The sequence below is a fragment of the Paralimibaculum aggregatum genome (assembly GCF_030270585.1).
Lineage (GTDB): Bacteria > Pseudomonadota > Alphaproteobacteria > Rhodobacterales > Rhodobacteraceae > Thermohalobaculum > Thermohalobaculum aggregatum.
Window position 1 is genome coordinate 1 of sequence record NZ_BSYI01000039.1, and the last position, 53,783, is coordinate 53,783.

Sequence of the window (53,783 nt, forward strand, 5' to 3'; positions counted from 1 at the left end):
TGTTCTGTCTCCCTGTTCTTCCGGTCCGGGGCCTTGGCCGGCCCTCAGACACCCTCCACGATGGTCTGCACGCTTGTCGAGGCCCGCTGCCTGAGCAGCTTCGCCGCGGCATAGTCCTCGGAATGATACCAGTCCCGCGCCGCCTCGAAGCTGGGGAAGCGGATCACCACGGTGCGCCGGCCCGGCGGCTCGCCCTCGTGATACTCCGCCCGGCCGCCGCGCACGAGGAACTCGCCGCCGAACCGCGCCACCACCGGGCCGACCATCGCGACATAGTCGGGATAGGCCGCCGGGTCGGTCACGTCGATCTGCGCGATGACATATCCGAAGGGCATCGGCCGGGCGCGCTCCCTCAGGCCTCAGACCGGACTCGGATCGGCGGCGCTCGCCGCCCAGTCGGGCTCGAAGCCGAGGATCACCGTGTCCGGCGCGAGCTGCGGGTTGAAGAGGAAATTGTGCCACCAGGTCGCCTGGTGCAGCGGGTGGTGCTCGGCCAGCCGCCAGACCCGGCAGGCGAGCTCCCAGCGCTGCGCATAGGCCTCGAAGACCAGCCGGCAGCGCCCGGCCTCGCGGATCCGCGCCGCCCCCTCCGAGCCCGGCGGGAAGGTCGCCGTCAGCATGTCGGAGAATTCCTGGCCCTTCTGGTAATAGGTCTGCGACAGGAACTCGAGCGCCTTGCCGCGCCGCTCCGCCGGGTCGGCGGTGCGCTTGGCGATATGCATCAGCTCCGGCGTCTTCGAGGCGTTGGGCGCCTTGTTGAGCACGGTGATGACATGGCCCATCGGCGCCTCGGCGCCCTCCAGCCAGAGTTCGGGCGTGACCGCGTCGTCGGGCCGGCCGAGCCCCTCGCGCATCGCGATCTGGCGCACCCGGCACTGCCATTTCAGGAAGGCATCGCGCAGCGGGTGACGCACCGGCGCGATGCCGAGGGCGGCGGTGAGCTCGCTCATGCGACCTCCTTTGGGTCTGTCGGGCCGTGTCCCGCACGGCCGGTTCCGGAAGCCCCTGCCGGGGCGAAGGCGCGGTCATGGGTCAGGCTCGGGATCTTCGCCCGCGCCTCGGCCACCGCGTCGAGATCGATCGTCGCCGCCACCACGCCGGGCTCGGTGCCGCCATCGGCCAGCACCTCGCCCCAGGGCCCGACGATCAGCGAATGGCCATAGCTCTCGCCGCCCCCCGGCACCGGGCCGATGGCGCAGGGGCTCACCACGAAGGCGCCGTTCTCGATGGCGCGCGCCCGGTTCAGCACGTGCCAGTGCGCCTCGCCGGTCCTGCGCGTGAAGGCCGCCGGCACCGCGAGGATCTCCGCCCCGGCCTGCGCCAGATCGCGGTAGAGCGCCGGAAAGCGCAGGTCGTAGCAGATCGTGTGGCCGATCCGCGCGCCGGCGGCCTCCGCGAGGCAGGCCGCCGCCCCCGGCGCCACCCGGGCGCTCTCGCGGTAGACCTCCGTCTCCGAGAGCTGGATGTCGAACATGTGGATCTTGTCGTAGCGCGCGGCGATCGCGCCGTCCGGCGCGATGGTCAGCCCGCGGTTCAGCACCCGCCCCGCCGGCCCCGGCACCGCGACCGAGCCGACCAGCAGCCAGACGCCGCGGTCCCGCGCGAAGGCCCGCAGCCCCTGCACCACCGGATGGTCCGCCTCCGCCGCCGCGGGCGGCGCGATCATGCCGCCCTCGGTGGCGAGCCCGCCGCAGTATTCGGGCAGCGCGATGAGCTGCGCGCCGCCCGCGGCGGCCTGCCCGGCCAGGCCGAGCGCCTCCGCCAGCGCCCCCTCGAAATCGGCGCGGGGGCGCGTCTGCAGGCAGGCGATGGCGAGACGGCGCGCCATCAGAACTTCGTGTAGGCCTTGCGCAGCGTGACCAGCGGATGCCGGTCCGACATCTGGAACTTGATCAGCAGCTCGCGCGCGATCATGTCCCGGTCCTGCTGGTTGTCCGGCAGCGAGATGCTGTCCGGCACCCGGACCCAGCCGTTGATGTTGCGGTCGAACACCGCCGGCTTGCCCTCCTCGTAGCCCATGTGCACGTCCTCGAGCCAGTTCAGGTCGTCCCATCCCATGAACTCGACATAATCCTTCAGGAACGGCGTGATCCGGTCGTAGTCCGGCACGAGGTTCACGTCGTAGCGATAGCCGATATGCTGGCCGATCTCCTTCTCGCGCGCGGAGGCGAGCCCCTCCGCATCGGTCAGGAACTGGTCCACATCGGTGATCTCGGAGCCCTTGTAGCTGGTGCCCGCCATGTCTCGAATTCCTTGCGTTTGTCAGAGGCGCCCGCGATCCCCCGCGGGGATCGCCGCGGGGCCGGGGGCTCGATGCCCCCGGTCCCGCGGATGCCCTCAGAGATGGTGATAATCCGCGATGCCCACGGTGTGCTCGGTGCCGGCCAGCGGCACGCCCGCCATCGCCGAGGCTTCCATGGTCAGCGCCGCCAGGTCCTCCGGCTCGAGGCTGTGCAGGTTGGTCTTGCCGCAGGCGCGGGCGAAGAGCTGCGCCTCGATGGTCAGCGTGTGCAGGAAGTTGTAGACCCGCTCCGCCGCCTCGTCCGGGTCGAGCCGCTTGCGCAGCGCCGGGTCCTGCGTCGCCACGCCGACCGGGCAGCGCCCGGTGTGGCAGTGGTAGCAGTAGCCGGGCTCCGAGCCGATCTCCTCGGGATAGTTGGCCTCCGGGATGTCCTTGTTGCAGTTCAGCGCCATCATCACCGAATGGCCGAGCGCGATGGCATCGGCACCCAGCGCGATCGCCTTCGCCACATCGGCGCCGTTGCGGATGCCGCCGGCATAGATCAGCGTGATCTCGCCGCGCTTGCCGAGATCGTCGATGGCGCGCCGCGCCTGCCGGATCGCCGCCATGCCGGGCACGCCGGTATCCTCGGTGGCGAGGTGCGGGCCGGCGCCGGTGCCGCCCTCCATGCCGTCGATATAGATCGAGTCCGGGTCGCATTTCACCGCCATGCGCACGTCGTCATAGACGCGGGCGGCGCCGAGCTTGAGCTGGATCGGGATCTGCCAGTCGGTCGCCTCGCGGATCTCCTGGATCTTCAGCGCGAGATCGTCCGGGCCCAGCCAGTCCGGGTGCCGGGCCGGCGAGCGCTGGTCGATGCCGGCGGGCAGCGAGCGCATCTCGGCGACCTGGTCGGTCACCTTCTGGCCCATCAGGTGGCCGCCGAGGCCGACCTTGCAGCCCTGCCCGATGAAGAACTCGCAGCCATCCGCCAGGACCAGGTGGTTCGGGTTGAAGCCGTAGCGGCTCTGGATGCACTGGTAGAACCATTTCGAGCTGTAGCGGCGCTCGTCGGGGATCATGCCGCCCTCGCCCGAGCAGGTCGCGGTGCCGGCCATGGTGGCGCCGCGGGCCAGCGCGGTCTTGGCCTCGTAGCTCAGCGCGCCGAAGCTCATGCCGGTGACATAGACCGGGATGTCGAGCTCGATCGGGCGCTTGGCGCGCGGGCCGATCACCGTCTTGGTGTCGCATTTCTCCCGGTAGCCCTCGATGACGAACCGCGTCAGCGTGCCGGGCAGGAAGGTCAGGTCGTCCCAGTGCGGGATCTTCTTGAACAGCGAGAACCCGCGCATCCGGTAGCGGCCGAGCTCGGCCTTCACATGGATGTCGTCGATCACCCGCGGCGGGAAGACGAAGGAATTGCCGAGCCGGTACGGGTCCCGGTCGAGCGGCTTCTTGGTCGGTGCTCCGTCGGCCATGATGGTCTCCAGACTTTTGACTTGGCCGGGGGCACCATAGCCCCCGGCAGACGGGTGCATGCCGTCAGAGGATCAGCTTCTTCTCGGAGGGCTCGAGGTTGTCGTAGTTCCAGAGCTGCTTGCCCGCCACGACCTTGGTGAAGTGGTCGACGCCCTTGTCCGGCATCAGCCCGTACTGGGTGAGCTTGCGGGTCAGCCACTTGCGGTCGAGATCGGTCAGCTCGGCCTCGACGGCATCGACGCCCAGCGAGCGGATCGAGCCGCCGATGAAGATCGTGCCGTCATACATCGAGTCGCCGAGGTTCTTGCCGGCATTGCCGCAGACCACCATGCGCCCGCGCTGCATCATGAAGCCCGAGAGCGCGCCGGTGTCGCCGCCGACGATGATCGTTCCGCCCTTCATGTCGATGCCGGTGCGGCTGCCGACGGAGCCCTTGCAGACCAGGTCGCCGCCGCGGATCGCCGCGCCGAAGGTGGAGCCGGCATTCTTCTCGACCACCACGGTGCCCGACATCATGTTCTCGGCGCAGGACCAGCCGACGCGCCCGTTGATGCGGACGTTCGGCCCGTCGATCAGCCCGGTGCCGAAATAGCCGAGCGAGCCCTCGAAGATCAGGTTGAGCCGGCTCAGGATGCCGACCCCGAGGCTGTGCTTGCCGCGCGGGTTCTTCACCACGATGGTGCCGAAGCCCTCGCGCATCAGGCCGCGGATCTTCGCGTTGACCTCGGTCGTGGTCATCGCGTCGGCGTCGATCTCGGTGCGCTTGTTGAAATCGACATCCGGCGCCCAGGGATAGCCGAAGCGGGCCTCCTCCCCCGGCTTGAACTCGATGAACATCGAGCGCGAGGTCAGCTGCTCGGTCATCATCCCGAGGGCGCGGGCGCGCTCCTCCTGGCTCATGGTCTTGAGCTCGGCGTCGCTCACGCTTGCCATACCCGGACCTCCTCATCGTAAGGATCGGTGGTGTCGATTTCCTGCGGCAGGATCGAGCGGATCGCGACCTCCTCCGAGGCCATGGCGATCAGCTCGTCGGATTCGTAGAGCACCAGCGGCTTGGCGGCCATGGTGTCCTTGGCCATGCCGAGCTGGTCGCTGGTGGCCACGAGATAGGTGAACACCCCGTCGATCTCATCGATCGACTGGCGCAGGCTGTCCTCGAGGCTCACGCCGTTGGCCAGGTTGTGCGCGGTGTAGACCGCGAGCAGCTCGCTGTCGCAGTTCGACATGAAGCGGTGGCCCTTGCGCTCCATCTGGCGGCGCATGATCCAGTAGTTGGTGATCTGGCCGTTATGCACCACCGAGACGTCGTTGTAGGGAAACGCCCAGTAGGGATGCGCGGAGCGGATGTCGACGTCGGATTCGGTCGCCATCCGGGTGTGCCCGATGGCATGCGTGCCGGCGAAATCGCCGAGCGCGTACTGGCCCGAGACCACGGTCGCGTCGCCGAGATCCTTGATCAGCTCGAGCGCGTTGCCGAGCGAGAGGATCTCGACGCCCTCGACCTCCTCGATATGCTTGGCCATCGCCTCGGTGTCGCCGGAATGGCCGAGCACGTAGCGCAGCGCATAGGGCGTGACCCGGCTCTGCGACTTCACCTGGGCGTCATGCGAGGCCAGGCGCTTGTCGACCTCGGCGATGCGCGCCTCGATCAGGTCGCGCACGCCCGAGCCCTTGCCCATGTCCTCCTGCTCGGCAACCTTCAGGCGCATCACGTAGTCGCCCGGGTTGCCGGAGCCGTAGACCGCGAAGCCGGTCGAATCCGGCCCCCGATGCTTCAGCGATTGGAGCATCGAGGTCATCTCGCCGCCCACGTTCGAAGTCTTGCCTCGATGGATGAGGCCTGCAATTCCACACATTGCGTTTGACCCTTGCTTGCAGCCGTTCCGGGCCGCGGCCAGCGGCGTCCCCGCAGGGATCGGGGCGCTCTTCGCCACGCCCCGGAACGGCGGTTGTCCTTCCCGACAGGCCCGAGATCAGGGCAGGCAGTCGAGATAGGTCTTCTGATCCCAGTCCGTGACGGTGTGGTTGAAGCGCTCCCACTCGTCGGTCTTGTACTCGTGATAGAGCCGGTACATCTCGCCCGGCATCGCGCTCTTGATCACATCGTCCGCGGCCAGCGCCTCGAGCGCCGCGCCCAGCGTCATCGGCAGCTTGGCGACCTGCTTGCCGGCCTCCATGGCGGCGTAGATGTTGCGCTCCTCGGGCTTGCCGCAGTCGATCTTGTTGGAGATGCCGTCGTCGCATGCCTGCAGGATCGCCGAGGCCATCAGGTAGGGGTTGACCATCGAGTCCACCGAGCGGAACTCGAACCGCCCCGGCGCCGAGATGCGCAGGCCCGTGGTGCGGTTCTGGAAGCCCCAGTCCTTGAAGACCGGCGCCCAGAAGCCGGTGTCCCAGAGCCGGCGGTAGGAGTTGACCGTGGAGCAGCCGATCGCGGTCATCGCGTCGAGATGCTTGACGATGCCGCCGATCGAGTGCTGCCCGACGATGCCCGGCATCTGCCGGTCGTCGCCCTCCGGGTCGAACAGGTTCTCGCCGCCCGAACGATAGGTAAACACCTCGTCCATCGCCGCGCGGGTCTCCTGGCCGAGCTTCTTCGGCGCGTCCTCGCCGCCGGTCCACAGCGAGATGTTGTGGTGGCAGCCCGAGGCCGAGACGCCCATGAAGGGCTTGGTCATGAAACAGGCGATCAGGTTGAACTCGCGGCCGACCTGCGCGCAGATCTGGCGATAGGTCGAGAGCCGGTCGGCGGTGCGCTCGCAGTCGTCGAAGGACCAGTTCAGCTCGAGCTGGCCCGGCGCGTCCTCATGGTCGCCCTGGATGATGTCGAGCCCCATCGCGCGGGAATACTCGATCACCTTCATGTAGACCGGGCGCAGGCTCTCGAACTGGTCGATGTGGTAGCAGTAGGGGTTGGAAAACCCGCCGTTCGGCTGGCCGTTCTCGTCCTTCTTCAGCCACATCATCTCCGGCTCGGTGCCCGAGCGCAGGTGGCAGCCGTGCTTCTCCTTGAAGGCGGCATGCAGGCGGCGCAGGTTGCCGCGGCAGTCGGAGGTCAGGTAGGCGCCGGCGTCCTCGCGCTCCTCGCGGTTGCGGAACAGCGTGCACCAGATGCGCGCCACGCGCTTGTCCCAGGGGAGCTGGCAGAAGGTCTCGGGCTCGGGGATGCCGACGAGCTCCGCCGCCTCCGGGCCATAGCCGAGATACTCGCCATGGCGGTTGGTGAACAGGTTGACCGTCGCGCCGTAGACGAGCTGGAAGCCCTTGCGCGAGATGCTCTCCCAGTGATCCGCGGGGATGCCCTTGCCGCAGATCCGCCCCGTCACCGAGACGAACTGCAGATAGAGATACTCGATGCCGAGGGCGTCGATCTTCTGACGCACCTCCCGTACCAGTGCCTCGCGGCCGTCAGCCTCGACGAAGGCTTCGATATCCTGCTGTGCCAATGCTCGCTCTCCCTGTTCTGGACCCATTCCGGACCTCCCAGGAGTTGGCGAGGCCCGCGCTAGGCGACGGGTCTGTTCGGCTGCTGGAAACGCTACTCGATTCGCACCGGAGCGCAACCTCTTTTGAGCCAATTGCGGACAGAAAACTTGCCTCACGCCACGTTCGGTATATTATTGGATCAAAATCAAGGGAGCCACCATGGAAAGTGAAGGCCGCCGGCGCATCGGCTCGAGCGAGGTCACCGCGAGCCTCCGCAGGGAGATCATGTCGGGTCACCTGATGCAGGGCGACCGCCTGCCCCCGGAACGCGCGCTTTCCGAACGATTCGGCGTCGCCCGCGGCACCGTGCGCGAGGCGCTCGGCCGGCTGGCGCGCGAGGGGCTGGTGGAGATCCGCCCGGGCAGCGGCGCCTATGTCCGCAGCTCTGCCGTCGGCGCGGTCAACCCGGTGATCGACAACACCGGCCCGCTCGAACTGATCGATACCCGCTTCGCCCTCGAGCCGCATATCTGCCGGCTCGCCGTGCTGCATGCCCGGCGCGAGGATCTCGACCGCTACGAGGCGCTGCTCGGCCAGATGGAGGAGAGCGAGGGCAACCCGGAGCGCTTCTCCGATGCCGATACCGAGTTCCACACCCTGCTCGCCCAGAGCACCGGCAACGGCCTGCTGATCTGGATCGTCGGCCAGATCAGCTCGGTGCGCGGGCGCGACCAGTGGTACCGGATGCGGACCCTGACGCTCGACCGCGAGATGATCGCCGCCTACAACCGCCAGCACCGCGAGATCGTCGCGGCGATCCGCGAGCGCGAGCCGGAGCGCGCGGCGGAGGCGATGAAGCGGCATCTGGAAACCGCCCGGCTGTCGCTGACCCGCGCCGCCAGCACCTGACCGGCCGGCACCTGACCGGCTGCGCGGGGCGCGCGCCGCGCCTGTACCAAAACCCCACCGAAATCGGACCAAAGCCGGCGCAGGACCGCGCCGGCACCCGCCCTCCGGCCGGGCTCAGACCCGTGCCGCGGTCTGCATCCAGTTGATGTAGACCCGCTCGGCGAGGCGGTTGAACTCGGCCATCCGCGCCGCGCAGTCGGCCGCCAGGCGCGCCGGCCCGTCCGGCCCCATCGCCGCCTCCAGCGAGGCGCGGTATTCCGGGATCGCGAGCCAGTTCGCCACGGTGTCGGGCTCCACCTCGATGTGGAACTGCGCCGAATAGGCGCGCGGGCCCCAGGCCATCGCCTGCACCGCGCAGGCCGGCGAGGTGGCGAGGCAGCTCGCCCCGGCCGGCATCTCCAGCACCTCGGCGCCGTGCCATTGCAGGCAGGCGAAGACCTCAGGCAGATCGTCGAAGATCACCGTGGTGGCGCCGACCTCGGTGAGGCGCACATCCATCACGCCGATCTCCGGCGTCGCCGAGGGGCCGACCCGGCCGCCGACCGCCTCCGCCAGCAGCTGGTGCCCGAGGCAGAGCCCGAGGAAGGGCATGCCGCGCTCCTCCACCGCGGTGCGGATCAGCCGCTTCTCCGGCGCCAGCCAGGGATGCGCCTCCTCCTGCCAGACATCCATCGGCCCGCCCATCACCCAGAGCGCGTCGTTGCCCTCGAGCGCCGATGCCTCGGGCACCGGCTCGCCCTCGTCGAGATGCACCGGGTGCCAGCTGTGGCCGTCCTCCTCGAGGAAGGGGCGGAAGGCGCCGGGGTGCTCGGCGCGGGCATGCTGCAGGACGAGGATCTTCATGTCGGGGGGTCCCTCTCGATGGGCGCGCCGGGCAGGCCCGGGGCGGCGCGGGAATGGAATTGGCGGCGGGTCCGGCGGGCCGCGGCCTCAGCCGGCGGCGGGGGCGGCCCCGCCCGGCGGGAGCTCGTCCAGCACCCGGTCGATCACCGCGGAGAGCTCGTCATAGCGGATCGGCTTGGCGATGTAGGCGTCCATGCCGGCCTCGAGGCATTCCGCCATGCAGCGCGGCATCGCATCGGCCGAGACCCCGACCACCGGCAGCACGCGGCCCGAGGCCGCCTCGCCGGCGCGGATGCGGCGCACCAGCTCGATCCCGTCCATGCCGGGCATCCGGACATCCATCACCACGAGGTCGATGCCGCCGCGTGCGAGCCGTTCCAGCGCCGCAGCGCCGCCATCGGCCGGCTCGGAGGTGATGTTGCAGAGCTTCAGCAGCTCCTTCATCAGCATGGCATGGGCCGGGTTGTCCTCGACGCAGAGCGCATGGGCGCGCACCGGCGTGGTCTCGACATCGGCGCGCAGCGGCAGCTCGACGCTGACCGTGGTGCCGGCGCCCGGGGCGCTGTCGATCTTCACCGTGCCGGACATCCGCTCGACGGTGTTGTGCACGATGGCGAGGCCGAGGCCGAGCCCGTCCCGCTCCTGCACGCCGGCGGAATGGTCGCGCAGGAAGGGCTCGAAGGCGCGCGCGGCGAATTCCGGGCTCATCCCGATCCCGGTGTCGATCACCGCGATCCTGAGTCCCGCCTCGGCGGGCGCGACGGTGACGCGCACGCCGCCGGTCTCGGTATAGTTGATCGCGTTGGAGAGCAGGTTGGTGACGATCTGGCCGACCCGCATCGGGTCGCCGAAATGGCGTTCGGGCAGGCCCGGATCGAGATCGATTCCCAGCCGAAGGCCCTTCGCGATCGCCTGCCCCTGCTGCTCTGCCAACACGCTCTGCATCAGTCGCTCCACCTCGAACCATTCCTCGTTCAGCGTGAGTTGCTCGCTCCAGCCGCGGGCATAGTCGAGCACCTCGTTGATCAGGCCGAGCAGCGCCCGCCCCGACTGGTCGATCAGGCCGAACATCCGCTTCACATCCGCCGGCAGCGCGCGCTGCGCGGCGAGCTGGGTCATGCCGAGGATGGTGTTGAGCGGGGTGCGCAGCTCGTGGCCCATATGCGCGACGAAGCTGTTCTTCGCCGCATTCGCCGCCTCGGCCGCCTCCTTGGCGGCGCGCAGCTCGGCCTCGAGCTGCTTGACCGCGGTGATGTCGATCATCACCCCGCGCAGGCGGCAGCCGCCGGCGCCCTCCTGCATCACGGTGACGATGTCGCGCAGCCAGAGATAGCGCCCGTCGGCCGCGCGCATCCGGTATTCGAGCTCGTGGTCGCGGCCCTCGGCGGTCTGCTCCATGCAGAAGGCGAGCGCGCGCTCGCGGTCCTCCGGGTGGATCATGCTCTCCCAGAAGCCGGGGCGATACCAGGCCGCCTCCGGGTGGCCGAGCAGCGTCTCGGCAAAGGCCGACACGAAGGTGAAGTGCAGATCCGGAAGCTGGGCCTCCCAGAGGATCGCCTTGGTCGACTCCACGATCGCCTCGAGATCGTCGACGCTCCCCGCCCGGTCGGCTGCCTCGGTCACGCTCAACTCCAACGCCCGTTCGTCGCACCAGCCTGCTGGCACCCGCCAAGTCTTGCCCGCCGCGGGGAAAAACTGCAAGCGCGGGCTCCGCCGGGCGGGCCGGCGGCGGTCAGGGCGGGCCGGGAATGTTCTGCGCCTCCGAGGGCGGGTGGCGGAAATAGCGGCGGAAGTCGCGGCTGAACTGCGAGGGGCTCTCGTAGCCGACCGCGTGGGCGGCCCGGCTTGGCGTCAGATTGTTGTGCAGGATCAGCGCCTTGGCCCGGTTGAGCCGGAGCTTCTTGAGATATTGCAGCGGGGTCTCGGCGGTCACCTCCTTGAAGGCGCGGTGAAACGCCGAGACGCTGAGCCCGGCCTCCTCGGCCAGCTCGGCCACCGGCAGGCGCCCGGTGAAGCCGGTATGGATGCGGCCGATTGCCCGGGCGATGCAGGCGGCGCGCGTGTCGGCCCGGGCCAGCGCGCGAAGCGCCGCGCCATGCCCGCCGGTGAGCGCGCGATAGACCACCTCGCGGGCCAGCCCGGGGCCGAGCGCGCGGGCATCCGCCGGGTTGCCATGGGCCAGCAGCAGCCGCTCCACCGCATCGGCCATCCCCGGGTCGAGCCGCACCGGCTCGGCGCCGAGCCAGCCCGGGTCGCCGGCCGCCGCGCCGGCGGCCCCCGGCGCCGTGCCGTCGATGAGGTCCACCAGCTCGCCGAGCATCGCCCGGTCGATCCCGATGAAGACCCCCATCAGCGGCTCTTCCGGGGTGGCGAAGGTCTCGCATTCGAAGGGCATCGGCACCGAGACCACGAGATAGGTCTGCGGGTCGTAGCGGAACTCGCGCGCGCCGAGGCGCCCGATCTTGTAGCCCTGCCCGATGATCACCAGCCCGGCATCGTAGAGCACCGGGGTGCAGGGCACGTAGTCCTGCGCCCAGTAGAGCCGCACGCCGGGCACCTGGCCCTCGACCATGCCGTTGGGCGTGCCCGCCGCGTGCTCCGCGAGCAGCTCCCGCAGGAGCGATCCGATCCGCGTCATGCCAGCACCTCCCGTCTGCCGCCCGGCCCGCCCGGCCCGTCCGGCCCATCCTGCCCATCCGGCCCGTCCGGAGCACAGAATAGACAGCAAGCGGGCGCTCCGCCGAGCCCCGGCGGCGCATCCGGGCAGGATCGGGCAAGAGATAGAGAGGAACCGACCCGCCATCGCCGTCGCTGCGCCGCGCCGCCGCGCTATATCTCCCACCATCGCCCGGACCGCCGGGCAGAACCGAGGAAGGGATGCGGCATGACCGATTTCAAGCTCAACGGACGGGAGGTCTCCCTCTCGATTCCCGAGGACACCCCGCTTCTGTGGGCGCTGCGCGACGAGCTGCGGATGACCGGCACCAAGTTCGGCTGCGGCATCGCGCAATGCGGCGCCTGCACCGTGATGATCGACGGCGTCGCCAGCCGCGCCTGCGTGACCCCGGTCGCGGCCGTCGCGGGCTCGGAGGTCACCACCATCGAGGGCCTCGAGGGCCGCGAGGCGGCGGCGGTGCGCGAGGCCTGGGTGGCGATCGACGTGCCGCAATGCGGCTACTGCCAGTCCGGCCAGGTGGTGGCGGCCACGGCGCTGCTGCGCGAGACGCCGAAGCCGAGCGACGAGGACATCGACTTCGCCATGGAGGGCAATGCCTGCCGCTGCGCCAGCTATGTGCGCATCCGCCAGGCGATCCACGACGCCGCCGCCAAGCTGGAGGGCTGAGCCATGACCAAGATCGCACCCAACCGACGCGAGATGCTGGCCGGCGCTGCCGGGCTGGTGATCGGCCTGGCGCTGCCCGGGGCCGCGCGTGCGCAGTCCGGCGCCGCCGCGGTGATCCGGGGCGAGGCCGACGCGGTCTTCGCGCCCAACGCCTTCATCCGCGTCGCGCCCGACAACACCGTCACCGTGCTGATCAAGCATATCGAGTTCGGCCAGGGCCCGATGACCGGGCTGGCCACGCTGGTCGCCGAGGAGATGGATGCCAGCTGGGACCAGATGCGCGCCGAGCACGCGCCCTCGGACCCCCAGATCTATGCCAACCTCGCCTTCGGCATCCAGGGCACCGGCGGCTCCACCGCCATCGCCAACGCCTATCTGCAGATGCGCCGGGCCGGCGCCGCGGCGCGGGCGATGCTGGTGGCCGCGGCGGCCGCGCGCTGGGGCGTGCCGGCCGGCGAGATCGCGGTGGCCGAAGGCATCCTCTCGCACCCCTCCGGCAAGTCCGCCAGCTTCGGCGAACTGGCCGAGGCGGCGGCCGGGCAGGCCGCGCCGGAGGCGCCCCGGCTCAAGGAGCCCTCCGAGTTCCGCCTGATCGGCACCGACCGGCCGCGGCTCGACAGCCGGGCGAAATCCACCGGCACGGCCAAGTTCACCATCGATGTCTACCGCGAGGGGATGCTGACCGTGGCGGTCGCGCATCCGCCGAAATTCGGCGCGGTGGTGGCGAGCGTGGACGAGACGGCGGCGCTGGCCGTCGCCGGGGTCGAGCGGGTGGCGCGGATCGGCGCGGGCGTCGCGGTCTATGGCCGCAACACCTGGGCGGCGCTGCAGGGCCGCGATGCGCTGGAGATCGACTGGGACGAGAGCGCCGCCGAGACCCGCTCGACCGACGAGCTGGCCCGCATCTTCGCCGAGGCGGCGCGCAGGCCGGCCACCCCGGTGGAGGGCGGCGGCGATGTCGATGCCGCCTTCGCCGCGGCGGCGACCACCCATGAGGCGGAGTTCGAGTTCCCCTATCTCGCCCATGCCCCGCTCGAGCCGCTGGATGCGGTGATCGAGCATCGCGGCGACAGCGCCGAGCTCTGGATGGGCTCGCAGCTGCAGACGGTGGACCACCAGGTCGTGGCCGGCGCCCTCGGGCTCGACCCGGCGCAGGTGCGCATCAACACCATGCTCGCCGGCGGCAGCTTCGGCCGGCGCGCGCAGCCCACATCGCATCTCGCCGCCGAGATCGGCGAGATCGCCCGCGCCGCCGGGCCCGGCGCCTACAAGCTGCTCTGGACCCGCGAGGACGACATCACCGGCGGTCACTACCGCCCGCTCACGGTGCACCGGCTGCGCGGCGCGCTCAATGCCGAGGGCCGGATCTCGGCCTGGGAGAACACCATCGCCAACCAGTCGATCGTGGCCGGCAGCCCCTTCGAGATGCTGATGCAGGACGGGGTCGACGCCACCTCGGTCGAGGGCGCGCGCGACATGCCCTATGCCTGGCCGGCGCACCGGGTCTCCTGGGCGCGGATGGAGGCCGGCGTGCCGGTGCTCTGGTGGCGCTCGGTGGGCCACACCCACACCGCCTATGCCACCGAGGTGTTCCTCGACGAGCTGCTGGCGAAGGGCGGGCAGGACGCGGTGGAGGGCCGGCTGCGGCTGATCCGCGGCGACCGGCCGCGCGACCGGGCGGTGCTCGAGCGGGTCGCCGAGATCTCCGGCTGGCAGGGGCCGGGCCGCGGCGACCGGGCGCTCGGCGTCGCGCTGCACAAGAGCTTCGGCACCCATGTGGCGATGATCGCCGAGGTCTCCGAGGCGGACGGCATGCCGAAGGTGCACAAGGTCTGGGCGGCGGTGGATTGCGGGGTCGCGGTCAACCCCAACATCATCCGCGCGCAGGTCGAGGGCGGCGTCGGCTACGGCCTCTCGGCGGCGCTGCACAACGAGCTGACCCTCGAGGAAGGCGGCCGGGTGGCGCAGACCAATTTCGACACCTATCCCCTGCTGCGCATCCCCGAGATGCCGGTGGTCGAGGTCTCGATCATCGCCAGCGCCGAGGCGCCCAGCGGCATCGGCGAGCCCGGCGTGCCGCCGCTGGCGCCGGCGGTCGGCAATGCCTGGCGGGTGCTGACCGGAGCCGCCAAGCGGCGCCTGCCCTTCGCGGCGCCCGAGCGCGATCTCGGCCGCGCCTGACGCCGCCGCGGGGAGGGCCCACCCCTCCCCGCACCCCCTCTCCCGCGACATCCGGCAATTCCTGTCGATCCCGGGTGGCGAGCGGTCGCAGACCGGTGGCCGGCCGCGGCGGCGCGCGCTAGTCTGGCGCGGCCCCGCTTCCACCTGCCGGCCCGGCCCCCGCCGGGCAAGACCGAGGAATCACCCGATGAATGCCCCCGCGCCCCATCCGCTGATCGCCGCCGCCGCCGCGGCGCTCGAGGAGATCACCGCCGCCGGCACCCGGAAATCCGAGCGCGAGATCCTCTCCCCGCAGTCGAGCCACATCCGCGTCGCCGCCGATGGCGGCAGCGGCGAGGCGATCAATCTCTGCGCCAACAACTATCTCGGGCTGGCCGACGATCCGCGGCTGATCGAGGCGGCCAAGGCGGCGCTCGACAGCCACGGCTTCGGCATGGCCTCGGTGCGCTTCATCTGCGGCACGCAGGACCTGCACCACCGGCTCGAGCGGCGCATCGCCGGCTATCTGCGCACCGAGGACGCGATCCTCTTCCCCTCCTGCTTCGACGCCAATGGCGGGCTCTTCGAGCCGCTGCTCGGGCCGGAAGACGCGATCATCTCGGACGCGCTCAACCACGCCTCGATCATCGACGGCATCCGGCTCTGCAAGGCGAGGCGCCTGCGCTATGCCAACAACGACATGGCCGAGCTCGAGGCCCGGCTAAGGGAGGCCGAAGGCGCCCGGCACAAGCTGATCGCCACCGACGGGGTGTTCTCGATGGACGGGATCATCGCCGACCTGCCGGCGATCTGCGACCTCGCCGAGCGCTACGGCGCGATGGTGATGGTGGACGACTGCCACGCCACCGGCTTTCTCGGCGCGCGCGGCGCCGGCACGCCGGAGCTGACCGGCACCGAGGGGCGGGTGCAGATCCTCACCGGCACGCTCGGCAAGGCGCTCGGCGGCGCCTCGGGGGGCTATGTCGCGGGGCCGGCGGCGATCGTCGAGCTGCTGCGCCAGCGCGCCCGGCCCTATCTCTTCTCCAATGCCGTGGCGCCGCCGATCTGCGCCGCCTCGCTCGCCGCGATCGACATCGCCGAGGCCGCCACCGGGGCCCGCGCCCGGCTCGAGGCCAATGCCGCGCGCTTCCGCGAGAAGATGACCGCGGCGGGCTTCACCCTGGTGCCGGGGCGCCACCCGATCATCCCGGTGATGGTCGGCGATGCGGCGCTGGCCGGGCGGCTGGCTGCCGACCTGATGGCGGCCGGGCTCTATGTCGTGGCGTTCTCCTACCCGGTGGTGCCGAAGGGCCAGGCGCGCATCCGCACGCAGATGTCGGCCGCCCATACCGAGGCCGAGATCGACCGCGCGGTGGACCTCTTCACCGCCGCCGGCCGCGCCCACGGCCTCGTCTCCTGAGCCCCCGAGAGGAACACCGCCATGCGCGCACTGGTCAAGGAAACCGCCGCCCCCGGGCTCGCCCTCCGCGATGTCGACCGGCCGGAGCCCGGCCCCGGCGAGGTCCGCATCCGGGTCGAGCATGTCTCGATCTGCGGCACCGACCTGCACATCTACAACTGGGATGCCTGGGCCGCCGCCACCGTGCCGGTGCCGATGGTGATCGGCCACGAGTTCGTCGGCCGCATCGAGGCGCTGGGCCCGGGGGTGGAGGACTACCACATCGGCCAGCGGGTCTCCGGCGAGGGGCATATCGTCTGCGGCCATTGCCGCAACTGCCGGGCCGGGCGCGAGCATCTCTGCCGCGCCACCAAGGGCGTCGGCGTCAACCGCCCCGGCGCCTTCGCGGATTACCTGGTGATCCCGGCGCATAATGTCTGCCCGATCCCGGACAGCATCGCCGATGCCCAGGCCAGCGTGCTCGACCCGCTCGGCAATGCGGTGCACACCGCGCTCGGCTTCGATCTGGTCGGCGAGGACGTGCTGATCACCGGCGCCGGGCCGATCGGGCTGATGGCCGCCGCGGTCTGCCGCCATGCCGGCGCGCGCCACGTGGTGGTGACCGATCTCAACGCCGAGCGGCTGAAGCTCGCGACCCGGATGGGCGCCTCCCGCGGCGTGGTCGCCGGCGAGGAGAGCCTGAAGGACGCGATGGCCGCGCTCGGCATGCTCGAGGGCTTCGATGTCGGCCTCGAGATGTCCGGCGCCGGGCCGGCGCTGTCCGAGATGATCGAGGCGATGAACAATGGCGGGCGGATCGGGCTGCTCGGCATCTTCAAGGGGCCGGTGCAGGTCGATCTCAACAAGGCGATCTTCAAGGGGCTCGAGTTCAAGGGCGTCTATGGCCGGGAGATGTTCGACACCTGGCACAAGGCGCTGGCGATGCTGGAGAGCGGGCTCGACATCACCCCGGTGCTGACCCACCGCTTTCCCTTCGAGGACTACGAGCAGGGCTTCGCGGCGCTCAACCGGGGCGAGGCCTGCAAGGTGGTGCTGGATCTGGTCTGACCGGCGCCCCCCTTCCCACGGGACCTGAACCGATTTAGACAGCCGCTCCGGCGGCCTTGGCAAGGGACGGACAGCATGGCACGGATGCTCGGCGCGGTGGCGGACGATTTCACGGGCGCGACGGATCTCGCCTCGATGCTCACGCGCGGCGGGCTCGCCACCGTGCTGCAGCTCGGGGTGCCGGAGGCCGGCGCCCCCTGCCCCGAGGCGGGCGCGGTGGTGGTGGCGCTGAAGTCGCGCACCGCGCCGGTGGCCGAGGCGGTGGCCGAGAGCCGCGCGGCCTGGGCCTGGATGGCCGGGGCGGGCATCGGCCGGGCCTATTTCAAGTATTGCTCCACCTTCGATTCGACCCCTGCCGGCAATATCGGCCCGGTGGCCGAGGCGCTGATGGCCGATACCGGCGCGCCCTACACCGTCTACACCCCGGCGCTGCCGGAGAACGGGCGCACGATCTACATGGGCAAGCTGTTCGTCGGCGACCGGCTGCTCTCCGAGACCGGGATGGCGAAGCATCCGCTGACGCCGATGACCGATGCCGACCTGGTGCGCGTGCTGGCGCCGCAGCTTGCGCCGGGCGCGGCGGCGGGGCTGGTCGGCTGGCCGGTGGTGCGGCAGGGCGCGGCGGCGATCCGCGCGGCGCTGGAGGCGCATGCGGCCGAGGGCCGGCGGCATCTCGTGGTCGATGCGGTGGCGCAGGGCGATCTCGATGCGCTGGCCGAGGCGGTGCGCGATCTGCCGCTGGTGACGGCAGGCTCGGGGCTCGGGATCTCGCTGGCGCGGGTGCTGACCGGCACCGCGGGCGAGGCCGATCCCCCCGCCCTGCCGGCGGTCGGCGGCCCGGCGGCGCTGCTCTCGGGCTCCTGCTCCGAGGCGACCAATGCGCAGGTGGCGCGCTGGGAGGCCGATGGCGGGCGCCTCTTCCGGCTCGACCCGCTGGCGCTGGCGGCCGGCGACGAGACGGTTCCGGACGCGATGCGCGCGGCGCTGGCCGAGGGCCCGGCGCTGCTGGCCGCGACCCAGCCGCCGGAGCAGGTGGCGCGGGTGCAGGCCGAGCTCGGCACCGCCCGGGCGGCGGCGCTGGTCGAGGAGGCGCTGGCCCGCACCGCGCGCCGGCTCCGCGCCGAGGCCGGGGTGCGGCGCTTCATCGTCGCCGGCGGCGAGACCTCGGGCGCGGTGGCGCAGGCCCTCGGCGCGACCCAGCTCCGCGTCGGCCGCTCGATCGCGCCGGGGGTGCCCTGGTGCACCACGCTCGGCCCGGAGCCGGTCGCGCTGGCGCTGAAATCGGGCAATTTCGGCGCCGTCACCTTCTTCGCCGATGCGCTGGAGACGGCGCCATGAGCCACCGCATCGGCCCCGAGGAGGCGAAGCTCCGCGAGGAGATCTGCGTCCTCTCCGCCTCGCTGTTCAACCGCGGCTATGGCTGCGGCGCCTCCGGCAATGTCTCGGTGCTGACCGAGGCGGGGATGATCGTCTCGCCGACCGGCAGCTCGATGGGAAGGCTCGACCCCGAGCGGCTCTCGCTGGTGGCGCCGGACGGCACGCATCTGGCCGGCGACAGGCCCTCGAAGGAGGCCTTCCTGCACCTCGCGATGTACGAGGAGCGGCCGGAGATGCGCTCGGTGGTGCATCTGCACTCGACCCATTCGGTGGCGCTCTCCTGCCTCGAGGAGATCGACCCGGAGGACGTGCTGCCGCCGATCACCGCCTATTACGTGATGCGCGTCGGGCGCTGCCCGCTGGTGCCCTATTTCGCGCCGGGCGACCGGGCGCTGGCCGAGGCGGTGCGCGGCGTGGCGCGCCATGCCCATGCGATGCTGCTGGCCAATCACGGGCCGGTGGTGGCGGGCAAGGGGCTGGATGCGGCGGTCGCCGCGGCCGAGGAGCTGGAGGAGACGGCGAAGCTCTACCTGATGCTGCGCGGCGAGAAGACGCGGTTTCTCACCCAGGCCCAGGTGGCGGATCTCAGGCTGCGCTTCCCGTCGTGAGCCGGCGCCGCTCAGGCGCCGGGATCGAGCGCCCAGATCTCGACCGTCTTTTCCGTCACCATCGGCGCCACCGCCCGGTCGAAATCGCGGAAATGCGGGCTGGCGAGATGGCTCTCGAAGGCGGCGCGGTCGTCGTAGATCTCGTAGAGGAACACCCGCTCCGGCCGCGGCGGGTCGAGGCAGATCTCGAAGCGCCGGCAGCCCGGTTCGAGGCGCAGGCTGTCGGCCGCCTGCCGCCGCATCCGGCCCAGGAAGGCCGCGGCCATCTCGGGCTCGATCTCGAAACGCACGGTCACGACATACATGCCTGCTGTCCTCCCTTGCGGAATGGGGCTTGTCTCCCTCCGGCATCCTGATCTAAATCGATTTAAATGCCAAGCTGAAAGGGGCAGGCCGATGAGATTCCCGATCGGGCCCGATGCCATCCGCTTCCACGGCGCCGGGCTCAGGCGGCCGGAATGCGTGCTCGCCCATGCCTCGGGCCTGCTGATCGCGCCGGACTGGACGCCCCCCGGCGGGGTCAGCCTGATCGCCCCGTCCGGGCGGGTGCACCGGCTGCTGGCGACCCGGCCGGAGCCGGGGATCGACCTGCCGGTCCGCGCCAACGGCATCGCGCTCGAGCCCGGCGGCACGATCCTGGTCGCCCATCTCGGCGAGACCCGCGGCGGCATCTACCGCCTGCACCCGGACGGGCGCTGCACGCTGGTGACCGACAGCATCGCGGGCTGCCCGATGCCGCCGGCGAATTTCGTCGCCGCGGATGCCGAAGGCCGGCTCTGGATCACCATCTCGACCACCCGGGTGCCGCGGGCGCTGGACTATCGCCCGGATGCCGCCTCCGGCCTCGTCGCCGTGCACGAGGGCGGCGAGACCCGCATTGCCGCCGAGGGGCTCGGCTACACCAACGAATGCCTGATCGCGCCGGATGGCGGCACGCTCTGGGTCAACGAGACCTTCGCCCGCCGGCTCACCGCCTTTCCCCTCGCCGGCGCCCGGCTCGGCGCCGGCCGCACCCATGCCGGCTTCGGCCCCGGCACCTTCCCGGACGGGCTGGCGCTCGACGAGACCGGGGCGCTGCTGGTCACCTCCATCGTCTCCAACCGGGTGATCCGCGTCGCCCCGGACGGGCAGGCCGAGACGCTGCTCGAGGATGTCGACCCGGCGCATCTCGCCTGGGTCGAGGCAGCCTTCCAGGCCGGCGAGATGGGCCGGCAGCATCTCGACACCGCCGGCGGGCGCCGCCTCGCCAACATTTCCAACCTCGCCTTCGGCGGGCCGGACCGGCGCACCGCCTGGCTCGGCTGCCTGCTCGGCGAGGCCGTCGCCGCCTTCGAGGCCCCCGCACCGGGCCACCCCCTGACCCACTGGGAGGCCGAGATCGGCCCCCTCGCAAAGCTGATGGAGACCGCCTGATGAGCAGCAATTCCGGATTTCGCGTGGCGGTGTTCCCCGGCGACGGCATCGGCGCCGAGATCACCGAGCCGACGCTCCGCCTGATCGAGCGCGCCGCCGCCCGCGCCGGCGCCCCGCTGCCCGACTGGTCGCATTGCGATGCCGGCGCCGTGCACTACCGCGACCACGGCACCGCGCTGCCGAAGCGGTCGATCGCCACCGCCGACGCCGCGGACGCGATCCTGCTCGCCGCCATGGGCCTGCCGGCCGTGCGCTATCCCGACGGGCGCGAGATCACCCCGCAGATCGACCTGCGCATGGAGTTCGGCCTCTATGCCGGGGTGCGCCCGGTGAAGCCGATCCCCGGCGTGCGGCGCGTTCTCGCCGACCCGCGCGCGCATGACATCGACTATGTGATCCTGCGCGAATCCACCGAGGGGCTGTTCGCCCCGCAGGCCCCCGGCACCCGCGACGGCGACCGCGAGGCGCGCGAGACCATGGTGATCACCCGGCCGATCTGCGAGAAGCTGTTCGACTTCGCCTTCCGGCTCGCCGATGCCCGCGGCGGCCAGCGCAAGGTGACCTCGGTCGACAAGGCCAATGTCTTCGGCGCCTTCGCCTTCTGGCGCGAGGTGTTCGAGGCGCGCGCCGCGGCGCATCCCGGCATCGGCGCCGAGAGCGTCTATGTCGACGCCTTCGCCATGACCATGGTGCAGAAGCCCTGGAGCATCGACGTCGCGGTCACCGAGAACATGTTCGGCGACATCCTCTCCGATCTCGGCGCGGCGCTGATGGGCGGCATGGGCTATGCCCCCTCGGCCGATATCGGCGACACCCATGCGGTGTTCCAGCCCTGCCACGGCTCGGCGCCGGACATTGCCGGCAAGGGCCTCGCCAACCCCACCGCGATGATCCTCTCGGCGGCGATGATGCTCGACTGGCTCGGCACCCGCCATGCCAGCCGCGAGACGGCACGGGCCGGCGCCCTGCTGCGCGCGGCGGTCGAGGCGGCCTTCGCGCCGGGGCGGCTGGTGACCTGCGAGCTCGGCGGCGATGCCGGCACGGCGCAGGTCTTCGCCGCGGTCGGCGATGCGCTGGAGCGCCAGGATGCCTGAGGCGGCGCTGCCGGAGCGGGTGCGCGTCGGCGTCGTCGGCGCGGGCTATTTCGGCCGCTTCCACCTCGATGCCTGGGCGCGGATCGGCGGCGCCGCGCTGGTCGCGGTGGCGGAGCCGGACGCGGCGCGGGCAGCCGGGGCGCTCGCCGGCCTGCCGGAGGGCGCGCGGCCGCGGGTCTATCCCGGCGTTGCCGAGATGCTGGCGGCGGAGGCGCTCGATCTCGTCGACATCACCGCGCCGCCGGCGGCGCATCCGGCGATCCTCGAGGCGGTGCTGCCGCGGGTCTCGCACGCGATCTGCCAGAAGCCGTTCTGCGGCGGGCTCGAGGCGGCGCGCGCCGCCTCCGCCCTCGCGGCCCGGCACGGCACCCGCCTCGCGGTGCACGAGAACATCCGCTTCCAGCCCTGGAACCAGGCGGCGCGGGGGCTGATCGAGGCCGGCGCCATCGGCGCGCCCTACCAGGTGACCTTCCGCCTGCGCCCCGGCGACGGCCAGGGCGCCCGCGCCTATCTCGACCGGCAACCCTATTTCCGGGCGATGCCCCGCTTCATGGTGCACGAGACCGCGGTGCACTGGATCGACACCTTCCGCTACCTGCTCGGCGAGATGACCGGCGTCTGGGCGCAGCTCCGGCGCATCAACCCGGCGATCGCCGGGGAGGATGCCGGGGTGATCCTGTTCGACTTCGCCAGCGGCGCGCGCGGGCTCTTCGACGGCAACCGCTGCGCCGACCACGGCGCCGAGAACCGCCGGCTGACCCTCGGCGAGATGTGGATCGAGGGCGCGGCGGGCACGCTCCGCCTCGACGGCGCGGGCCGGCTCTGGCTCCGGCGCTTCGGCGAGACGGAGGAGGCGCAGCAGCGCTTCGCCTGGCAGGACCGGCATTTCGGCGGCGACTGCGTGCATCGCTGCGCCGCCGGCATCCTGGCCGACTGGCGCGCCGGGCGCCCCTCGCCGATGGAGGCCGCCAGCTACATCCGCAACCAGGAGATCGAGGCGGCGGTCTACGAGAGCGCCGCGACCGGCCGGCACATCCCGCTCTGAGCCCGCCCCGGGCCCCGCGCCAGTGGCGTCACGCCGCCGGCCCCGCGCCAGCGGCGTCACGCCGCCGGCCTCACTCCACCGCCGGCAGCGGGCGGTGCGGCAGCGGCTCAGGCAGGCCCATCAGCCCCTTGCGGGCGTGCAGCAGCTGGTCGATCTCGTGGCGCACCGCGGTCCAGACGAAGGGCACGCAGTCGTCCAGCACCCGCTCGCGCGTCTCGAGATCGCGGAACTTCTCGCCATGCTCGCGGATCAGCGCCGAGTTGTCGAAGAAGAACCGCTCGGCATAGCGCACCCGGTCGACCGAGGTCCGCACCGCGTTCGACGGATGGCCGAAGACGTATTCCGACATCACGAAATACATCTGCTCGAGCAGCGTCTCGGCGACGGCGCGGGGATAGCGCGCCTTGCTCCAGCTCTCGGTCTCGAGATGGAACAGCAGCGCCACCCGGCACATCCGGAACTGCGCCTCGCCCGGCGGGATCTCGACCTGCGCGGCGGCCGGCGCGCCGCCCAGCGCCGCCGCCAGCCCGAGCGCCGCCAGCCCCTTCGCCAGCCGCTTCGCCAGCCGTTTTGCCGGCCGCCTCAATAGGTCGCCCGCCCGCCGGAGATGTCGAACACCCCGCCGGTGGTGAAGCTGGTCTCGGCCGAGGCCAGCCAGCAGATCATGCCCGCCACCTCATCCACCGTCACGAAGCGCCCGCGCGGGATCTTCGAGAGCATGTAGCCGATATGCTCCTCGGTCATCTGGTCGAAGATCGCGGTGCGGGCCGCCGCCGGGGTCACGCAGTTGACCGAGATGTCCTGGCCCGCCAGCTCCTTGCCGAGCGATTTGGTCAGCGCGATCACCCCGGCCTTGGCGGCGGAATAGGCCGAGGCGTTGGGGTTGCCCTCCTTGCCGGCGATCGAGGCGACGTTGACGATGCGCCCGTAGCCGCCCTCGACCATGCCCGGCACCACCGCCTTGCAGCAGTGGAACACCGCGTCGAGGTCGATCGCCAGCACCCGGCGCCACTCCTCCACCGGATACTCCGCCACCGGGGCGTTGAGCCCGGCGATGCCGGCATTGTTCACGAGGATCTCGATGCCGCCCATCTCCGCCGCGGTGCGGGCATGGGCCGAGCGCACCGCCGCCCAGTCGGTCAGGTCGACATCGACATAGCCCGCGCCGAGCTCCTCCGCCGCGGCCTGGCCGAGCGCCCGGTCGACATCCCAGATCGTCACCTGCGCGCCGCTGGCGATCATCCGCTCGACCACCGCGCGGCCGATGCCCTGCGCGCCGCCGGTGACGATGGCGCGTTTGCCCTCGAGATCGATCCTGTTCATCCGGTCCCTCCCTGACAGGTTTGGCGCGAGCTTACGCGGGCCGGCCGGCACGGGGCAATCCGCGCTCTTCACGCGGCGGGAGGATCGGCTAGCCTCGGAGCCATCAAGAACGCTCCGGGAGGACACCCATGATTCGCGCAACCACCGCGGCCCTTGCGGCCGCGCTCCTCGCCGTCCCTGCCCTCGCCTACGAGCCGCTGGTCGAGAAGCAGGTCTTCGAGGCCGAGAGCTTCACCACCCAGGGCGGCAGCGAGATCGCCGGGCTGCGGCTCGGCTGGGAGGCCTATGGCACCCTCAACGAGGCCCGCGACAACGTCATTCTGATCACCCACTACTTCTCCGGCAACTCGCACGCCGCCGGGCGCTACACCGAGGACGGCGCGCGCGGCTACTGGGACAGCATCATCGGCTCGGGCAAGCCGATCGACACCGACCGGTTCTACGTCGTCTCGATGGATACCCCGGTGAACCTCGGCGCCCATCTGCCGGATGTGACCACCACCGGCCCGGCCACCACCAACCCGGCCACCGGCGAACCCTGGGGGATGGACTTCCCGATCCTCACCATCCGCGATTTCGTCGAGACCCAGCGGATGCTGCTCGACAGCCTCGGGGTGGAGAAGCTGCACGCGGTGATGGGCGCCTCGATGGGCGCGCTGCAGGCCTATGAATGGGGCGCCGCCTATCCCGGCCGGGTCGGCCGGGTGATCCCGGTGATCGGCTCGGGCTGGGCGGATGGCGACCTGATCGCCTGGCTCAACATCTGGGGCGCGCCGATCCGGCTCGACCCGAACTGGAACGGCGGCGACTACTATGGCGGCGAGCCGCCGCTGGCGGGGCTGGCCGAAGCGCTCAAGATCGTCACCCTGCACGCGCAGTCGGCGGAATGGTCCAACGGCGTCTTCGGGCGGGCCTGGGCCGATGACGGCGCCGACCCGGCGGCGAGCTTCGACAACCTCTACCGGATCGAGGCGGTGCTCGACGGCGCCGGCATGGGCCGGGCCAAGACCTCCGACGCCAACCATTTCCTCTATCTCGCCAAGGCCAACCAGCTCTTTTATGCCGGCCATGGCGACAGCCTCTATGCCGGGCTGCTGGCGATCGACGCGCCGGTGCTGGTGATCCACACCGACGAGGACCTGGTGTTCCCCGGCAATGCGGTGCGCGAGACCGCGAGCATCATCCGGTCCGACGGCACGCCGGTGACGGTGGTCGAGCTCGAGGGCACCCGCGGCCATCTCGACGGCGTGCTCGGCATCGCCCAGGCCGGCGCGGCGATCCGCGCCTTCCTCGAGAACTGAGCCGCCTGCACCCCGGGGGAGCCGCCCTGCCGCGGCTCCCCCGCTTGACCGCGCCGCCCCCGGCCCGATAAATCGATTTAACATCCGACCGAGATCCGCCGGCCCCGCCGCGCGCCCTCCGAAACCGGCCCCAGGGGGACCCGACCTCATGCAGATCCGGCACAATTTCTACTCCGACACCCAGACCCGCCCGCCGCGGGCCATGCTGGAGACCGCGCTGACCGCCGAGACCGGCGACGAGCAGGGCATGCTCGACCCCACCACCCGCGCGCTCGAGGAGCGCGTCGCCGAGCTGCTCGGCATGGAGGCGGCGGTGTTCCTGCCCTCCGGCAGCATGTGCAACGAGATCGCCGTGGCGGTGCATTGCCGGCCCGGCGACGAGGTGATCTGCCACCGCGTCTGCCACCTGATCGAGGCCGAGGGCGGCGGCCCGGCGGCGCTCTCGGGGGTGATGATGCACCCGCTCGACAGCCCCGACGGGCAGTTCGGCGCGGCCGAGGTGACGGCGGCGATCCGCGAGCCCTCGCGCTACAGCCCGCGCTCGCGGCTGGTCGCGGTGGAGCAGACCTGCAACCTCGCCGGCGGCACGGTCTGGCCGGTCGAGCGCCTCCTCGAGACCGGCCGCGCGGCGCGCGCCGCCGGCCTCGCGGTGCATATGGACGGCGCCCGGCTGATGAACGCGGTGGTCGCCTCGGGCCGCCCCGCCGCGGCGCACACCATGGAATGCGACAGCGCCTGGATCGACCTGACCAAGGGCCTCGGCTGCCCGGTCGGCGCGGTGCTCGCCGGCAGCCGCGGCTTCATCGAGGAGGCCTGGCGCTTCAAGCAGCGCTGGGGCGGCGCGATGCGCCAGTCCGGCGTGCTCGCCGCCATGGGGCTCTACGCGCTCGACCACCATGTCGAGCGGCTCGCCGACGACCATGCGCTGGCCGCCGGCATCGCCGACCGGCTCGGCCGCTTCGATCTGGTGACCGACATCCTGCCGGTGACCACCAACATCGTGATCTTCGACCTGCACCCGGCGGGCCCGGATGCCGAGACCGCCGCCGCCCGGCTGCTGCAGGACGGCGTGCGGGTCAGCGTGTTCGGCCCGCGCCGGCTCAGGGTGGTCACGCATCTCGATGTCGGCGCGGCGGATGCGGAGGCGCTGATCGCGGCCTTCGCCAGGCTCGACTGATGGGGCAGCCCCCCGCAAGAACAGGGACCGAGAGGGAAGGAACCAAGCGATGAAACTGTTGCGTTACGGGCCTGCGGGCGCCGAGAAGCCCGGCATCCTCGATGCCGCCGGCCGGATCCGCGATCTCTCCGGGGTCTCGCCGGATCTCGAGGGCGAGGCGGTCGGCCTCGCGGCGCTCGACAGGCTGCGCGCGATCGACCCGGAGAGCCTGCCGCCGGTGGCCGGCGAGCCGCGGATCGGCGCCTGCGTCGCGCGCACGCCGACCTTCCACTGCGTCGGGCTCAACTATGTCAACCACGCCAAGGAGAGCGGCATGGCGCCGCCGACCGAGCCGGTGCTGTTCAACAAGGCGGCCTCGGCGCTGTGCGGCCCGTTCGAGCCGATCATCCAGCCGAAGGGTTCGACCAAGCTCGACTACGAGGTCGAGCTCGGCATCGTGATCGGCGCGCGCACCCAGCACATCTCCGAGGCCGATGCGCTCTCGGCGGTGGCCGGCTACTGCGTGATCAACGATGTCAGCGAGCGGGCCTTCCAGAACGAGCGGCTCGGGCAGTGGGTCAAGGGCAAGTCCTCGCCGAATTTCGGGCCGACCGGGCCCTGGCTGGTCACCGCCGACGAGGTGCCGGACCCGCAGGCGCTGGGCTGCTGGCTCACCGTGAACGGTGAGGACCGGCAGCGCTCCAGCACCGCCGACATGATCTTCTCGGTGCGCGAGATCGTCTCCTACCTGTCGCGCTTCATGGTGCTGATGCCGGGCGACCTGATCGCCACCGGCACGCCGGAGGGCGTGGCCATGGGCATGACCCCGCAGGCCTGGCTGACCCCGGGCGACGAGGTCCGTCTCGGCATCGACGGGCTGGGCGAGCAGGCCCAGACCGTCGTCGCCTTCCCGGGCTGAGCCGATGCGCGTTCTCATCATCGGCGGCGGCGGCTTTCTCGGGCAGAAGCTGGCCCGCCGCCTCGCCGCCGCGGGCGAGCTGGCGGGCCGCGCGATCACCGCGCTGACGCTGGCCGACCTGGCGCCGCCGGCGCCGGTGACCGGCCGCGTCGCCTCGCAGTCGCTGGCGCTCGACATCACCGACATGGCCGCCACCGGCGCGTTGATCGGCGCCGGGCACGACGTGATCTACCACCTCGCGGCGGTGGTCTCCGGCCAGGCCGAGGCGGAGTTCGACCTCGGCATGGCGGTCAATCTCGACGGCGCGCGCCATGTCTTCGAGGGCGCCCGCGCGCTCGGCGCCGCCGAGGGCAGCCGGCCGATGGTGATCTTCACCTCCTCGATCGCGGTCTATGGCGGCGAGCTGCCCGAGCCGATCCCGGACTGGGCGGGGCTGACCCCGACCAACTCCTACGGCGCGCAGAAGGCCGCCGGCGAGCTGATGCTGGCGGACTATTCCCGCAAGGGCTTCCTCGACGGGCGCGCGCTGCGCCTGCCGACGATCTCGATCCGCCCGGGCAAGCCGAACAAGGCCGCCTCCTCCTTCATGTCCTCGATCTTCCGCGAGCCGCTGCAGGGCGAGCCGGCGATCTGCCCGGTGAGCCCGGACTACACGCACTGGTTCCTCTCGCCGCGGGCCTGCATCGAGAACCTGGTGCACGCCGCGACGATCCCGGACGAGACCTGGGGCCCGCGCCGGGCGCTGGCCCTGCCCGGGCGCACCCACCGCATCGGCGACATGGTCGAGGCGATGCGCCGCGTCGCCGGCGACGCGCCCTGCGAGCTGATCCGCTGGCAGCGCGACCCGGAGATCGAGAGCATCGTGCTCGGCTGGAAGGCGCGGCTCGACCCGGCCCGCGCGCTCGAGCTCGGCTTCGTCGCCGATGCCAGCTTCGAGGACAACATCCGCTACTTCCTGGAGGACGACATCCTCCCCGCCAGCCATTGAGGCCCAGATGACCGACCGAACCGCCCCCCTCGTCCTCCTCGTCACCGGCGCCTCCAGCGGCATCGGCCGCGCCACCGCCGAAGCCGCCGCCCGCGCCGGGCACAAGGTGGTGCTGGCGGCGCGCGGCGCCGAGAAGCTCGAGGCCGTGGCCGCCGAGATCGGCGGCGGCACGCTCGCGGTGCCGACCGATGTCGCCGACCCGGCCTCGGTCGAGGCGCTCTTCGCCCGCATCGGCGAGACCCATGGCCGGCTCGACGCGGTGTTCAACAATGCCGGGGTCTCGCTGCCGACGACGCTGGTCGGCGATGTCTCCTGGGAGGACTGGCGCCGGGTGGTCTCGATCAATCTCGACGGCGCCTTCCTGATCGCCGCCGCCGCGTTCCGGATGATGCGCGCGCAAAGCCCGCAGGGCGGGCGCATCGTCAACAACGGCTCGATCTCGGCGCATGCGCCGCGCTACGGCTCGGTCGCCTACACCGCCTCCAAGCACGCGATCACCGGGCTCACCAGGTCGCTGGCGCTCGACGGGCGGGCCTTCTCCATCGCCTGCGGCCAGATCGACATCGGCAACGCCGCCTCGGCGATGACCGCGCAGATGACCGGCGGCGTGCCGCAGGCCGATGGCGAGATCCGCGCCGAGCCGGTGATGGACGTGACCCATGTCGCCGCCGCGGTGCTCTCGATGATCGAGCTGCCGCTGGCCAGCAACGTGCTGTTCCAGACCATCATGGCAACCAACATGCCCTTCGTCGGGCGCGGCTGAAGCAGAAAGAGGGAGGGCGGCATGACGTACCGGCTCGATCACGTGAACATCCGGACGGCGGACCCCGAACGGCTGGTGGAGTGGTATGGCCGGGTGCTCGGGCTCGAGAGCGGCTGGCGCCCGCCCTTCGATTTCCCCGGCGCCTGGCTCTATGCCGGCGAGCATCCGGTGATCCATCTCGTCGGCGTCGCGGTGACCCCCGGCGCGGCGGCGGATGCGGTGCGGATCGAGCATTTCGCGCTGTCCGGCGACGATCTCGAGGGGTTCCGCGCGCGGCTCGCGGCCGCCGGCGTCGAGAGCCGGGAGCGCCCCGTGCCGGGGACGGATATCCTGCAGTTCAACCTGCGCGACCCGGACGGCAACCACCTGCATATCGACTTCCGCACCGGCGAAACCGGCTGAGGGCGGCCGGCGCCGGGTGAAATGGCCGGCCCGTTCACCGGATCTTAACGCCGATGGGGTGTAACGGGGGCGTCGCGCGACACGTGCGGCGGGTCGGGTGCGATACGTCCCGTTGCAGAGAGGCTCCTGGCAAGAGCCTTCCCCCCCCCGGGCGGCCGCCCATTCTCTCTCTCCCCCCCTTGGTCCCAAGGACCGCCGGACGGCCGATTTCCCCCCGCGAGCCCCCGTTCCAGAGGCCCGGCCCCCGCCGCGCCGCGCGCAGCCCGTGGCGCCGCGCCGGCCGGGCTGCGCCCGCAGACCGGCATCGGCAGACCCGCGCCCGCGGACCGGCGCCCGCGGACCGGCGCCCGCGGACCGGCGTCGGCAGACCCGCGCGCGCGGATCGGCGCCCGCAGACCAGCGTCAGCAGACAGGCGTCGGCAGACAGGCGTCGGCAGACCGGCGCCCGCAGACCCGCCTCAGCAAACCGGCGCCCGCGGACCGGCGTCAGCAGACCGGCGTCAGCAGCGGGTCGCCGGCGAAATGCGCCGCCATGTTGCGCACCACCAGGTCGCCCATCGCCATGCGGGTCTTCACCGTCGCCGAGCCCTGATGCGGCGAGAGCACCACGTTCTCCATGGCGTAGAGCGTCTCGGGCACCTGCGGCTCCTCGGCAAACACGTCGAGCGCCGCGCCCCCCAGCCCGCCGGAGCCGAGCAGATCGACCATCGCGTCCTGGTCCACGATCGAGCCGCGGGCGACATTGACGAGGCAGCCCTCCGGCCCCAGCGCCTCGAGCACGGCGCGCGAGACGATCCCCTCGGTCGCCGGCGAGCCGGGCGCGATCACCACCAGCCAGTCCACCGCCCGTGCCATCTCCTCGAGATCGGCATAAAAGGGATAGGGCTGGTCGGCCTGCCGGCTGCGGCCGTGATAGACCACCTCCATCCTGAAGGCCTGGGCGCGGCGCGCGATCTCCTTGCCGATGCGCCCGAGCCCGAGGATGCCGAGGCGCCGCGCGGTGAGCTCGCCGGTCAGCGGGAAGTTCCCCTCCGCCGCCCAGCGCCCGGCGCGGACATAGGCATCGGCCTGCGGCAGCCGCCGGCAGAGCGCGATCATCAGCCCGAGGGTCATCTCCGCCATCGCGTCGTTGAGCACGTCCGGCGTGTTCGAGACCTTGATGCCGCGGGCCTTGCAGGCGGCGATGTCGATCGCGTCGTAGCCCACGCCATAGGAGGCGATCATCTCGAGCGCCGGCAGCGCCGCCATGATCCCGGCCTCGAGCCCGGCATGGCCGTTGGTCGCCACCGCGCGGATGCGCGGGCCCGCCTCGGCCAGCAGCGCCGCCCGGTCCGGCAGCTCCCAGAGCCGGTGGACGGTGTGCGCCGCGCCGAGCGCTGCCTCCACATGGGGCATCATCGGCGCGATCTGCAGAATCTCGGGCATCGGGTTCTCCTCTTCTAAATCGATTTAAAAAACACATTGACCGAGCTTTGCCCCGGTCTCAATATCCAATTGGCCGCAGGCTGCGAGCGGGCGCCAGACCCGCCGCATGGGAACGGAGACCAGGGGAGGGCGGCGGCGTCATGGCGTCAGTCACCATTGAAAACGTGCGCAAGGCCTTCGGCGAGACCGAAGTGATCCACGGCGTGGACATCGCCATCGCCGACGGCGAGTTCGTCGTGCTGGTCGGGCCGTCGGGCTGCGGCAAGTCGACCCTGCTGCGGATGATCGCCGGGCTCGAGTCGATCACCGCCGGCGAGGTGAAGATCGCCGAGCGGGTGGTCAACCGCCTGCCGGCGAAGGCGCGCGACATCGCCATGGTGTTCCAGAACTACGCGCTCTACCCGCACATGACGGTGTTCGAGAACATGGCCTTCTCGATGCGGCTGCGCAAGGCGCCGGCGGCGGAGGTCGAGAGCCGGGTGCGCGAGGCGGCCGGCATCCTCGGCCTGCAGCCGCTGCTGCAGCGCTTTCCGCGCCAGCTCTCGGGCGGGCAGCGCCAGCGCGTCGCCATGGGCCGGGCGATCGTGCGCGACCCGCAGGTGTTCCTGTTCGACGAGCCGCTGTCCAACCTCGACGCCAAGCTGCGGGTCGCCATGCGCACCGAGATCAAGGCGCTGCACCAGCGCGTCGGCGGCACCACGATCTATGTCACCCACGACCAGATCGAGGCGATGACCATGGCCGACAAGATCGTCGTGATGCAGGGCGGCAATGTCGAGCAGATCGGCGCGCCGCTCGAGCTCTACGACGCGCCGGACAACCTCTTCGTCGCCGGCTTCATCGGCTCGCCGGCGATGAACTTCCTGCGCGGGCGGGTCGAGGCCGACGGCGCCGGCACGGTGTTTGCCTCGGCCGACGGCGCGCGGCTGCCGCTCGGCGAGCGGCGCGGGCTGGAGGCGGGGCGCGAGGTGGTGCTCGGCTTCCGCCCGGAGCACATCGCGCTCGGGCCGGACGGCACGGGCATCGGTGTCGAGGTGGTGGTGACGGAGCCCACCGGCTCGGAGGTGCAGGTCGTCGCGCGCCATGGCGGCGACGAGGTGGTCGCGGTGTTCCGCGAGCGCCACCAGCCGGCGCCGGGGACGCGGCTCAGCCTCGCCCCCGATCCGGCGCAGATCCACGTGTTCGACGCGGAGACGGGCCGGACACTCAGGGCCTGAGGGCCGCATCGCCCGGGACCCGCGGAAGACGGGCGCCGGGCCGGACTGAGGGGGCGCCATCCGCGCCCGGCAAGCCAGGGAGGACGACCATGATCTCACGCCGTTCACTTCTGAAGGGCTCTGTGGCGCTCGGCGGCGCTGCGGTGACCCTCGATCTCGCGGGCTGGGCCAAGGCCTGGGCCGCGGACGACATGATGTACGCGCCCGAGGAGGGCGCGAGCCTGCAGCTGCTGCGCTGGAAGCGCTTCGTGCAATCCGAGGAGGACAGCTTCCTCGCGCTCGTCGCCGCCTTCACCGCGGCCACCGGGGTCGCGGTCGAGGTGCTCTCGGAGAGCATGGACGACGTGCAGCCGAAGGCCTCGGTGGCGGCCAATGTCGGCACCGGGCCGGACATGTTCTGGGGGCTCTACTCGCTGCCGCACCTGTTCTCCGAGAAATGCATCGACGTCACCGATCTGTGCACGCATCTCGGCGAGAAATACGGCGGCTGGGCGCCCTCGGCCGAGGTCTACGGCACCTCGGGCGACAAGTGGATCGCGGTGCCGGTGGCCTACAACGCCAACCTGATCAACTTCCGCATCTCGGCGATGAACGAGGCCGGCTTCTCGGAGATGCCGGGCGATCTCGAGGGCTTCCTCGAGCTCAACAAGGCGCTGAAGGGCATCGGCAAGCCCGGCGGCATGGCGCTCGGCCACGCCTCCGGCGACGGCAATGCCTGGGTGCACTGGGTGCTCTGGGCGCATGGCGGCTACCTCGTCGATGCCAATGACGAGGTGATCATCAACAGCCCGGAGACCGAGGCGGCGCTGGAATACGCCAGGCAGCTCTACGAGGCCTGGATCCCCGGCACCGCGTCGTGGAACGACGCCTTCAACAACAAGGCGTTCCTGGCCGAGGAGGTCTGGCTCACCAACAACGGCGTCTCGATCTATGCCGCGGCCAAGCGCCAGGCGGCGGAAGACCCGAAGATGGCGATGATCGCCGAGGACATGGACCACGCCTTCTGGCCGATCGGGCCGGCCGGCAAGCCGACCGAGTTCCACATCTGCTACCCGCTGCTCGGCATGCAGTACACCAGGTATCCGAACGCGGTGAAGGCCTTCATGCAGTTCCTGATGGAGGCGGAGCACTACGAGCCCTGGCTGGAGGGCGCGGTGGCCTATCTCAGCCATTCCTACAAGGCGGGCGACGACTTCGCCTTCTGGAGCGCCGATCCCAAGCTGGTGGCGGCCAAGCCGGCGGCCTGGCGGACCTCGACCGCCGGCCATCTCGGCTCGGTCGGCGAGAAGGCGGCGGCGGCGCTGGCCGATTTCATCGTGCTCGACATGGTGGCCAATGCCTGCTCGGGCCGCGAGAGCGTCTCCGGCGCGATCAAGATCGCCGAGCGCCAGGCCAAGCGGCTGTATCGCTGAGACGCAGCCGGGGCGGCGCCGCCGCCCCGGCCATCCGACCCGACCCGGGAGACAGGCCCGATGGCCGAAACACCGCTCGAGACCGCCCGCCGGGCCGCTGCCCCGGACGACGCCGCCTCCGCCTGGACGCGGCTGCAGTCCAACCGCAACTGGCTCGGCTTCTGGTTCATGCTGCCGGCGGCGGCCTTCCTGATCCTGTTCCTGGCCTATCCGCTGGGGCTCGGGGTCTGGCTCTCCTTCACCGATGCCAAGGTCGGCTCGGAGGGCGAATGGATCGGGCTGGAAAACTACGAATGGCTGCTCGGCGTGGCGCCGGTCTCCGACTTCCTCGGGATCATCGCCAACGAGCTCTTCGGCACCGAGTTCGAGCTGGAGGGCGACACCACCTTCTGGCTCTCGGTGTTCAACACGCTGCTCTACACCGTGGTGGCGAGCGCGATAAAATTCGCCATCGGGCTCTACCTGGCGCTGCTGCTGAACCGGCACATGCCGTTCAAGGCGATCATCCGGGCGGTGGTGCTGATCCCCTTCATCGTGCCCACCGTGCTCTCGGCGATCGCCTTCTGGTGGATCTTCGACACGCAGTTCTCGATCCTCACCTGGATGCTGCAGGGGCTCGGCGCGATCGCCGAGGACCACCAGATCAACTGGCTGGGCGACGAGACCATGGCGCGGGCCAGCGTGATCTTCGCCAATATCTGGCGCGGCGTGCCGTTCATCGCGATCACCCTGCTGGCCGGGCTGCAGACCGTCTCGGCCTCGCTCTACGAGGCGGCGGTGATCGACGGCGCCACCCGCTGGCAGATGTTCCGCTACATCACCTACCCGCTGCTGACCCCGATCATCGCCGTGGTGATGACCTTCTCGGTGCTGTTCACCTTCACCGATTTCCAGCTGATCTGGGTGCTGACCCGCGGCGGTCCGTTCAACGCCACGCATCTGATGGCGACGCTCTCCTACCAGCGCGCGATCCTCGGCGGCTATCTCGGCGAGGGGGCGGCGATCTCGACCGCGATGATCCCCTTCCTGCTGGCCGCGATCATGTTCTCCTGGTTCGGGCTGCAGCGGCGCAAGTGGCAGCATGGAGGCCGCGATGACTAGAACCGGCGAGCCGAGGGACAGCGCGGTGCAGGTCACCGGCGATGCCGCGGATCACCGCGAGGGGATCGACCATCTGGAGACCCGGCTGTCGCGGATGGTGACGCTCTGGCTGCCGCTCGGGATCATCATGCTGGTGCTGCTGTTCCCGTTCTACTGGATGACGCTGACGGCGATCAAGCCGGATGCCGAGCTGATCGACCTCGACACCACCAACCCGCTCTGGACCTGGCACCCGACCTTCAAGCACATCTACGTGCTGCTGTTCGAGACCGACTACCCGGTCTGGCTGTGGAACACGATGTCGGTGGCGATCGGCTCCACCGTGCTGTCGCTGATCGCCAGCGTCGGCGCCGCCTATGCCATCGTGCGGCTGCGCTACCGCGGGGCCAACTGGGTCGGCGGGGCGATCTTCCTCGCCTATCTGGTGCCGCCCTCGATCCTGTTCATCCCGCTGGCCAAGGTGGTGTTCGACTACGGGCTCTTCGACACCCCCTTCGCGCTGATCCTGACCTATCCGACGATCCTGATCCCGTTCTCCACCTGGCTGCTGATGGGCTATTTCAAGACCATCCCCTTCGAGCTCGAGGAATGCGCGCTGATCGACGGCGCGACGCGCTGGCAGATCCTCGTGCGGATCGTGCTGCCGCTGGCGATCCCGGGGCTGATCTCGGCCTTCATCTTCTGCTTCACGCTGTGCTGGAACGAGTTCATCTATGCGCTCACCTTCATCTCCGACCAGTCGAACAAGACGGTGCCGGTGGCGATCGTGACCAACTTCACCGATGGCGACATCTTCCGCTGGGGCTCGATCATGGCCGGCGCGCTGGTCGGCTCGCTGCCGCTGGTGGTGCTCTACGCCTTCTTCGTCGAGCACTACGTGGCGGCGATGACGGGGGCGGTGAAGGAGTGAGACGCCCCGCGCCGCCGGCTGCGCGGCGCGCCGGGGGGTGCGCGGCGCTCCAGGGGTTTTGCGCGGCGCTCCGGGGGTTGCGCGACGCTCCCGGTGCCCTGGCGGGCACCGTCCGCCGCCGCGCGGTGGCCCGCCACCACCCCCGCCGCCGCCCCGCGCTGCGCGCGGTCTGGCGGCCGGGCCGGCAGGGGGCGGATGAACCAGCGCGCCGGCCCGGCGCCGCCGGATGGAAAGGCGCGGCGCCTGCCGGGGCGGGAGGGGTTGCGGGCACGGGTGGCGGGCACGGGCGGCCATCCCGCGCCCCGCCAGTTGAATTCTGAATCGGAACTGTTGCCAATCCCGGCCGCCGGCAGCAGGATGCGGCGCATGACCTGGTCCATCCATCACGTGAACCTGCCGGCGCCCGATGTCCGGGCCTCCGCCCGGTTCTACACCGAGATCCTCGGCCTGACCGAGGGCACCTGGGTGTTTCCGCCGGCCGGCGAGGTCGGCCAGATCTCCGCCGATCCGGCCCGCCTCACGGTCTTCCCCTGCCCGGCCGCGGCCGAGGGCGCCAATGCCGGGCTGCACCTGATCCGCCCGGAGCCGGAATTCGCCCGGAAGAACGGCCTCGACCACAACCCCTCGATCGGCGGGCATGTGGCGATCCAGGTGCCGGATCTCGACGCGGTGATCGCCCGGCTCACCGCCGCCGGCATCCCGTTCTCCTTCGCGCCGACCTACGCGATCCCGCGGATGCGGCATGTCTATGTCTACGATCCGGCGATGAACCTCTTGGAGATCAACGAGATCGTGCGATGATCCGGTGACGGCGGCAGGCAGCGGCCGCCGCGGCATCACAGGGGAGGACGCGATGAAGGTTGGGTTCATAGGGCTCGGCGCCATGGGCGGGCGGATGGCCGCCGTGCTGGCCGGCGCCGGGCATGGCGTGGCGGGCTTCGATCTCTCCTCCGAGGCGCTGGCCCGGCTCGAGGCGGCGGGCGGCATCCCGGTCTCGAGCGCCGCGAGCGCCGCTGCCGGCGCCGAGGCGCTGGTGCTGATGGTGGTGAACGCCGCCCAGGCCGAGACCGTGCTCTGGGAGGCCGGCACGCTGGCGGCGCTGCCCGAGGGGGCGCTGGTGATCTCCTGCGTGACCATGCCGCCGGCCGATGCCGCGCGGATCGCCGGGCGGGTGGAGGCCGAGGGCCGGCGCTTCCTCGACGCCCCGGTCTCCGGCGGCAGCAAGGGGGCCGAGACCGGCACGCTCACCTTCATGGTCGGCGGCGCGCCGGCGGATCTGGCCAGCGCGCAGCCGCTGCTCGAGGCGATGGGCCGGCATGTCTTCCACATGGGCGAGAACGCCGGCGCCGGCAGCACCATGAAGATGGTGCACCAGCTCGCCGCCGGCGCGAACCTCGCGGTGGCCGCCGAGGTGATGAGCTTCGGCGCGCATCTCGGGCTCGCGCCGGCGCAGCTGCTCGAGGTGCTCAACGTCTCGGCCGGCGGCTCCTGGATGATCGCCGATCGCGGCCCGCGGATGATGGAGGCGGGCACCGAGGCGCGCTCGGCGGTGGACATCTTCGTGAAGGATCTCGGGATCGTGACCGATGCCGGACGGGCCGCGCGCTTTCCCCTGCCGGTCTCGGCGGCGGCGCTGCAGGTGTTCCTCGGCGCCTCGGGCGCGGGCTTCGGCGGGCATGACGACAGCCAGGCGGTGCGGTTCTACGAGGCGCTCGGCGGCAGGCGGGTGCGCCGCGGGGACTGAGGGGCGGGGCCAGAAGGCTGGGGCCGGAAGGCCCGCCGCGCCCCACCCCTGCGCCGTCGCGGCGGCTGCGCGGGCAGCGCGGCCCACCCACGGCGCGGCGGGCCGGGCCGCGGGGCCGGGGCGGGCAACCTCCGGGCAGGGAACCGCCCGCGGCATCCGGCAGGAGGGTGCGATGGCCCCCACCGGCGCGCGCCGCCCCGGATGCGATCCGCCCACCGGGCGCCCCGGGGCAGCGCGGGACGGAGCCTGCCCGGCGCCGCATGCCCGGCAGCCGAAAACCGGGCCGGGCCAGGACCCTGCGCCGTGATACACCAGGGGCCGCCACGAAGTCGCGCCATGCCAGTCCGTTCCCGGCACCCGGGCGTGCCATGGGTGGGCCGCGCTGCCGGCGCCGCCGCCGCGACGGTGCAGGGGCGGGGCGCGCCCGGGCGCCGGCCGGCTCAGCCCGGCGGCGCGCCGCAGCTCGCGCGGATCACCAGCTTCGGGTCGAGCGCGATCCGGCGCGGCGGCGCGCCCGGCTCCTCGAGCCGCTGCAGCAGCATCTCCGCCGCCAGCCGGCCGATCTTCGCCGGGTTGTCGAGCACCGTGGTCAGCGCCGGGTGATAGGCCGCCGCCTCCTCGGTGCCGCCGAGCGCGACCACGCCGAGATCCCGCCCCGGCTCGACCCCCATCGAGCGCGCCGCGTTCATCGCGCCGAAGGCCACGAGGTCGTTGAAGGCGACGAGCCCGGTCACCCGCGGCGCCTCGGCGAGCAGCGCCCGCGTCGCCGCGCCGCCCTCGATCAGCCGCGGCCGGCACTGCCGCCAGAGCCGCGCGTCCCAGCCGATCCCGGCGCCCTCGAGCGCCTCGCGGAACCCGGCCACGCGCTCCTCGGCGACGGTGTTGCCCGGCTGGCCGCCGACCAGCGCGATGTGCCGGTGGCCGAGCGACAGCAGCCGCCCGGCCGCGCGCGCCATCGCCGTCCGGTCGGCATTGACCACCCAGTCGGCCCGCTCGTCCTCGCGGATCCGGCGCGAGACATAGACCACCGGGGTGCCGCGCTCGGCGATCGGCGCCAGGATCTCCGGCCCGACATGCGGCGGCGGCGACACCAGCAGCCCCTCGGCGCCATGCGCCGAGAGCGTCTCGACGAAGCGCGCGAGGCTCGGCGCCTGCTCGCCGTGATTGTTGATGAAGACCGAGAGCCCGGCCGCCCCCAGCGTCTCCTCGATGGCGATCAGCATCTCGGCGAAGAACTGGTGCGCGATGTTGTGAAAGCTCACCCCGACGATGCGCGAGCGCCCGGTGCGCAGCGCGGCGGCGGAGACATTGCGGACATAGCCGGCCTCGGCGATCGCCTCGCGCACCAGCCGCCGGGTCTCGGCCGAGATCATCGGGTTGTCGCGCAGCGCCAGCGAGACCGTCGCCGGCGAGAGGCCGAGGCGCCGGGCGATCTCGCGCTGGGTCGGCCGGCGGCCGGGGCGCTCCGGTCGGTCGCCGCGGCTCACCCGGTGGCCCGTTTTCCCGCCGTCACAGCGGCGCCTCGCCATAGGTGATCGGCGCCAGCTCGCGCGGCACGCGATAGCGCCAGACCAGCTGGCGGGTGCGGGTCTGGGCGGTGAGGATCAGGCATTCGCCCTCGTATTGCTGGCCGGCCGCGGTGCCGCCGTAATGCGCGCGCACCCCGTCGACGCATTCCGCCAGGCGATACTCCTCCCAGGCGCGCTGGGCGATCAGCGCATGCTGGGCGAGCACCGGGCCATCGGCGCCGCCGACCGCGTCGATGCGCCGGCGCGCGGCCTGCCAGACCTTGTCGAGCTCGGCCTCCACGCGGGCCACCTTCTCGGCATAGCAGGCGGCGAGCCCGGGCTCGGTGGTGGCATCCTCGCAGGCCGCCCGCGCCGCCCCCGGCAGCAGGCCGGCCAGCGCCGCCGCCACCAGCGCCGCCGGCAGCGCCCCGCGGCGCGCGGCGCTCACGGCGTCGCCCGCATGGCAAGCGGCGCGGCATCGGGGTCGATGTCGTAGCGCCGGACCAGCTCGCGGGTGCGCCGGGTGGTGGCGGCGTGCAGGCAGCCGGCGATCGCGCTGCCGGCGCCCGAGCCGCCCCACCACTCGTAGCCGACGACGTCGTGGCAGTCGGTGTCCTTGAAGGCGATCCAGCTGCGCTGCGCCGCGACCAGCCGGGCGCGCCAGTCGGCCCGCTGCCCGGCCGAGAGATGGTCCATCTCCGCAATCCGCCCGAGCACCAGCGTCCAGATCCGGTTGAGCTCGGCATCGGCGGCCTCGGCCTCGCCGGCCATGCAGGCGGTGAATTCGAGATTGTTGCCGGTGTCCTCGCAGAGCGCCGCCGCCGCAAGCGGCGCGAGCGCGAGCTGAACTCCCAGACAGGCGCCTGCGATGCGCATCCGATCCCTCCCGCGGGGCCCGGCCGGCGGCCGCGCGGACCCCGGCGGGCCATGCCCGTTTGCACTCCTGACGGGCATGAGCTTAAATCGTTTTAGCGAAGTCAGGCAAGCGGAGGGGACGATGAACGGGAAACCTGTGGTTGGCTTCATCGGGGTCGGCCTGATGGGCTGGGGCATGGCGAAGAACGCGGTGGAGAAGGGCTTCCCGCTCCGCGTCGTGGCGCATCGCAAGCGCAAGGCGGTGGAGGATCTCGTCGCGCGCGGCGCCGAGGAGCGCGCCGGCGCCGCCGAGCTGGCCGCCGAATGCGACATCATCGTGCTCTGCGTCACCGGCTCGCCGCAGGTCGAGGCCAACATCGCCGAGATCCGCGGCCGCGCCCGCCCCGGGCTCACCATCATCGACAGCACCACCGCCGATCCGGGCTCCACCGAGGCGCTCGCCGCCAGCCTCGCCGAGGACGACATCACGCTGATCGACGCGCCGCTCTCGCGCACCCCGGCGCATGCCTGGGACGGCGAGCTCACCACCTATGTCGGCGGGCCGGCGGCAGAGATCGAGCGGATCCGACCGCTGCTCGAGACCTGGGCGAGCGCGATCATCCCCACCGGCGGGCCGGTCGGCTCGGCACATGCGCTGAAGCTGGTCAACAACCTGATCGGCATCGGCTATGCCGCGATCTGGTCGGAAGCCTATGCCATGGTCGAGCGGCTCGGCGTGCCGCCCGCGGTGCTGCACGAGGTGGTGACGAATTCCGGCATGACCTGCGGCAACTTCCAGAACTATTCGAAATACGTGCTGGAGGGCGACAACTCGGCGCACAAGTTCGCGCTGGCCAACTGCCTCAAGGATCTCGGCTATTACAGCCGGCTGGCGGCCGAGCACAACGCCCCGACGCTGGTCTCCGACGGGGTGCTGCAACTGCTGAAGATCGGCGTCAATCTCGGCCATGGCGAGCGCTACATGCCGGAGATGGTCGAGATCGTCCGCGCCCTGCACCCGCAGGACTGAGCGCCGCCGGCTCCGGCTCCGGCCGGGCCCGCCGCCTCCCATGGGTGGGCCACGATGCCGGCGCAGCCGCCGCGACGGTGCAGGGGCGGGGGAGGCGGCGGGCCCGGCCGGAGCCGGCGCCCCGCCCGGTCCCCCTGCCCCGCCCGCTGCCCGTCAGGCGCCCGCGGGGCGCGCGTCAGGCGATGGTCTGCTCGATCCGGTCGAGCGCCTGGCCGAGCGGCCCGCGGATGTCGACCTTCACGCCGAAGGGGTTCTTCTCGCAGAGATCGACCAGCTTGTTCGAGCCGAGGAAGCCGCGATAGCTGGAGACCTGCTCGCGCAGCTTGGTGGTGGCGGTCTCGCGCGCCGGGCCGGCGGCCATGTTGTAGTCGAACAGCGCCTTGGTCAGCGCGGTCTGGTTACCCTCGGTGGCGCCATTGAGGCCGAACTCGGCGATGCGGTCGAGATCCGGGTGGCCGATGCCGCGGATATGGCTGGTCAGCGCCGCGATGCCGGTATCGGCGGTCTCCTTGGCGCTGCGCCAGATCGCCAGCGGATCGCCGCCGTCGCCCGGCTCCGAGGCCCCCTCGGCAGCCTCGATCTCGGCCACCAGCGTCTCGATCGACGCCTCGGCATCGACGAGCTGGCCGGCGCGCAGCATGCTCTGGATCTCCTTGGCGCGCGCCGCGAAGCCGCGGGCGAGCTCGAGCTGGCCGGCCTTGCCGAGCGCCGCGATCCGCTTGCCGAGCCGGACCAGGATCGCCTCGAGCCGCTTGGCGGCGTCCTCGGGCGGCGGCGGCGGCGCTGCCGCCGCCGCGAGGCCGGCCTCGAGCCGCACGATCACCGGCTCGGCGCCGGCGCCGTCGCCGGCCTTCAGCAGCGCACCGGCCTCCTTGGCCAGCTTGGCGAGCTCCGGGCCCTGCGGCGGCGGCACCGCGGCGATCTTCGGCACCGCATCGGTCAGCCGCTTGCGCAGCGCCGCGATGTCGATCTCCTGCGGCGGCGGCGGCGGCGCCTCGGGCGGTGCCTGCTCCTCCGGCGGCGCCTGCTCCTCCGGCGGCAGATCGGCGGTCTCCTCCTCGAGCACCTCGTCCTCGGGGTCCACCGTGTCGAGATCGAAGGGCTCGAGCTTCTCGTCGACATCCTCGTCGGCGCCGTCGATCTCCTGCCCGCCTTTCAGGATCTTGACCCGGCCGAAGGAGCTGATCTTCATCTTCTTGAGCATCAGCTTCACGCGCTTGGCGAGGCCGGGGATGTTGCGCCCCTCGAGATGCAGCACCAGGGTGCGGGCGCCCTCCTCCTCGCCGCCGAGCTCGCTGCTCAGCGCCTCGGTGCCGGCCTGGCCGAAGGTGAACTTCTTCGCCCCCACCGCCTTCTTCAGCTTGCCGGCGAGGCCGCGCCCGGCCTTCTTCGGGTGGAACAGCATGCGCATGTCGCCGGGCTCGTTGGTCGGCAGGCCGACGGCGAAGTTGAACACCCGCTTCTTCAGCTTGCCGGCGGTCTTCTTGAGATAGGCCGAGTGCAGCCCCGGATCGGCGATTTTGTCGCCGCTCTCGTCCTCCTCGTCGAGGTCGGGCATGCCGGAGAGCGCGGCTCCGATCTCGCGCGGCAGCGCCTTCTCCATCACCGAGATGGTGTTCTTCAGGTCCTCGAGCCGCTCCTTCTTGGCCTTGGCCTTCTTCTCCGACTTCTCGAGATCCTTGGCCTCCTGCGCGACCTTGCGGCCGGCATCCTCGAGATCGTCGAGCGCGCTCTCGAAGGCCTCGATCGCCTTGGCATCGGGATTGCGCAGGCCGGCATTGGCCTTGGTGTAGGCATCCAGCGCCTTCTCGAAGGCCGCGCCCGACTTCTTCAGCCCGTCGGGGGCCTCCTTCTTCCACCAAGCCTTGTTGAGCTGAATGGCGTTGCCGCTCTTCATCGCCGATCTCCCTGGGGTGGCATCTCGGCGCCAGTGTGCCCCAACTCGGGGCCGGCTTGAAGACCTTATGACGCGGCGGCAGAGCCCGGCGGCGCGGGCAGGATGCGGAAGATCTCCACGCTGCCGTTCCCGAAGATCCGCCCGAAGCGGGCCGGGTCGTCGAAGCAGCCCGTGCCGGAGGCGTCGAGCACATGGCTCGCCGGCGGCACGATCGGCGCCATCGCGCGGTGCAGCGCGCGGCAGCCCTGCGCGCCATTGATCGCGCGCGTCAGCGCGACGGTCCGGGCGAAGGCGCGGTCCGGCAGCCATTCGGTGCCCTGCACGATGTTCACCCCGACATGGCCGGAATAGTAGGGGAACCACTCCGCCACCTCGTCGACCTGCCAGGCCTCGCCGGAGATCACGACGAAGCGCCGGCCCGGCGGCAGCGTCTCGCGCGCCCAGGCGGTGGCTTCGAGATAGTCCGGCGTCGCCTGCTCGAGATTGCGCCCCGGCGGCGAGAGCACGACCGAGATCGCCAGCAGGATGCCGACGAAGATCGCCGCCGCCGCCAGGCCGAGCGCCCGGCGCGGCGGGCCCGCCGGCCCGGGCGGCACCGCCCAGGGCGGAACGTGGCGGTCCGGCGAGACGGCGCGCACCAGCCGGTCGATCCCCGCCACCACGCCGAGCGCCACCAGCACCGCCTGCGGCAGCACCGCCACCGTATCGAACTGCCGCGGCGTGAGGGCGAGGAAGCCGAAGAGCAGCGCGGGCCAGAACCACTGCCGGTGCCAGAGCGCGGCCGCCATGCCGGCGACGAAGGGCAGGACGAGCAGCGCCGGCGCGATCTTGAGCGTGAGGGGCGCGAAGAACTGCCCGAGGCCGAGCCAGCTGCTGGTGCCGGCGGCATGGTCGAAGGGCGCGGTGCCGTGGATGCCCAGCACCGTCGCCGCCCAGGGCGCGATCGCCAGCGCCGCCACCGTGCCGGCGAGGCAGAGGCGCAGGAAGTCGTGCCCGGGCCGCGGGCTGCGGTAGAGCATCACCAGGCTCACCGCGAAGGCCCCGGCGATGCCCCATTCGAGATGGCTGAGGATCGCGCCGCCCACCGCGAGCCCGGCCAGCCCCGGCAGCAGCCAGCCGCCGCGCCGCCGCGCCCGCTCCGCCGCCAGCAGCGCCAGCGCGAAGCAGAGCGCCCCGGTGGCGCGCGAGATCCCGCCGCCCATCATCAGGAACTCGAAGGACCGCGTGACGAAGAGGAACACCGCCGCCGCCAGCACGAAGAGCAGGTCGCGCGCCAGCAGCCGGCGCAGCAGCAGCAGCACCGCGGCGCTGTAGAGCGTCGTCATCAGGAAGGGATACCAGGCCGCGAACAGCAGCGGATCGGCGCCGAGCCGCACCAGCCCCGCCCCGATCAGGAACGACAGCGGCGGATAGGCGAAGGGCAGGCAGTGGCCGTTGAAGTCGATGCAGGCGGGAAAGCCCCCGCCCGCCGCCAGCGCCTCGATGAAGACGACGAAGAGCGCGCCGTCGCTCAGCGGCAGCCAGCTGCCGCCGAACACCGAGAGGCGCTGCGCCATGGCGGCGGCGAACAGCAGCGCCACCGCCGCCGCCGGCCTCCAGCGGGCCGCCGGCGCATCGCTCCGCTCCGTAGCTGGCTCCCACATCGCCGCCCCCGCCTGCCTGCGCGCCCGATCCTAGGGCGCGCCCGGCCGCGGGGCAACGCCGCGGCAAGATCGGGGGCGAGACCCGGGGTCAGACGAAGTCCCAGTAGCCTTCCTCGACCTCGAAGAGCCGCTCCACCGCGGGCAGGTCGGCGATGTTCTCGGCGCTCTGCGCGAAGGAGAGCAGCAGGTCGTCGCGGCCGAAGCCCTCGATCTCGAGCTGGCCCTCCCAGAAGTCCTGGCCGTCCTCGTCGCCCTCGCGGCCGAGGATGTTGAGATAGAGCCGCCCGACGAATTCGCTGTCGTCGAGATTGTCCGGGTCCTCGCCGACCAGCTCGGCGAACTCGGCGGAGACGAGGAAGGTGGCGGCGAGCTCGACCTCGGTGAGATCGCCGGCCTCGCGCCGGTCGATCCAGAAGTTGAGCCCGGCGATGTCGGCGATCCGCCCGAGCCCGGCCTCGTAGATCCGGGCGACGTCGCGCGCCTCCTCGACGGAGATCCCGTCCTCGCTCGGGCCGAGCCTGAGCCGCGTGCCGCCGGCCTCCCCGGTGACGGTGATGAGATCGGCATCGGCGGTCTGGCCGAGGAAGATCGTCGCCGCCACCGCGCCGCCCTCGGAGATCTGCAGCGTGCGCCCGCCATCGGTCAGCGACACCGCCCCGCGCCCGAAGCTCTCGCCGGTGAACAGGATGCTGTCCTCGGGGGCGAAGTCGAACAGCGTGTCGAGGTTGAGCGCCTCGAAGCTGCCGCGCACCTCGTCGGCCGCGCCGGCGCCGGTGGCGATCAGGTCGCGCCCGGTGCCGGGGGCATAGCTCTCCGCCCTGCCGAAGGCGCCGATCAGCATGTCCGGCCCGCCGGCGCCCGAGGGATCGCCGAAGATCATGCCGACCCCGCCGGGGTTCTCCGCCAGCCCGTCGGCAAAGCGCTGGCCGAGCCCGCGCAGCGCCACGTCGATCAGCATCTTCTCGAGCTCCGGCCCGCGGATCTCGCCCGAGCCCTCCGGCGCGAAATCGGCGACCTCGGCCTGCACGCGCACCATCAAATCGGCGAAGAGCTGGTAGAACGGGTCGGTGATCAGCAGCGTGATGATGAAATCCTCGACCGTCAGCAGCCCGCCCGGCGCCACCAGGTCGGCATTGTCGAGCCGGGCCAGCAGCCCCGGCAGCGCGGTGGAGAGGGTCTCGAGGCTCGGCCGGCTGTCGCTCGCGCGGATCTCGCTGTCGAGGGTCAGCGTGACCAGCTCCGGGGTGTGCATGGTGAAGGGGTCGGCCAGCACCGCGCCGAGGTCGATCTCGCGGTCGAGCCGGTCGCCCGCCGGCAGGTCGAGCGGGCTCGCGGTGAGATAGAGCCCCTCCACGAAGCTGCCCTCGAGCCGGTAGGTGTCGGCGCTGTCGGCCAGCAGCTCCGCCGGCGCGGTCGCGGTGTCCCAGCCGAAGGCGGCGGGGTCGATGCCGGGCCGCGCGGCGAGCATCTCCAGCGCCTTGTCGCGGGCGAAATCGAGCAGCGCATCGGTGTTGTAGGGTGCCGGATCGAACAGCGTCACCTCGATGCCGAGCGCACCGGCCACCGCGGCGGCGGTGGCGCCGCCGAGCGAATGGCCGGTGACGCTGATCGCCATCCCCGGATTGGCCGCGGCCACGTCGAGCACCGTGTCGAGCGCGCTTTCCACCTGGTTGCGCAGCTGCTGCTCGCCGATCCGGGCCAGCGCCTGCACGCCCTCGTCGAGCCCGAGCTCGGCGAGGATGTCGAGCACGTCGTCGAGCGTGTCGGCATCGTCGCCCTCGAGGTTGAAGGTGTCGCGCAGATAGGTCGGCAGGTCGCCGTCCTCGTCGAAGAAGTCCTCCAGCGTCAGGCCGTCGTCCTGATAGTAGCCGAAGAAGGTCAGGATGTCGTCGTCGAGATTGGCCTCGCCGATGTCGCGGATATCGCCCTGCCCGACGGCCTGGAAGAAGCCGTCGAACTCGGTGCCGCGGAAGGCGATCACCACCTGCCCGCGCGCGGCGTTGACATAGACATTGGCGTCCATGCCGCTGGCATAGCTGGCATCGGCGTTGCGCGCGTTGCTGGCCTGGCCGGTCGGCTGGTGCACCCAGCCGGGGAAGAAGCTCTCGACCGCCGGGTCGGCGAAGCTCGGCGCGCCGGTGTCGTTGATGCGGCTGCGGGAATCGTAGGCGTCGAGCGCCATCCAGCTGAGTTCGCGCAGGGTCGGTTCCATGGCAGCCTCCGGGCATTGCTGTGGCAGCGGGTCGGGGAAGAGAAACGGCACGGGGTCGGCGTCGGCAAGGTCAACCGGGTCCGGGCGCAGGGTCTGCCGCCCGCCGGACGTCGCCTACCCGCAGCGGCGGGCTCAGCGGCGGGCTCAGCGCCGGGCGATCCGCGACGGCAGATGTTCGGCGAGCAGCACCCGGGCGAAACCGAGCCCGCCCGCCAGATAATGCACCGCATGGGCCGGAACCGCCACCGCCGCGACCGCGGGCCCCGCCACGCGCAGCAGATAGGCCAGCAGCCGCGCGCTCGCGGTGAGATAGAGCGCCGCCCCCGCCCCGGCAAGCCAGAGCGCCCGAGAATCGACCGGCGCCAGCGCCAGCCCGGCCAGCGCCAGCCCCACTCCGGCCACCCCGAGCCGGTGCGAAAGCCCGAGATTGAGCCCCGCCCGCGGCACCCGCCCGGCGAGCAGCAGCCGCGACCAGGGGATCGCGCGGAGCCGCAGATCGGTGCGCCACATGCCCGCCCAGCTCCAGCGCTTGAGATGCGTGCCGCGGATCTCCGGGTCGAGCCGGATGCGGCCGCCGCCGGCCGCCAGCCGCGCGCCGAACTCGACATCCTCGACCCCGGTCCAGGCCGGGTCGAAGCCGCCCGCCGCCTCGAAGGCACGGCGCCGCACCGCGCCGAGCCCGGTCCAGAAGCTGGCCACCTCGCCGGCGGCAGCGTGATGCACATGGTGGTGCAGCAGGTTGCGGTAGCGGCTCACCAGCCCGGCATCGCGCGGCGCCGCGTCATAGGCGCCGAAGATCGCGCCGAGCCCGGGCTCCGCGGCGAAGGCGGCGAGCATCCGCCGCCGCACGTCCGGCGCCATCACCACATCGGCATCGACGAAGACGATGATCGCGCCGGCGCTCGCCGCGACGCCGCGGTTGCGCGCCGTGGCCGGGCCTTCGGAGACCGCACGGGAGATCACCCGGACGCCGGCGCGGCGCGCGATCGCGGCGGTGCCGTCGCGCGAGCCGTCATCCACCAGCACCGTCGCCGCCGGGTCGAACCCCGCCGCGCGCGCCGCGGCCAGCACCTCGCCGAGATGCTCCGCCGCGTCGCGTGCCGGGATCACCAGCGCGACATCCCCGCCTTCCTCGCTCTCCGGCTGCGCCATCGCCCTCCCCCTGCTGCCGCAAGGTTATCGCGTGCCGGGCGCCGCCGCACAAAGGCTTTCTCGCCGGCGCCGGGGCCTATCGGGGCCAGAGCCGCTCCCACCAGGCATCGCCGTCCGGGGTGATGCCGGCGGCGCGCATCTCGTTGCGGATCGCGTCGAGCTTCCAGCCGGTGAGACCGGCGAGCAGCGCCGCCTCGCGCTCGAACCGCCCGGCGAGCCCGGCCTGGTAGTTCCGCCCGGCCGGGCAGCTCGCCGCCGCGGTGAAGGGGTGGCGCAGCACGTAGCGGCCCTGGAAGTTCTCCCGCTCGGACGTCACCCGCAGGCGCAGGTCCTCGGGGAAGCGCGCCGCATCGTAGCGCGCATGGAGCCGCGTGACGAAGACATCCGGCGCCGCGCCCGCCCCGGCCCAGGACACGCCGAGCTCCTGCAGCTCGTGCTGGCTCAGCGGATCGGCGGCGCAGGGGTCGCACCAGGCCATGTCCCAGGCATATTCGAGCATCACCGCCGCGCCGCCCTCGCGCCGCACCGCCTCGGCGAAGATCGCCTTGTAGGTCTCGCCGAAGCGGTCCCGCACATAGACCGGGATCTCCTGCCCGGTCGGCATCCGCGACACCGCATAGTTCTCGGTCTCGACCCGGCCGGTGCGGGTCAGCGTCAGCAGGATCAGGTCCTGCAGCCCGCGGGCGTTCACCATGCCGAGGCGGATCGGCAGCATGAAATCGTCGCTCTCGAAGGCGATCTGCAGCGGCCGCAGCACGCCGCCGCCGGCCGCCGCATGCTCGGCGAGGTTCACCCGGGCGACGAAGAACTTCATGCCCATGTCGATATAGCCGGCCAGCACCGGGCCCGCGTTCTCGGGCATCGCGTAGCCGTTCCGGTCGAGCCAGGTCACCAGCCCGTCCGACTCCGCCGCCGACAGGATCGCGATGTCGTATTCGCCGACCGTGTATTCCGCCTCGACCGTCACGCCGAGCGAGTCCTCCACCGCGGGCGGCGCGCTGTCGGACACGCTCATGCAGTTCGGGCAGCTCGAGGGCAGCGGCAGCGGGAGGCAGGGATCGGGGTCGAAATACTCCACCAGCCGCGGCGCGGTATAGGCATCGAGATGGTCGATGATCGCCGCCTCGACGACGCGGATCTGCTCGCGCGCCAGCACCTCGGGCGCCGGCACCACCATGGCGAATTCCCGCGCCTCGCCGGCGAAATCGCTGACCATGGTGATCACCGTGCGATCCTCGTCGCGCACCATCACCACCTTGGAGGCGTCGTTGAAGAGCCGGGCGTCGCCGCGCGCCGCGTAGAAGCCGCAGAACGCCCCGGCGGCGGGGGCGATCAGCAGCGCCGCGAGCGCCAGGGCGATCGCGAGCAGGTTGAGCAAGGGGCGGGCCATGGGGCATGTCCTCCGGCAGACTGGGCGCAGGATAGCACGGACAGCGCCCCGGCGCAGCGCCCTGCCCGCCCGGACCGCCGCGTCTCAGCGCGTCACAGGCAGTCCTCGAACAGCCCGCGGGCGCGCTCCACGGTCAGCTCCACCGGGTTGCCGCCGGCGGTCGGGTCGACCACCGCCATCTCGGCCATCTCGCCGATCCGCTCGGCGCCGACCCCGAGGCCGGCCAGCGTGTCCGGGATGCCGAGCTCGGCGCGCAGGCCCATCACCCAGTCGTAGAACCCGTCGAAGCCGCCGGGGATGCCGAGATAGGCCGCCGCCGCCGCGATCCGGTCCTCGATCGCCGGGCGGTTGAAGCGCAGCACCGCCGGCATCACCACCGCATTGGTGGTGCCGTGATGGGTGTTGTAGACCGCGCCGACCGGATGCGACAGCGCGTGGATCGCGCCGAGCCCCTTCTGGAACGCCACCGCCCCCATCATCGCCGCGCTCATCATGTGCGCCCGCGCCTCGAGATCGGTGCCGTCGGCATAGGCCCGCGGCAGGTTCTCCCGGACCAGCCGCATGCCCTCGAGCGCGATGCCCTGGCTCATCGGGTGGTAGAACGGCGAGCTGTAGGCCTCGAGGCAGTGCGCCAGCGCGTCCATGCCGGTGCCGGCGGTGATCGCCTGCGGCATGCCGACGGTCAGCTCCGGGTCGGCGATCACCTGTTTCGGCAGCACCTCGGGGTGGAAGATCACCTTCTTGGTATGCGTCGCGGAATTGGTCAGCACCCCGGCGCGGCCGACCTCGGAGCCGGTGCCCGCGGTGGTCGGCACCGCGATGTTGGGATGGATCCGGCCGGCATCGGCGCGGGTCCACCAGTCGCCCACATCCTCGAGATCCCAGACCGGGATCGCCTGGTCGGCCATCAGCGCCACCAGCTTGCCGAGATCGAGCCCGGAGCCGCCGCCGAAGGCCACCACGCCGTCATGCCCGCCGGCCTGGAAGGCGGCGATGCCGGCGGCGAGGTTCACCTCGCTCGGGTTCGGATCGACCTCCGCGAAGAGCCCGCGGCCGAGGCCCGCCGCCTCCAGCCGGTCGAGCGCGGCGGCGGTGATCGGCAGCGCCGCGAGGCCGCGGTCGGTCACCAGCAGCGGGCGCTTGATCCCGGCGGCGGCGCAGGCATCGGGCAGCTCGGCGATGCGCCCGGCGCCGAAGCGCACATGGGTCGGATAGGACCAGGTGGCGGTGGGACAGGTTGCTCGGCTCATGGGGCCCTCCCTCGCGGCTCTCGTGACGGGTCTCGCCCGACCACTCCGCATAACGCCCCCCCGCGCCGCTGCCTAGGGCGGAAACGCGGCCGGCCCGGGCCCGGAAACCGGGCATGTGGTCTCGGCATGGTTCGGGCGTGTCGTCGGCGGGTCGGGGTGTCGGCAGGACGGGGTGTCGGCAGGACGGGGTTTCGGCAGGTCGGGGTTTCGGCAGGTCGGGGTGCCGGCGCCGGCCGGGCCGGCGCCGAGGCGGATGGCGGGCGGCGCGCGGCGGGCGGGGAGCCCCCGGCACGGAGGCCCCCCGCCGCGCCGGGCTCAGCCGTAGCGGTAGGGCCGGCCGGCGTCGCGCATCACCGCGTTGTAGTCCTTGATGATCTCGATCACCCTGGTCTCGACCTCGCCCTGCCCGGCGATCTCGTCCCAGAAGCCCTTGGCGGCCTCCTCGACCTGGGCCCATTCGGCATCCGGGATCGCGGTCAGCTTCATCTTGTCGCCGCGCACGCGCAGCTCGGCCTCGCCGCCCCAGTACCACCACTGGCGGTAGTAGTGGCTGGCGTCGAAGCAGACCCGGACCAGCTCCTTGAGATTGTCCGGCAGCTCGTCCCAGCGCGCCTGGTTGGCGAAGAAATGCCCGATCCAGGCACCGGAGATGTTGTTGGTGAGGAAATAGTCGGTCACGTCGGCCCAGCCGACGGTGTAGTCCTCGGTGATGCCCGACCAGGCGATGCCGTCGAGCTCGCCGGTCTGCACCGCGACCTCGATGTCCTCCCAGGGCAGCGTCACCGGCACGACGCCGAAGCGGCTGAGGAAGCGCCCGGCGGTCGGGAAGGTGAAGACCCGCTTGCCCTGCAGGTCGGCGAGGCTGTTGATCGGGTCCTTGGTGGCGAAGTGGCACGGGTCCCAGGAGCCGGCCGAGATCCACTGCACGCCGACCTCCTTGTACTGCTCCTCCCAGATCTTGCCGAGGCCGTACTGGTTGAACAGCACCGGCACGTCGAGCGAGTAGCGCAGCGCGAAGGGGAAATAGCCGCCGAAGACGCGCACCGCGGTCGGCGAGGCCATGCTGTCGTCGTCCGACTGCACGGCGTCGATGGTGCCGTTCTGCATGGCGCGGAAGAGCTCGCCCGTGGGCACCAGCTGGTCGGCATAGTAGAGCTCGATCTCCATCTGCCCGGCGGCGATCCGGTTGAAGCTGTCGACCGCGGGCTTGATCACGTGCTCGGCCAGCGCCGGGCCGGCATAGGTCTGCAGCCGCCACTTGATCGGGGCCTGCGCGCGGGAAACGGCGGGGGCGGCGAGCGCCGCGGCACCGGTGGCCGCGGCCCCGGTCAGGATATGGCGTCGGGTGGTCATGTGTCTCTCCTCTGTCGGGTTGTCGGTCTTTTGTTTGGCGTCGTTGCGTCGTTGCGCGCGGGCCGGGCTCACTTGCCGTAGACATACTCCGGCAGCCAGAGCGCGATCTGCGGAAAGACCGTCACCAGCACCAGCGCGAGGATCATGACAAAGACGAAGGGGATAATCGAGCGGTAGATGTCGCCCAGCGAGATCTCCGGCGGCGCCATCGCCCGCATCAGGAACAGGTTGTAGCCGAAGGGCGGCGTCATGTAGGCGATCTGGCAGGTGATGGTGTAGAGCACGCCGTACCAGATCAGGTCGAAGCCGAGCGCCCCGACCAGCGGCACGTAGAGCGGCGCCACGATCACCAGCATCGCGGTGTCGTCGAGGAAGGTGCCCATCAGCAGGTAGCTGAGCTGCATCAGGATCAGGATCTCCCAGGGCCCGAGCCCGAGCCGGTCGACGAAGAAGCCCTCGATCGCCTTCACCGCGCCGAGCCCGTCGAACACCGAGCCGAAGCAGAGCGCGGCGAGGATGATCCACATGAACATGCAGGAGATGCCGAGGGTCTGGCGCACGCTGGTCTCGAACACCTCGCGGGTCAGCCGGCGCTTCAGCACCGCCGCCAGCAGCGCGGTCAGCGCGCCGATCGCCGAGCTCTCCACCAGCGAGGTCCAGCCGTTGACGAAGGGCACCATCATCGCCGCGAAGATCCCGAGCGGCAGCGCCCCGGCCCAGAGCAGCGAGAGCTTCTCCGAGAGCGGCACCCGGCGCTCCTCCTCCGGCAGCACCGGGCCGAGCTCGGGCTGCAGGCGGCAGCGGACGAGGATGTAGAGGATGAAGAGCCCGGCCATCATCAGCCCCGGGAACACCCCGGCGAGCCAGAGCTGGCCGACCGGCTGGCGCGCGATCATCGCATAGAGCACCAGCACCACCGAGGGCGGCACCAGGATGCCGAGCGAGCTGCCCGCCTGGATCACCCCGGTGACCATCCGCTTGTCGTAGTTGCGCCTGAGCAGCTCCGGCAGCGCGATGGTCGCCCCGATCGCCATGCCGGCGACCGAGAGCCCGTTCATCGCCGAGATCAGCACCATCAGCCCGATCGTGCCGATCGCCAGCCCGCCCGGCACCGGCCCCATCCAGACATGGAACATCCGGTAGAGATCGTCCGCCAGCCGGCTCTCGGAGAGCACGTAGCCCATGAAGATGAACATCGGCAGGGTGAGCAGCGGATACCACTTCATCACCTTCATCGCCGCGGCGAAGCCGAACTCCGCCCCGCCCTGCCCGTAGAGCAGGATCGCCGAGACCACGGCGACGAAGCCGATCGCCGCGAAGACCCGCTGCCCGGTCATCAGCATCAGCATCATCGAGCCGAACATCAGCAGCGCAATGGCCTCGTAGGACATCAGATCTCCTCGCCGCGGATGGTCGCGATGTCGCGGATCAGGATGGCGATGCCCTGCAGCAGCATCAGCAGCACCGCGGCGCACATCAGCAGCTTGATCGGCCACATCATCGGGCGCCAGGCGGTGGGGCTGCGTTCGAGGAAGCCGAGCTTCTCCTCCGCCGCGGCCGAGCCCTCGCTGGCGAAGGTGGCGGCGACATCCCAGAGAAAGCCGAAGGGCTCGCCCTTGAAATGGCCGAGCGAATAGGCCAGCGAGCTCAGCCCGCCATAGAGCAGCACGCCGAGATAGAACAGCATGGCGAGCACGGTGAAGCCGTCGACCCAGGCCTTGGTGCGCGGCGACCAGCCGCTGTAGAACAGGTCCATCCGCACGTTCGAGCCGAGCTGCAGCGCATAGGGCCCGCCCAGCAGGTAATAGGCCACCATGGTGAACTGCGCCATCTCCAGCGTCCACAGCGTCGGCATGAAGAAGGTCTTGGAGATCGACGACCAGAGCAGGATGCCCATCATCGCGAAGATCAGATACATCGCGACACGGCCGATCCGGCGGGTGACCGCCTCGACGATGCGCACATATCCGCGAAGCACGGCGGGCATTCCGCGTCACCCCCTCTGACAGATCCCTCTGCGCACCGGTTCCGGAACGCCGGCGCATGCGTGCCACGCCGCCACCCGATCCCGCAACAGGGGCACCGCCCCGGTCAAGGCTTTTTTGCGCTGCAGGGTGACGGGAAGCCCGCCCGCCGCGCCCGCCGCCCCCCGGCAGGCGGCCTGACGCACCGCCCCGGCCGGCGGCCTGGCGCTCCGCCACGGCGCACGTCCTGGCGCACCGCCCCGACGAGCCGCCTGACACTCCGCCCCGGCGGTCGGCCTGACACTCCGCCCCGGCGGTCGGTCTGGTGCACCGCCCCGGCGCACGGCCTGGCGCGCCGCTCCGGCGGGCGGCCTGGCGCACCGTTCCGGCGGGCCGCCTGGCGCAGCGCTCCGGCGGGCGGCCTGGCTTGCCGCTCAGGCAGGCGGCCTGGCGCACCTCCCCGGCGAGCCGCGTGGCACACCG

Annotated in this window: 50 protein-coding genes; 23 read left to right on the forward strand and 27 right to left on the reverse strand. The window is 71.6% G+C overall.

Features of this window, described 5'->3' with window-relative positions; genetic code table 11:
* Window positions 1-44: 44 nt before the first annotated feature.
* The 8 genes from QSJ97_RS18945 to QSJ97_RS18980 form a co-directional block, all read right to left on the reverse strand.
* Entirely contained in the window at window positions 45-335 is a 291-nt protein-coding gene (locus tag QSJ97_RS18945; RefSeq protein WP_285673655.1) for a DUF1330 domain-containing protein, read from the reverse strand.
* Window positions 336-359: 24 nt separating this feature from the next.
* Window positions 360-950 carry a hypothetical protein gene (locus QSJ97_RS18950; RefSeq protein ID WP_285673656.1) on the reverse strand — a complete coding sequence of 197 codons (591 nt, stop codon included), beginning with the start codon at window positions 948-950 and terminating at the stop codon, window positions 360-362.
* Window positions 947-1,828, reverse strand: a complete 882-nt coding sequence (locus QSJ97_RS18955) for a nitrilase-related carbon-nitrogen hydrolase (RefSeq protein WP_285673658.1) — start codon at window positions 1,826-1,828, stop codon at window positions 947-949. Before QSJ97_RS18955 ends, QSJ97_RS18950 begins: the two co-directional genes overlap by 4 nt.
* The gene (locus tag QSJ97_RS18960) at window positions 1,828-2,241 is read right to left on the reverse strand and encodes a hypothetical protein (RefSeq protein ID WP_285673659.1); all 414 of its coding nucleotides are present in this window, start codon (window positions 2,239-2,241) and stop codon (window positions 1,828-1,830) included. Before QSJ97_RS18960 ends, QSJ97_RS18955 begins: the two co-directional genes overlap by 1 nt.
* 96 nt (window positions 2,242-2,337) lie before the next feature.
* Complete coding sequence (locus tag QSJ97_RS18965) at window positions 2,338-3,699, reverse strand: FMN-binding glutamate synthase family protein (RefSeq protein WP_285673661.1); 1,362 nt, start codon at window positions 3,697-3,699, stop codon at window positions 2,338-2,340.
* Window positions 3,700-3,763: 64 nt separating this feature from the next.
* Window positions 3,764-4,633: a GltB/FmdC/FwdC-like GXGXG domain-containing protein gene (locus QSJ97_RS18970; RefSeq protein ID WP_285673663.1), complete on the reverse strand. Its 870-nt coding sequence runs from the start codon at window positions 4,631-4,633 to the stop codon at window positions 3,764-3,766.
* A complete protein-coding gene (locus tag QSJ97_RS18975) occupies window positions 4,621-5,490 on the reverse strand; it encodes a class II glutamine amidotransferase domain-containing protein (RefSeq protein WP_285673665.1) in 870 nt (289 codons plus the stop codon). Before QSJ97_RS18975 ends, QSJ97_RS18970 begins: the two co-directional genes overlap by 13 nt.
* 183 nt (window positions 5,491-5,673) lie before the next feature.
* The gene (locus tag QSJ97_RS18980) at window positions 5,674-7,146 is read right to left on the reverse strand and encodes a glutamine synthetase family protein (RefSeq protein ID WP_285673666.1); all 1,473 of its coding nucleotides are present in this window, start codon (window positions 7,144-7,146) and stop codon (window positions 5,674-5,676) included.
* Between the two features lie 199 nt (window positions 7,147-7,345).
* On the opposite strand from QSJ97_RS18980, the gene QSJ97_RS18985 reads away from it, so the two are divergent.
* Complete coding sequence (locus QSJ97_RS18985) at window positions 7,346-8,035, forward strand: FadR/GntR family transcriptional regulator (protein WP_285673667.1); 690 nt, start codon at window positions 7,346-7,348, stop codon at window positions 8,033-8,035.
* A 114-nt stretch (window positions 8,036-8,149) separates the two neighbouring features.
* Here QSJ97_RS18985 and QSJ97_RS18990 read toward each other — a convergent pair whose 3' ends face one another.
* The 3 genes from QSJ97_RS18990 to QSJ97_RS19000 form a co-directional block, all read right to left on the reverse strand.
* Window positions 8,150-8,878 carry a type 1 glutamine amidotransferase gene (locus QSJ97_RS18990; protein ID WP_285673668.1) on the reverse strand — a complete coding sequence of 243 codons (729 nt, stop codon included), beginning with the start codon at window positions 8,876-8,878 and terminating at the stop codon, window positions 8,150-8,152.
* 87 nt (window positions 8,879-8,965) lie between these two features.
* Window positions 8,966-10,501, reverse strand: coding sequence for an ATP-binding response regulator (locus QSJ97_RS18995; protein WP_285673669.1), 1,536 nt, complete (start codon window positions 10,499-10,501; stop codon window positions 8,966-8,968).
* A gap of 109 nt (window positions 10,502-10,610) precedes the next feature.
* On the reverse strand, window positions 10,611-11,516 hold the full coding sequence (locus QSJ97_RS19000) for an AraC family transcriptional regulator (protein WP_285673670.1): 906 nt from the start codon (window positions 11,514-11,516) through the stop codon (window positions 10,611-10,613).
* Between the two features lie 246 nt (window positions 11,517-11,762).
* Between QSJ97_RS19000 and QSJ97_RS19005 the strand changes: the two genes are divergently transcribed.
* The 6 genes from QSJ97_RS19005 (at window position 11,763) to otnC (ending at window position 18,833) form a co-directional block, all read left to right on the forward strand.
* Window positions 11,763-12,221, forward strand: coding sequence for a (2Fe-2S)-binding protein (locus QSJ97_RS19005; protein WP_285673671.1), 459 nt, complete (start codon window positions 11,763-11,765; stop codon window positions 12,219-12,221).
* A 3-nt stretch (window positions 12,222-12,224) separates the two neighbouring features.
* The gene (locus QSJ97_RS19010; protein WP_285673672.1) at window positions 12,225-14,402 is read left to right on the forward strand and encodes a xanthine dehydrogenase family protein molybdopterin-binding subunit; all 2,178 of its coding nucleotides are present in this window, start codon (window positions 12,225-12,227) and stop codon (window positions 14,400-14,402) included.
* A gap of 187 nt (window positions 14,403-14,589) precedes the next feature.
* A complete protein-coding gene (locus tag QSJ97_RS19015) occupies window positions 14,590-15,801 on the forward strand; it encodes a glycine C-acetyltransferase (protein WP_285673674.1) in 1,212 nt (403 codons plus the stop codon).
* A gap of 21 nt (window positions 15,802-15,822) precedes the next feature.
* Entirely contained in the window at window positions 15,823-16,848 is a 1,026-nt protein-coding gene (tdh, locus tag QSJ97_RS19020; RefSeq protein ID WP_285673675.1) for an L-threonine 3-dehydrogenase, read from the forward strand.
* A gap of 75 nt (window positions 16,849-16,923) precedes the next feature.
* The gene (gene otnK / locus QSJ97_RS19025; protein ID WP_285673676.1) at window positions 16,924-18,186 is read left to right on the forward strand and encodes a 3-oxo-tetronate kinase; all 1,263 of its coding nucleotides are present in this window, start codon (window positions 16,924-16,926) and stop codon (window positions 18,184-18,186) included.
* On the forward strand, window positions 18,183-18,833 hold the full coding sequence (otnC, locus tag QSJ97_RS19030) for a 3-oxo-tetronate 4-phosphate decarboxylase (RefSeq protein WP_285673678.1): 651 nt from the start codon (window positions 18,183-18,185) through the stop codon (window positions 18,831-18,833). Before otnK ends, otnC begins: the two co-directional genes overlap by 4 nt.
* 11 nt (window positions 18,834-18,844) lie before the next feature.
* Here otnC and QSJ97_RS19035 read toward each other — a convergent pair whose 3' ends face one another.
* On the reverse strand, window positions 18,845-19,138 hold the full coding sequence (locus QSJ97_RS19035) for a putative quinol monooxygenase (protein ID WP_285673680.1): 294 nt from the start codon (window positions 19,136-19,138) through the stop codon (window positions 18,845-18,847).
* Window positions 19,139-19,229: 91 nt separating this feature from the next.
* Here QSJ97_RS19035 and QSJ97_RS19040 point away from each other — a divergent pair, with 91 nt between their 5' ends.
* From QSJ97_RS19040 to QSJ97_RS19050, 3 genes are read left to right on the forward strand one after another with little or no spacing between them, the layout of a single operon-like run.
* Complete coding sequence (locus QSJ97_RS19040; RefSeq protein WP_285673681.1) at window positions 19,230-20,246, forward strand: SMP-30/gluconolactonase/LRE family protein; 1,017 nt, start codon at window positions 19,230-19,232, stop codon at window positions 20,244-20,246.
* On the forward strand, window positions 20,246-21,340 hold the full coding sequence (locus QSJ97_RS19045) for an isocitrate/isopropylmalate dehydrogenase family protein (RefSeq protein ID WP_285673683.1): 1,095 nt from the start codon (window positions 20,246-20,248) through the stop codon (window positions 21,338-21,340). Before QSJ97_RS19040 ends, QSJ97_RS19045 begins: the two co-directional genes overlap by 1 nt.
* On the forward strand, window positions 21,333-22,385 hold the full coding sequence (locus tag QSJ97_RS19050) for a Gfo/Idh/MocA family protein (protein ID WP_285673685.1): 1,053 nt from the start codon (window positions 21,333-21,335) through the stop codon (window positions 22,383-22,385). The genes QSJ97_RS19045 and QSJ97_RS19050 overlap by 8 nt, the downstream gene beginning before the upstream one ends.
* Before the next feature lie 70 nt (window positions 22,386-22,455).
* On the opposite strand, the gene QSJ97_RS19055 is transcribed toward QSJ97_RS19050, so the two are convergent.
* Together QSJ97_RS19055 and QSJ97_RS19060 are read right to left on the reverse strand one after the other, a co-directional pair.
* Window positions 22,456-22,971 (reverse strand): hypothetical protein, encoded by a 516-nt coding sequence (locus QSJ97_RS19055; RefSeq protein WP_285673686.1) that lies wholly within the window; start codon window positions 22,969-22,971, stop codon window positions 22,456-22,458.
* Window positions 22,968-23,708: an SDR family NAD(P)-dependent oxidoreductase gene (locus QSJ97_RS19060; RefSeq protein WP_285673688.1), complete on the reverse strand. Its 741-nt coding sequence runs from the start codon at window positions 23,706-23,708 to the stop codon at window positions 22,968-22,970. The genes QSJ97_RS19055 and QSJ97_RS19060 overlap by 4 nt, the downstream gene beginning before the upstream one ends.
* A 128-nt stretch (window positions 23,709-23,836) precedes the next feature.
* Here QSJ97_RS19060 and QSJ97_RS19065 point away from each other — a divergent pair, with 128 nt between their 5' ends.
* From QSJ97_RS19065 to QSJ97_RS19090, 6 genes are all read left to right on the forward strand, one after another.
* Window positions 23,837-25,009 carry an E22 family MetX-like putative esterase gene (locus QSJ97_RS19065; protein ID WP_285673689.1) on the forward strand — a complete coding sequence of 391 codons (1,173 nt, stop codon included), beginning with the start codon at window positions 23,837-23,839 and terminating at the stop codon, window positions 25,007-25,009.
* A gap of 148 nt (window positions 25,010-25,157) precedes the next feature.
* Window positions 25,158-26,186, forward strand: coding sequence for a threonine aldolase family protein (locus tag QSJ97_RS19070; protein ID WP_285673691.1), 1,029 nt, complete (start codon window positions 25,158-25,160; stop codon window positions 26,184-26,186).
* Window positions 26,187-26,235: 49 nt separating this feature from the next.
* Window positions 26,236-27,084, forward strand: coding sequence for a fumarylacetoacetate hydrolase family protein (locus tag QSJ97_RS19075; protein ID WP_285673692.1), 849 nt, complete (start codon window positions 26,236-26,238; stop codon window positions 27,082-27,084).
* A 4-nt stretch (window positions 27,085-27,088) separates the two neighbouring features.
* Window positions 27,089-28,072 carry a D-erythronate dehydrogenase gene (gene denD / locus QSJ97_RS19080; RefSeq protein ID WP_285673693.1) on the forward strand — a complete coding sequence of 328 codons (984 nt, stop codon included), beginning with the start codon at window positions 27,089-27,091 and terminating at the stop codon, window positions 28,070-28,072.
* A gap of 7 nt (window positions 28,073-28,079) precedes the next feature.
* A complete protein-coding gene (locus tag QSJ97_RS19085) occupies window positions 28,080-28,835 on the forward strand; it encodes an SDR family oxidoreductase (protein ID WP_285673695.1) in 756 nt (251 codons plus the stop codon).
* A gap of 21 nt (window positions 28,836-28,856) precedes the next feature.
* Entirely contained in the window at window positions 28,857-29,237 is a 381-nt protein-coding gene (locus tag QSJ97_RS19090; protein ID WP_285673696.1) for a VOC family protein, read from the forward strand.
* Between the two features lie 486 nt (window positions 29,238-29,723).
* On the opposite strand, the gene QSJ97_RS19095 is transcribed toward QSJ97_RS19090, so the two are convergent.
* Complete coding sequence (locus tag QSJ97_RS19095; RefSeq protein ID WP_285673697.1) at window positions 29,724-30,662, reverse strand: 2-hydroxyacid dehydrogenase; 939 nt, start codon at window positions 30,660-30,662, stop codon at window positions 29,724-29,726.
* 140 nt (window positions 30,663-30,802) lie between these two features.
* On the opposite strand from QSJ97_RS19095, the gene QSJ97_RS19100 reads away from it, so the two are divergent.
* The 6 genes from QSJ97_RS19100 (at window position 30,803) to QSJ97_RS19125 (ending at window position 37,046) form a co-directional block, all read left to right on the forward strand.
* Window positions 30,803-31,879 (forward strand): ABC transporter ATP-binding protein, encoded by a 1,077-nt coding sequence (locus tag QSJ97_RS19100; protein ID WP_285673698.1) that lies wholly within the window; start codon window positions 30,803-30,805, stop codon window positions 31,877-31,879.
* A gap of 89 nt (window positions 31,880-31,968) precedes the next feature.
* Entirely contained in the window at window positions 31,969-33,291 is a 1,323-nt protein-coding gene (locus QSJ97_RS19105) for an ABC transporter substrate-binding protein (protein ID WP_285673700.1), read from the forward strand.
* A gap of 60 nt (window positions 33,292-33,351) precedes the next feature.
* Window positions 33,352-34,392, forward strand: coding sequence for a carbohydrate ABC transporter permease (locus QSJ97_RS19110; RefSeq protein ID WP_285673703.1), 1,041 nt, complete (start codon window positions 33,352-33,354; stop codon window positions 34,390-34,392).
* The gene (locus QSJ97_RS19115; RefSeq protein ID WP_285673704.1) at window positions 34,385-35,302 is read left to right on the forward strand and encodes a carbohydrate ABC transporter permease; all 918 of its coding nucleotides are present in this window, start codon (window positions 34,385-34,387) and stop codon (window positions 35,300-35,302) included. The genes QSJ97_RS19110 and QSJ97_RS19115 overlap by 8 nt, the downstream gene beginning before the upstream one ends.
* Before the next feature lie 366 nt (window positions 35,303-35,668).
* Window positions 35,669-36,103: a VOC family protein gene (locus QSJ97_RS19120; protein ID WP_285673705.1), complete on the forward strand. Its 435-nt coding sequence runs from the start codon at window positions 35,669-35,671 to the stop codon at window positions 36,101-36,103.
* A gap of 52 nt (window positions 36,104-36,155) precedes the next feature.
* Entirely contained in the window at window positions 36,156-37,046 is an 891-nt protein-coding gene (locus tag QSJ97_RS19125) for an NAD(P)-dependent oxidoreductase (RefSeq protein WP_285673706.1), read from the forward strand.
* Window positions 37,047-37,486: 440 nt separating this feature from the next.
* On the opposite strand, the gene QSJ97_RS19130 is transcribed toward QSJ97_RS19125, so the two are convergent.
* From QSJ97_RS19130 to QSJ97_RS19140, 3 genes are read right to left on the reverse strand one after another with little or no spacing between them, the layout of a single operon-like run.
* Window positions 37,487-38,533, reverse strand: coding sequence for a LacI family DNA-binding transcriptional regulator (locus QSJ97_RS19130; RefSeq protein WP_285673707.1), 1,047 nt, complete (start codon window positions 38,531-38,533; stop codon window positions 37,487-37,489).
* A gap of 22 nt (window positions 38,534-38,555) precedes the next feature.
* The gene (locus tag QSJ97_RS19135) at window positions 38,556-39,002 is read right to left on the reverse strand and encodes a lysozyme inhibitor LprI family protein (protein ID WP_285673709.1); all 447 of its coding nucleotides are present in this window, start codon (window positions 39,000-39,002) and stop codon (window positions 38,556-38,558) included.
* Window positions 38,999-39,430, reverse strand: a complete 432-nt coding sequence (locus QSJ97_RS19140; protein WP_285673710.1) for a lysozyme inhibitor LprI family protein — start codon at window positions 39,428-39,430, stop codon at window positions 38,999-39,001. The genes QSJ97_RS19135 and QSJ97_RS19140 overlap by 4 nt, the downstream gene beginning before the upstream one ends.
* A gap of 121 nt (window positions 39,431-39,551) precedes the next feature.
* Between QSJ97_RS19140 and QSJ97_RS19145 the strand changes: the two genes are divergently transcribed.
* Window positions 39,552-40,439, forward strand: coding sequence for an NAD(P)-dependent oxidoreductase (locus tag QSJ97_RS19145; RefSeq protein WP_285673711.1), 888 nt, complete (start codon window positions 39,552-39,554; stop codon window positions 40,437-40,439).
* A 175-nt stretch (window positions 40,440-40,614) separates the two neighbouring features.
* On the opposite strand, the gene QSJ97_RS19150 is transcribed toward QSJ97_RS19145, so the two are convergent.
* The 9 genes from QSJ97_RS19150 to QSJ97_RS19190 form a co-directional block, all read right to left on the reverse strand.
* Window positions 40,615-42,336, reverse strand: coding sequence for a hypothetical protein (locus QSJ97_RS19150; protein WP_285673713.1), 1,722 nt, complete (start codon window positions 42,334-42,336; stop codon window positions 40,615-40,617).
* A 65-nt stretch (window positions 42,337-42,401) separates the two neighbouring features.
* Window positions 42,402-43,979 (reverse strand): hypothetical protein, encoded by a 1,578-nt coding sequence (locus tag QSJ97_RS19155; protein WP_285673714.1) that lies wholly within the window; start codon window positions 43,977-43,979, stop codon window positions 42,402-42,404.
* An 88-nt stretch (window positions 43,980-44,067) separates the two neighbouring features.
* Window positions 44,068-46,191: a DUF4214 domain-containing protein gene (locus tag QSJ97_RS19160; protein ID WP_285673715.1), complete on the reverse strand. Its 2,124-nt coding sequence runs from the start codon at window positions 46,189-46,191 to the stop codon at window positions 44,068-44,070.
* A 144-nt stretch (window positions 46,192-46,335) separates the two neighbouring features.
* Window positions 46,336-47,343, reverse strand: coding sequence for a glycosyltransferase family 2 protein (locus tag QSJ97_RS19165; protein ID WP_285673716.1), 1,008 nt, complete (start codon window positions 47,341-47,343; stop codon window positions 46,336-46,338).
* A 76-nt stretch (window positions 47,344-47,419) separates the two neighbouring features.
* A complete protein-coding gene (locus QSJ97_RS19170; protein WP_285673717.1) occupies window positions 47,420-48,733 on the reverse strand; it encodes a DUF2330 domain-containing protein in 1,314 nt (437 codons plus the stop codon).
* Between the two features lie 92 nt (window positions 48,734-48,825).
* Complete coding sequence (locus QSJ97_RS19175) at window positions 48,826-49,983, reverse strand: iron-containing alcohol dehydrogenase (RefSeq protein WP_285673718.1); 1,158 nt, start codon at window positions 49,981-49,983, stop codon at window positions 48,826-48,828.
* 315 nt (window positions 49,984-50,298) lie between these two features.
* Entirely contained in the window at window positions 50,299-51,336 is a 1,038-nt protein-coding gene (locus tag QSJ97_RS19180) for a TRAP transporter substrate-binding protein (RefSeq protein ID WP_285673719.1), read from the reverse strand.
* A gap of 68 nt (window positions 51,337-51,404) precedes the next feature.
* Window positions 51,405-52,727, reverse strand: coding sequence for a TRAP transporter large permease (locus QSJ97_RS19185; protein WP_285673721.1), 1,323 nt, complete (start codon window positions 52,725-52,727; stop codon window positions 51,405-51,407).
* Window positions 52,727-53,323, reverse strand: a complete 597-nt coding sequence (locus QSJ97_RS19190) for a TRAP transporter small permease subunit (RefSeq protein WP_285673722.1) — start codon at window positions 53,321-53,323, stop codon at window positions 52,727-52,729. Before QSJ97_RS19190 ends, QSJ97_RS19185 begins: the two co-directional genes overlap by 1 nt.
* Window positions 53,324-53,783: the final 460 nt, after the last annotated feature.

Coding starts and splice junctions, on each gene's coding strand:
- QSJ97_RS19085 (WP_285673695.1), top strand. CDS start 28,080: ATGACCGACCGAACCGCCCCCCTCGTCCTCCTCGTCACCGGCGCCTCC.
- QSJ97_RS19005 (WP_285673671.1), top strand. CDS start 11,763: ATGACCGATTTCAAGCTCAACGGACGGGAGGTCTCCCTCTCGATTCCC.
- QSJ97_RS19175 (WP_285673718.1), bottom strand. CDS start 49,983: ATGAGCCGAGCAACCTGTCCCACCGCCACCTGGTCCTATCCGACCCAT.
- QSJ97_RS18985 (WP_285673667.1), top strand. CDS start 7,346: ATGGAAAGTGAAGGCCGCCGGCGCATCGGCTCGAGCGAGGTCACCGCG.
- QSJ97_RS19040 (WP_285673681.1), top strand. CDS start 19,230: ATGAGATTCCCGATCGGGCCCGATGCCATCCGCTTCCACGGCGCCGGG.
- QSJ97_RS19050 (WP_285673685.1), top strand. CDS start 21,333: ATGCCTGAGGCGGCGCTGCCGGAGCGGGTGCGCGTCGGCGTCGTCGGC.
- QSJ97_RS19140 (WP_285673710.1), bottom strand. CDS start 39,430: ATGCGCATCGCAGGCGCCTGTCTGGGAGTTCAGCTCGCGCTCGCGCCG.
- QSJ97_RS19165 (WP_285673716.1), bottom strand. CDS start 47,343: ATGGCGCAGCCGGAGAGCGAGGAAGGCGGGGATGTCGCGCTGGTGATC.
- QSJ97_RS18970 (WP_285673663.1), bottom strand. CDS start 4,633: ATGGCAAGCGTGAGCGACGCCGAGCTCAAGACCATGAGCCAGGAGGAG.
- QSJ97_RS19095 (WP_285673697.1), bottom strand. CDS start 30,662: ATGCCCGAGATTCTGCAGATCGCGCCGATGATGCCCCATGTGGAGGCA.
- QSJ97_RS18950 (WP_285673656.1), bottom strand. CDS start 950: ATGAGCGAGCTCACCGCCGCCCTCGGCATCGCGCCGGTGCGTCACCCG.
- QSJ97_RS19090 (WP_285673696.1), top strand. CDS start 28,857: ATGACGTACCGGCTCGATCACGTGAACATCCGGACGGCGGACCCCGAA.
- tdh (WP_285673675.1), top strand. CDS start 15,823: ATGCGCGCACTGGTCAAGGAAACCGCCGCCCCCGGGCTCGCCCTCCGC.
- QSJ97_RS19045 (WP_285673683.1), top strand. CDS start 20,246: ATGAGCAGCAATTCCGGATTTCGCGTGGCGGTGTTCCCCGGCGACGGC.
- otnK (WP_285673676.1), top strand. CDS start 16,924: ATGGCACGGATGCTCGGCGCGGTGGCGGACGATTTCACGGGCGCGACG.
- QSJ97_RS19070 (WP_285673691.1), top strand. CDS start 25,158: ATGCAGATCCGGCACAATTTCTACTCCGACACCCAGACCCGCCCGCCG.
- QSJ97_RS19065 (WP_285673689.1), top strand. CDS start 23,837: ATGATTCGCGCAACCACCGCGGCCCTTGCGGCCGCGCTCCTCGCCGTC.
- QSJ97_RS19100 (WP_285673698.1), top strand. CDS start 30,803: ATGGCGTCAGTCACCATTGAAAACGTGCGCAAGGCCTTCGGCGAGACC.
- QSJ97_RS19120 (WP_285673705.1), top strand. CDS start 35,669: ATGACCTGGTCCATCCATCACGTGAACCTGCCGGCGCCCGATGTCCGG.
- QSJ97_RS18965 (WP_285673661.1), bottom strand. CDS start 3,699: ATGGCCGACGGAGCACCGACCAAGAAGCCGCTCGACCGGGACCCGTAC.
- QSJ97_RS18960 (WP_285673659.1), bottom strand. CDS start 2,241: ATGGCGGGCACCAGCTACAAGGGCTCCGAGATCACCGATGTGGACCAG.
- QSJ97_RS19010 (WP_285673672.1), top strand. CDS start 12,225: ATGACCAAGATCGCACCCAACCGACGCGAGATGCTGGCCGGCGCTGCC.
- QSJ97_RS19155 (WP_285673714.1), bottom strand. CDS start 43,979: ATGTGGGAGCCAGCTACGGAGCGGAGCGATGCGCCGGCGGCCCGCTGG.
- QSJ97_RS19190 (WP_285673722.1), bottom strand. CDS start 53,323: ATGCCCGCCGTGCTTCGCGGATATGTGCGCATCGTCGAGGCGGTCACC.
- QSJ97_RS19160 (WP_285673715.1), bottom strand. CDS start 46,191: ATGGAACCGACCCTGCGCGAACTCAGCTGGATGGCGCTCGACGCCTAC.
- QSJ97_RS18955 (WP_285673658.1), bottom strand. CDS start 1,828: ATGGCGCGCCGTCTCGCCATCGCCTGCCTGCAGACGCGCCCCCGCGCC.
- QSJ97_RS18975 (WP_285673665.1), bottom strand. CDS start 5,490: ATGCTCCAATCGCTGAAGCATCGGGGGCCGGATTCGACCGGCTTCGCG.
- QSJ97_RS19060 (WP_285673688.1), bottom strand. CDS start 23,708: ATGAACAGGATCGATCTCGAGGGCAAACGCGCCATCGTCACCGGCGGC.
- QSJ97_RS19015 (WP_285673674.1), top strand. CDS start 14,590: ATGAATGCCCCCGCGCCCCATCCGCTGATCGCCGCCGCCGCCGCGGCG.
- QSJ97_RS19145 (WP_285673711.1), top strand. CDS start 39,552: ATGAACGGGAAACCTGTGGTTGGCTTCATCGGGGTCGGCCTGATGGGC.
- otnC (WP_285673678.1), top strand. CDS start 18,183: ATGAGCCACCGCATCGGCCCCGAGGAGGCGAAGCTCCGCGAGGAGATC.
- QSJ97_RS18990 (WP_285673668.1), bottom strand. CDS start 8,878: ATGAAGATCCTCGTCCTGCAGCATGCCCGCGCCGAGCACCCCGGCGCC.
- QSJ97_RS19035 (WP_285673680.1), bottom strand. CDS start 19,138: ATGTATGTCGTGACCGTGCGTTTCGAGATCGAGCCCGAGATGGCCGCG.
- QSJ97_RS19105 (WP_285673700.1), top strand. CDS start 31,969: ATGATCTCACGCCGTTCACTTCTGAAGGGCTCTGTGGCGCTCGGCGGC.
- QSJ97_RS18945 (WP_285673655.1), bottom strand. CDS start 335: ATGCCCTTCGGATATGTCATCGCGCAGATCGACGTGACCGACCCGGCG.
- QSJ97_RS19125 (WP_285673706.1), top strand. CDS start 36,156: ATGAAGGTTGGGTTCATAGGGCTCGGCGCCATGGGCGGGCGGATGGCC.
- QSJ97_RS19180 (WP_285673719.1), bottom strand. CDS start 51,336: ATGACCACCCGACGCCATATCCTGACCGGGGCCGCGGCCACCGGTGCC.
- QSJ97_RS19150 (WP_285673713.1), bottom strand. CDS start 42,336: ATGAAGAGCGGCAACGCCATTCAGCTCAACAAGGCTTGGTGGAAGAAG.
- denD (WP_285673693.1), top strand. CDS start 27,089: ATGCGCGTTCTCATCATCGGCGGCGGCGGCTTTCTCGGGCAGAAGCTG.
- QSJ97_RS19170 (WP_285673717.1), bottom strand. CDS start 48,733: ATGGCCCGCCCCTTGCTCAACCTGCTCGCGATCGCCCTGGCGCTCGCG.
- QSJ97_RS19000 (WP_285673670.1), bottom strand. CDS start 11,516: ATGACGCGGATCGGATCGCTCCTGCGGGAGCTGCTCGCGGAGCACGCG.
- QSJ97_RS19115 (WP_285673704.1), top strand. CDS start 34,385: ATGACTAGAACCGGCGAGCCGAGGGACAGCGCGGTGCAGGTCACCGGC.
- QSJ97_RS19185 (WP_285673721.1), bottom strand. CDS start 52,727: ATGTCCTACGAGGCCATTGCGCTGCTGATGTTCGGCTCGATGATGCTG.
- QSJ97_RS19110 (WP_285673703.1), top strand. CDS start 33,352: ATGGCCGAAACACCGCTCGAGACCGCCCGCCGGGCCGCTGCCCCGGAC.
- QSJ97_RS19075 (WP_285673692.1), top strand. CDS start 26,236: ATGAAACTGTTGCGTTACGGGCCTGCGGGCGCCGAGAAGCCCGGCATC.